Annotated in this window: 57 protein-coding genes (2 of these 57 only partly in view); 26 read left to right on the forward strand and 31 right to left on the reverse strand. The window is 72.1% G+C overall.

All coding sequences use genetic code 11. From position 1 onward, the window contains the following. The 7 genes from ABT296_RS09495 to ABT296_RS09525 form a co-directional block, all read left to right on the forward strand. Positions 1–195, forward strand: the 3' portion of a protein-coding gene (locus ABT296_RS09495) for a M20 family metallopeptidase (RefSeq protein ID WP_351925021.1). The gene continues 2073 nt to the left of window position 1, outside the view; only the last 195 of its 2268 coding nucleotides appear in the window; the start codon falls outside the window, past its left edge; its stop codon occupies positions 193–195. Then, complete coding sequence (gene pyrF / locus ABT296_RS09500; protein WP_351925023.1) at positions 192–974, forward strand: orotidine-5'-phosphate decarboxylase; 783 nt, start codon at positions 192–194, stop codon at positions 972–974. The genes ABT296_RS09495 and pyrF overlap by 4 nt, the downstream gene beginning before the upstream one ends. A gap of 2 nt (positions 975–976) precedes the next feature. Then, positions 977–1771: a BtpA/SgcQ family protein gene (locus ABT296_RS09505; RefSeq protein ID WP_351925024.1), complete on the forward strand. Its 795-nt coding sequence runs from the start codon at positions 977–979 to the stop codon at positions 1769–1771. A gap of 32 nt (positions 1772–1803) precedes the next feature. Beyond that, entirely contained in the window at positions 1804–2469 is a 666-nt protein-coding gene (gene tmk, locus ABT296_RS09510; RefSeq protein WP_351925026.1) for a dTMP kinase, read from the forward strand. 327 nt (positions 2470–2796) lie between these two features. After that, positions 2797–3924 carry a hypothetical protein gene (locus ABT296_RS09515; RefSeq protein WP_351925028.1) on the forward strand — a complete coding sequence of 376 codons (1128 nt, stop codon included), beginning with the start codon at positions 2797–2799 and terminating at the stop codon, positions 3922–3924. A gap of 4 nt (positions 3925–3928) precedes the next feature. Then, entirely contained in the window at positions 3929–5179 is a 1251-nt protein-coding gene (locus ABT296_RS09520; protein ID WP_351925030.1) for an MFS transporter, read from the forward strand. A gap of 18 nt (positions 5180–5197) precedes the next feature. After that, complete coding sequence (locus ABT296_RS09525; protein WP_351925032.1) at positions 5198–5701, forward strand: CYTH domain-containing protein; 504 nt, start codon at positions 5198–5200, stop codon at positions 5699–5701. A gap of 77 nt (positions 5702–5778) precedes the next feature. On the opposite strand, the gene ABT296_RS09530 is transcribed toward ABT296_RS09525, so the two are convergent. The 9 genes from ABT296_RS09530 to ABT296_RS09570 all read right to left on the reverse strand — a co-directional run bounded on the left by ABT296_RS09530 (position 5779) and on the right by ABT296_RS09570 (position 17321). After that, positions 5779–6438, reverse strand: coding sequence for a hypothetical protein (locus tag ABT296_RS09530; protein WP_351925034.1), 660 nt, complete (start codon positions 6436–6438; stop codon positions 5779–5781). Positions 6439–6828: 390 nt separating this feature from the next. After that, positions 6829–8766 (reverse strand): SWIM zinc finger family protein, encoded by a 1938-nt coding sequence (locus tag ABT296_RS09535; RefSeq protein ID WP_351925036.1) that lies wholly within the window; start codon positions 8764–8766, stop codon positions 6829–6831. Further along, positions 8763–11594: an SCO1167/SCO6262 family helicase gene (locus ABT296_RS09540; protein WP_351925195.1), complete on the reverse strand. Its 2832-nt coding sequence runs from the start codon at positions 11592–11594 to the stop codon at positions 8763–8765. Before ABT296_RS09540 ends, ABT296_RS09535 begins: the two co-directional genes overlap by 4 nt. A gap of 161 nt (positions 11595–11755) precedes the next feature. Then, positions 11756–12349, reverse strand: a complete 594-nt coding sequence (locus ABT296_RS09545) for a sugar kinase (protein ID WP_351925038.1) — start codon at positions 12347–12349, stop codon at positions 11756–11758. Next, on the reverse strand, positions 12346–13494 hold the full coding sequence (locus tag ABT296_RS09550; RefSeq protein WP_351925040.1) for an ROK family glucokinase: 1149 nt from the start codon (positions 13492–13494) through the stop codon (positions 12346–12348). The genes ABT296_RS09545 and ABT296_RS09550 overlap by 4 nt, the downstream gene beginning before the upstream one ends. A gap of 118 nt (positions 13495–13612) precedes the next feature. Further along, on the reverse strand, positions 13613–14413 hold the full coding sequence (locus tag ABT296_RS09555; protein WP_351925197.1) for an ATP-binding cassette domain-containing protein: 801 nt from the start codon (positions 14411–14413) through the stop codon (positions 13613–13615). After that, on the reverse strand, positions 14380–15411 hold the full coding sequence (locus tag ABT296_RS09560; RefSeq protein WP_351925042.1) for an ABC transporter permease: 1032 nt from the start codon (positions 15409–15411) through the stop codon (positions 14380–14382). The genes ABT296_RS09555 and ABT296_RS09560 overlap by 34 nt, the downstream gene beginning before the upstream one ends. Beyond that, the gene (locus ABT296_RS09565) at positions 15408–16412 is read right to left on the reverse strand and encodes a sugar ABC transporter substrate-binding protein (protein WP_351925044.1); all 1005 of its coding nucleotides are present in this window, start codon (positions 16410–16412) and stop codon (positions 15408–15410) included. The genes ABT296_RS09560 and ABT296_RS09565 overlap by 4 nt, the downstream gene beginning before the upstream one ends. Before the next feature lie 171 nt (positions 16413–16583). After that, positions 16584–17321 carry a GntR family transcriptional regulator gene (locus ABT296_RS09570; protein WP_351925199.1) on the reverse strand — a complete coding sequence of 246 codons (738 nt, stop codon included), beginning with the start codon at positions 17319–17321 and terminating at the stop codon, positions 16584–16586. 129 nt (positions 17322–17450) lie between these two features. Between ABT296_RS09570 and ABT296_RS09575 the strand changes: the two genes are divergently transcribed. Beyond that, positions 17451–18470 (forward strand): Gfo/Idh/MocA family oxidoreductase, encoded by a 1020-nt coding sequence (locus tag ABT296_RS09575; RefSeq protein WP_351925046.1) that lies wholly within the window; start codon positions 17451–17453, stop codon positions 18468–18470. A 683-nt stretch (positions 18471–19153) separates the two neighbouring features. Here the strand turns inward: ABT296_RS09575 and ABT296_RS09580 are convergent. From ABT296_RS09580 to ABT296_RS09595, 4 genes are all read right to left on the reverse strand, one after another. Next, positions 19154–20404: a cytochrome P450 family protein gene (locus tag ABT296_RS09580; protein WP_351925048.1), complete on the reverse strand. Its 1251-nt coding sequence runs from the start codon at positions 20402–20404 to the stop codon at positions 19154–19156. 63 nt (positions 20405–20467) lie between these two features. Next, positions 20468–21148, reverse strand: coding sequence for a response regulator transcription factor (locus ABT296_RS09585; RefSeq protein ID WP_351925050.1), 681 nt, complete (start codon positions 21146–21148; stop codon positions 20468–20470). Between the two features lie 47 nt (positions 21149–21195). Further along, complete coding sequence (locus tag ABT296_RS09590) at positions 21196–22221, reverse strand: hypothetical protein (protein ID WP_351925052.1); 1026 nt, start codon at positions 22219–22221, stop codon at positions 21196–21198. 97 nt (positions 22222–22318) lie between these two features. Further along, positions 22319–23566, reverse strand: coding sequence for a sensor histidine kinase (locus tag ABT296_RS09595; RefSeq protein ID WP_351925054.1), 1248 nt, complete (start codon positions 23564–23566; stop codon positions 22319–22321). A 179-nt stretch (positions 23567–23745) separates the two neighbouring features. Here ABT296_RS09595 and ABT296_RS09600 point away from each other — a divergent pair, with 179 nt between their 5' ends. Continuing rightward, positions 23746–23946, forward strand: coding sequence for a hypothetical protein (locus tag ABT296_RS09600; protein WP_351925056.1), 201 nt, complete (start codon positions 23746–23748; stop codon positions 23944–23946). A gap of 114 nt (positions 23947–24060) precedes the next feature. On the opposite strand, the gene ABT296_RS09605 is transcribed toward ABT296_RS09600, so the two are convergent. After that, positions 24061–24471: a ribonuclease domain-containing protein gene (locus ABT296_RS09605; protein WP_351925058.1), complete on the reverse strand. Its 411-nt coding sequence runs from the start codon at positions 24469–24471 to the stop codon at positions 24061–24063. Positions 24472–24556: 85 nt separating this feature from the next. Then, complete coding sequence (locus tag ABT296_RS09610; protein WP_351925060.1) at positions 24557–25195, reverse strand: dihydrofolate reductase family protein; 639 nt, start codon at positions 25193–25195, stop codon at positions 24557–24559. A gap of 175 nt (positions 25196–25370) precedes the next feature. Between ABT296_RS09610 and ABT296_RS09615 the strand changes: the two genes are divergently transcribed. Beyond that, the gene (locus ABT296_RS09615) at positions 25371–26120 is read left to right on the forward strand and encodes an SDR family NAD(P)-dependent oxidoreductase (RefSeq protein WP_351925062.1); all 750 of its coding nucleotides are present in this window, start codon (positions 25371–25373) and stop codon (positions 26118–26120) included. 134 nt (positions 26121–26254) lie between these two features. Here ABT296_RS09615 and alc read toward each other — a convergent pair whose 3' ends face one another. Next, positions 26255–27367 carry an allantoicase gene (gene alc / locus ABT296_RS09620; protein ID WP_351925064.1) on the reverse strand — a complete coding sequence of 371 codons (1113 nt, stop codon included), beginning with the start codon at positions 27365–27367 and terminating at the stop codon, positions 26255–26257. A 57-nt stretch (positions 27368–27424) separates the two neighbouring features. Beyond that, positions 27425–28765 (reverse strand): allantoinase AllB, encoded by a 1341-nt coding sequence (gene allB / locus ABT296_RS09625; protein ID WP_351925066.1) that lies wholly within the window; start codon positions 28763–28765, stop codon positions 27425–27427. 277 nt (positions 28766–29042) lie between these two features. On the opposite strand from allB, the gene ABT296_RS09630 reads away from it, so the two are divergent. Further along, positions 29043–29840 carry an IclR family transcriptional regulator gene (locus ABT296_RS09630; RefSeq protein WP_351925068.1) on the forward strand — a complete coding sequence of 266 codons (798 nt, stop codon included), beginning with the start codon at positions 29043–29045 and terminating at the stop codon, positions 29838–29840. 143 nt (positions 29841–29983) lie between these two features. On the opposite strand, the gene ABT296_RS09635 is transcribed toward ABT296_RS09630, so the two are convergent. Beyond that, entirely contained in the window at positions 29984–30307 is a 324-nt protein-coding gene (locus ABT296_RS09635; protein ID WP_351925070.1) for a DUF5955 family protein, read from the reverse strand. Between the two features lie 189 nt (positions 30308–30496). On the opposite strand from ABT296_RS09635, the gene ABT296_RS09640 reads away from it, so the two are divergent. After that, positions 30497–31096, forward strand: a complete 600-nt coding sequence (locus tag ABT296_RS09640) for a nucleotidyltransferase family protein (protein WP_351925072.1) — start codon at positions 30497–30499, stop codon at positions 31094–31096. 184 nt (positions 31097–31280) lie between these two features. Beyond that, positions 31281–32903 (forward strand): malate synthase A, encoded by a 1623-nt coding sequence (gene aceB, locus ABT296_RS09645; protein WP_351925074.1) that lies wholly within the window; start codon positions 31281–31283, stop codon positions 32901–32903. Positions 32904–32910: 7 nt separating this feature from the next. Here the strand turns inward: aceB and ABT296_RS09650 are convergent, their stop codons facing one another. Genes ABT296_RS09650 through ABT296_RS09660 form a run of 3 tightly spaced genes read right to left on the reverse strand, consistent with a single transcriptional unit; the run spans position 32911 to position 35634 of the window. Continuing rightward, entirely contained in the window at positions 32911–33180 is a 270-nt protein-coding gene (locus tag ABT296_RS09650) for an Rdx family protein (protein ID WP_351925076.1), read from the reverse strand. Continuing rightward, complete coding sequence (locus tag ABT296_RS09655) at positions 33177–34082, reverse strand: HipA family kinase (protein WP_351925078.1); 906 nt, start codon at positions 34080–34082, stop codon at positions 33177–33179. Before ABT296_RS09655 ends, ABT296_RS09650 begins: the two co-directional genes overlap by 4 nt. A gap of 52 nt (positions 34083–34134) precedes the next feature. Beyond that, positions 34135–35634: an IucA/IucC family protein gene (locus ABT296_RS09660; RefSeq protein ID WP_351925201.1), complete on the reverse strand. Its 1500-nt coding sequence runs from the start codon at positions 35632–35634 to the stop codon at positions 34135–34137. A gap of 111 nt (positions 35635–35745) precedes the next feature. On the opposite strand from ABT296_RS09660, the gene ABT296_RS09665 reads away from it, so the two are divergent. Genes ABT296_RS09665 through ABT296_RS09675 form a run of 3 tightly spaced genes read left to right on the forward strand, consistent with a single transcriptional unit; the run spans position 35746 to position 39320 of the window. Beyond that, positions 35746–37242 (forward strand): IucA/IucC family protein, encoded by a 1497-nt coding sequence (locus ABT296_RS09665; RefSeq protein ID WP_351925080.1) that lies wholly within the window; start codon positions 35746–35748, stop codon positions 37240–37242. A 45-nt stretch (positions 37243–37287) separates the two neighbouring features. Continuing rightward, positions 37288–38550 (forward strand): VWA domain-containing protein, encoded by a 1263-nt coding sequence (locus tag ABT296_RS09670; RefSeq protein ID WP_351925082.1) that lies wholly within the window; start codon positions 37288–37290, stop codon positions 38548–38550. Further along, on the forward strand, positions 38550–39320 hold the full coding sequence (locus tag ABT296_RS09675; RefSeq protein WP_351925084.1) for a hypothetical protein: 771 nt from the start codon (positions 38550–38552) through the stop codon (positions 39318–39320). The genes ABT296_RS09670 and ABT296_RS09675 overlap by 1 nt, the downstream gene beginning before the upstream one ends. Before the next feature lie 134 nt (positions 39321–39454). Here ABT296_RS09675 and ABT296_RS09680 read toward each other — a convergent pair whose 3' ends face one another. After that, complete coding sequence (locus ABT296_RS09680; RefSeq protein WP_351925086.1) at positions 39455–40084, reverse strand: winged helix-turn-helix transcriptional regulator; 630 nt, start codon at positions 40082–40084, stop codon at positions 39455–39457. An 81-nt stretch (positions 40085–40165) separates the two neighbouring features. Here ABT296_RS09680 and ABT296_RS09685 point away from each other — a divergent pair, with 81 nt between their 5' ends. From ABT296_RS09685 to ABT296_RS09700, 4 genes are all read left to right on the forward strand, one after another. After that, positions 40166–41374 carry a pyridoxal phosphate-dependent aminotransferase gene (locus tag ABT296_RS09685; RefSeq protein WP_351925088.1) on the forward strand — a complete coding sequence of 403 codons (1209 nt, stop codon included), beginning with the start codon at positions 40166–40168 and terminating at the stop codon, positions 41372–41374. Between the two features lie 21 nt (positions 41375–41395). Further along, a complete protein-coding gene (locus ABT296_RS09690; protein ID WP_351925090.1) occupies positions 41396–41929 on the forward strand; it encodes an HAD domain-containing protein in 534 nt (177 codons plus the stop codon). Positions 41930–41932: 3 nt separating this feature from the next. Next, positions 41933–42532, forward strand: a complete 600-nt coding sequence (locus ABT296_RS09695) for a histidine phosphatase family protein (protein ID WP_351925092.1) — start codon at positions 41933–41935, stop codon at positions 42530–42532. A gap of 365 nt (positions 42533–42897) precedes the next feature. Further along, positions 42898–43530: a hypothetical protein gene (locus ABT296_RS09700; RefSeq protein ID WP_351925094.1), complete on the forward strand. Its 633-nt coding sequence runs from the start codon at positions 42898–42900 to the stop codon at positions 43528–43530. Between the two features lie 19 nt (positions 43531–43549). Here the strand turns inward: ABT296_RS09700 and ABT296_RS09705 are convergent, their stop codons facing one another. Continuing rightward, on the reverse strand, positions 43550–43945 hold the full coding sequence (locus ABT296_RS09705; protein ID WP_351925096.1) for a winged helix-turn-helix transcriptional regulator: 396 nt from the start codon (positions 43943–43945) through the stop codon (positions 43550–43552). Between the two features lie 103 nt (positions 43946–44048). Between ABT296_RS09705 and ABT296_RS09710 the strand changes: the two genes are divergently transcribed. Then, the gene (locus ABT296_RS09710; protein ID WP_351925098.1) at positions 44049–45473 is read left to right on the forward strand and encodes an MFS transporter; all 1425 of its coding nucleotides are present in this window, start codon (positions 44049–44051) and stop codon (positions 45471–45473) included. Between the two features lie 69 nt (positions 45474–45542). Here ABT296_RS09710 and ABT296_RS09715 read toward each other — a convergent pair whose 3' ends face one another. Continuing rightward, entirely contained in the window at positions 45543–46397 is an 855-nt protein-coding gene (locus ABT296_RS09715; RefSeq protein ID WP_351925203.1) for an SDR family oxidoreductase, read from the reverse strand. Positions 46398–46484: 87 nt separating this feature from the next. On the opposite strand from ABT296_RS09715, the gene ABT296_RS09720 reads away from it, so the two are divergent. Next, positions 46485–47258, forward strand: a complete 774-nt coding sequence (locus tag ABT296_RS09720; protein ID WP_351925100.1) for a helix-turn-helix domain-containing protein — start codon at positions 46485–46487, stop codon at positions 47256–47258. Between the two features lie 257 nt (positions 47259–47515). Beyond that, the gene (locus ABT296_RS09725; protein ID WP_351925102.1) at positions 47516–48121 is read left to right on the forward strand and encodes a 3'-5' exonuclease; all 606 of its coding nucleotides are present in this window, start codon (positions 47516–47518) and stop codon (positions 48119–48121) included. On the opposite strand, the gene ABT296_RS09730 is transcribed toward ABT296_RS09725, so the two are convergent. From ABT296_RS09730 to ABT296_RS09760, 7 genes are all read right to left on the reverse strand, one after another. Beyond that, the gene (locus ABT296_RS09730; RefSeq protein WP_351925103.1) at positions 48084–49472 is read right to left on the reverse strand and encodes a nucleobase:cation symporter-2 family protein; all 1389 of its coding nucleotides are present in this window, start codon (positions 49470–49472) and stop codon (positions 48084–48086) included. The genes ABT296_RS09725 and ABT296_RS09730 overlap by 38 nt on opposite strands. A 219-nt stretch (positions 49473–49691) precedes the next feature. Next, a complete protein-coding gene (locus ABT296_RS09735; RefSeq protein WP_351925105.1) occupies positions 49692–51071 on the reverse strand; it encodes an 8-oxoguanine deaminase in 1380 nt (459 codons plus the stop codon). Positions 51072–51177: 106 nt separating this feature from the next. Next, positions 51178–52125: a factor-independent urate hydroxylase gene (gene pucL / locus ABT296_RS09740; RefSeq protein ID WP_351925107.1), complete on the reverse strand. Its 948-nt coding sequence runs from the start codon at positions 52123–52125 to the stop codon at positions 51178–51180. Positions 52126–52129: 4 nt separating this feature from the next. Then, the gene (uraH, locus tag ABT296_RS09745; protein WP_351925109.1) at positions 52130–52534 is read right to left on the reverse strand and encodes a hydroxyisourate hydrolase; all 405 of its coding nucleotides are present in this window, start codon (positions 52532–52534) and stop codon (positions 52130–52132) included. A gap of 4 nt (positions 52535–52538) precedes the next feature. Then, positions 52539–53048, reverse strand: coding sequence for a 2-oxo-4-hydroxy-4-carboxy-5-ureidoimidazoline decarboxylase (gene uraD, locus ABT296_RS09750; protein WP_351925111.1), 510 nt, complete (start codon positions 53046–53048; stop codon positions 52539–52541). 109 nt (positions 53049–53157) lie between these two features. Further along, positions 53158–53469: a helix-turn-helix domain-containing protein gene (locus ABT296_RS09755; RefSeq protein ID WP_351925204.1), complete on the reverse strand. Its 312-nt coding sequence runs from the start codon at positions 53467–53469 to the stop codon at positions 53158–53160. A gap of 44 nt (positions 53470–53513) precedes the next feature. Next, positions 53514–53765 carry a YkoF family thiamine-binding protein gene (locus ABT296_RS09760; RefSeq protein ID WP_351925113.1) on the reverse strand — a complete coding sequence of 84 codons (252 nt, stop codon included), beginning with the start codon at positions 53763–53765 and terminating at the stop codon, positions 53514–53516. A 160-nt stretch (positions 53766–53925) separates the two neighbouring features. On the opposite strand from ABT296_RS09760, the gene ABT296_RS09765 reads away from it, so the two are divergent. The 3 genes from ABT296_RS09765 to ABT296_RS09775 form a co-directional block, all read left to right on the forward strand. After that, positions 53926–54777, forward strand: coding sequence for a TIM barrel protein (locus ABT296_RS09765; protein ID WP_351925115.1), 852 nt, complete (start codon positions 53926–53928; stop codon positions 54775–54777). After that, positions 54774–55667, forward strand: a complete 894-nt coding sequence (locus ABT296_RS09770; RefSeq protein WP_351925117.1) for a 2-hydroxy-3-oxopropionate reductase — start codon at positions 54774–54776, stop codon at positions 55665–55667. The genes ABT296_RS09765 and ABT296_RS09770 overlap by 4 nt, the downstream gene beginning before the upstream one ends. 190 nt (positions 55668–55857) lie before the next feature. Continuing rightward, on the forward strand, positions 55858–56176 hold the beginning of the coding sequence (locus tag ABT296_RS09775) for a catalase (protein ID WP_351925119.1). The gene runs 1154 nt beyond the window's last position; the window shows 319 of its 1473 coding nt (coding positions 1–319); it begins with the start codon at positions 55858–55860; its stop codon lies beyond the right edge, outside the window.

Raw genomic sequence — 56176 nt, forward strand, 5'->3', positions numbered from 1 at the left:
GCCGGGAGCTGTCAACCCGGGACGTTCTCGTACGGCAGTGAGGCCGGCGTCCTGGCGGAGGTGTGCGCAGCGAGCCTGGTCTTCGGCCCCGGCGACCCGGGCTACTCGCACGCAGAGACCGAGGTGATCGATCTCGACGAACTCGACGTGGCCACTGAGATCTTCCGCAGCATCCTGGTCGGCGACCACCGATGACCGCGGCAACCACATCAAGACAGGAACACGAAGTGACAGCGATCCCCCCTGACCTCGGTGCGAGCAGCCGCGAACGCCTGTGCCTGGCCCTCGATCTGGCAGACCGCAAGGAAATCCTCGGCCTGGTCGACGAGTTGAAGGATCTGATCGGGTACTTCAAGGTCAACTCGGCGTTCACCCTGCACGGTCCTGAACTCGTCCGGGAGATCCTTGACCACGGCGTCAAGGTGTTCATGGACCTCAAGCTCCATGACATCCCGAACACCTTGGCCGGCTACGGTCACGCCGTCACCAGCCTGGGAGCGCACATCGTCACGCTCCACACCGGCGGTGGCCTGGAGATGATGCGGGCGGCCGTCGTCGCTGCGGACAGGACCGCCGCCGAACTGGGAGTGGAGCGACCGAAGTTGGTCGGCGTTACGCTGCTCACCAGTGTCGACCGGCGGACCCTCAACAGTGACCTCAACGTGCAGGGCCAGGTCGAGGACGAGGTCCGCCGCAGGGCGCTACTCGCCGCCGAGGCCGGCCTGGACGGGATCGTCTGCGCCCCGTCCGAGATCGAACTGGTCAAGCCAGGACTGCCGGACGACTTCTTCTACATCACGCCCGGGACCCGGTCTCCCGGCGACAGCGGCAACGATCACAAGCGGATCGGTACCCACGCCGACGCACTTGCGGGCGGCTCGTCGCTGCTTGTCCTGGGCCGTCGTATCCACCGGGCAAAGGACCACCGCCAGGCAGCGCTTGAGGTCCTGCGCGAGATCGAAGCGGTTGCCTGACCATGCTCAACCTGCCTGACAAGGCCGTCATCGCCTGCGTCCACCTCCCGGCCACTCCCGGCTCGCCCCGGTACGGAGGCAAGATCGACCATCTCTACGAGTCAGCGCTCCGCGATGCGGAGATCTTCCTTCGCCATGGCGTGGATGCCTTGATCGTCGAGAACTTCCGCGACGCGCCGTTCCACCCGGGGGCCGTACCCCCGGAGACCGTCGCCACGATCGCCGGCGTCACCCGCGAGGTGGTGCGGACGTCCTCCGTCCCGACCGGCGTCGCGGTGCTGCGCAATGACGCATCGGCAGCGCTCGCCATCGCCACTGCCACCGGCGCCGACTTCATCCGTGTCAATGTGCACGTCGGCGCGGTGCTGTCCGAGCAGGGCATGGTCACGGGCAACAGCCACGAGACCCTCCGGCTGCGTCGGGCGCTGGAAAGCGACGTGGCAATCCTGGCCGACGCCCGGGTCAAGCACTCCCGGCCCTTCGCGTATCCCGACCTCGCGACCGAGGTCAGGGACCTCTCCCTTCGGGCGGACGGCATCATCGTGTCCGGTGAGCTCACCGGTCTGGAGACCAGGCCCGAGGACCTGCGCACCGCCCGCGCGGTGAGCAGGAGCCCCCTCTTCGTCGGCAGCGGCGTCACCCCCGAGAACCTCCCCGCGGTCGACTCGCATGCCGACGGCTTCATCGTCGGCAGCTACTTCAAGACGGACGGCGAGCCCGCCAACCCGGTGGACGAGTCCCGAGTGGCCACTTTCATGGACGCCGTCCGGGCCCGGCGCGAGGCCGTGAGCCGATGAGCGCCATCCATCAGCAAACACAAGGACGAGACATGCCGGAGCGCAGGGTCGATGACTCGGCCGTGACCCACCTCTACAGGCCGGAGCGGACCGACAGCGGACTGTTGGTGTCGATCGTCGGGTTCGACGGTTCCGGCAAAACCACTCAGATCGAGCGGATCGCCGAAGAGTTGAGGCGGGAAGGCCGCGAAGTGGTCGAGACCCGTCAGCCCACCGACTGGTACCGGCAGCTGTCAGAAGTGCAGACCTTCCACGATGCGGGCGGCTCGGTCGAGTACGCCCACATCCTCTCCCTCCTGGCCGCCGCGGACCGCCGCCGCCATGTGGCCGAGGTCATCGACCCCGCTCTGGCCCGCGGGGCCGTCGTTCTGTGCGACCGCTACGTCCACGCAACGTTCGGGGTCTTCATCCACCGCGGAGTCGACTCCAGGTTCCTCGCTTCGATCAACAGCGGCATCCCCCGTCCCGACCACGCCTTTTACCTGCGTGTGCCAACGGAGGAACTGCTGAGGCGGCTTCGATCGCGGGACGGCGACCGGCTCAAGCACGAGGAGAAGTCCCGCGATCGCGTCGAGTCGATCACCCGGACCTACGAGGAACTCGGCTCGGAACTCACACCCATCGACGGCACCGCGTCACCCGAGCAGGTCACTGCTTCGATCATGGCGCACATCAGGGGGACCGCGGCAGGGCAGTGACCGCCGCAGTCACCGGACGTCGTGACACATGCCTCGCCCTGCCGGGCCGGCAGGGCGCCCGCCGACAACAGAAGGAGGTGACAGTCATGGGTCAGCTTCCCACCACGGTGGTTCTCCCGGTCAAGGAGTAGTGCACCGCAACGCGCCCTCCTCCTGAGGGCGTTCACCCGGGGGGCGGCAGAGACGCTGCGGCCCCCCGGCCCGAACGTGCCTGCGTCACTGCCGACTTGTGGCCGGTCAGGAACCGGCGGAGATCATGCGCCCGGGTGCCACGGCGGGTGACCGGCGACGCAGACGCCCGGACGTACTGAGAACAGGAAGGTATCGATGTCCACCAGGCTGGACGAGATTCTCGGCCCTGCGGGTGCCGACACGGTCAACCGCCGTCTCGAAGGGATTCGGGAGCGCGGAAGGGCCGCTGCTCGCCACCTCGCCGCGACCCACGGCCTCAGGCGCGTCTACACCGCCGGGGCGCCGCTGGCAGGGCTGGGATCCCCCTGCTCGGACATCGACATTTTCGTCGTGCTCGACGGGGAGGAGCAACGCGAGACGGAGCAGGTGGAGTACGAGGGCTCACGTGTGGACATCGAGTATGTCCAGCTGTCGGCCCTGCGCCGACTCGTCGATGCCTGCGGACGCTACGACGGCCCGCAGGCCGGAACCGACACGATCGTGCCGCCCGCCCGCGCCCGCCTCGACCTCCTTACCCGGTTCCTGCTGAGCGACATCGTCACCGACGACGGCCTGCTTCGCCCGCTGCACGAAGAGCTGGCCGGAAGCCGGGACGCCTACCGGGCCATGCTCGTTGCCCGCCACGCCCTGGACGCTCAGAATCGCTGCGAGGACGTGGTCGGAGCTCTCCTGAACGGCGACGCCGAATCTGCCGACTACCAGTCCCGGGAAATGCTGTACCGGGGCGCAGAAGCCTTGCTCGGCGCAGCCGGTGACCCTTACGTCAATACCAAGTGGCTGTGGCAGAAGTGGCGCCGGACGATCGGCCTCTCCCTCGGAGCCGACGTCTGGGACGCCATCCGCGACCCCGGGGGAACCGATCTTCGCGACACGGTCCTGCGGAACATGTGGCTGACCCAGGATCTGCTCGCCATGGCGGCCACCGGCTACCGTCACGACACTGTTCCGATGGCGCCGCCGGGCCGGCCGATGCGTGATCCCCGATACTCTCTCCTGCCGGAATCCGGCCTGTTCCACCTCACCAAGGACGTCGGCACAGGCATTCGACTCAGCCGCGAAGGTGTCCTCCTGTGGGCCGTCTCGCACGGCCGGACGAAGCAGAGCGCTGTGACGGAAGCCCTGCGGTGCTTCGTCCTGAACGGGCTGGAGATACCCGAGGAGGAGGTCTCCGCCTACTACGACCACATCGTCTCCGCGGGCCTGATCATCCCCGACGCAGACCAGCAGGACACCCGGCCCGGCCGCGAGGAATCCCTTGTCTAGGGTTGTGCGCCCAGGACTTCACAGAGACCGGAACTTCGTCCGATTCTGGCTGGCCACAACGACGACCGGCATCGGCTCGCAGGTGACGCTGCTCGCGCTGCCCCTCACGGCATTGACCATGCTGGACGCCAAGCCCGGGGAGCTGGGGCTCCTGAGCTTCCTGCAACTCATCCCCGTGATCGCCGTCACGCCTTTCGCCGGGGTCATCGCCGACAGTTGGTCCCCCAAGCGAGTCAATGCTCTCAGTATGTTCGCCAGGGGCGTCCTGATGGGCCTGATCCCGCTCCTGGCATTCCTCGACATTCTGAGCATGGTCTGGCTCTACGCGATAGCTGTGCTGTCGGGGTGTTTCAAGTCCCTGGGCGACGTCGTGCAGCACTCTCTGCTTCCACTCCTGGTGGATGATTCCAGGATCGTGCCGGGAAACGCCTCCCTCGGTATGAGCAGATCGGTGGTCGAGGTCTCGGGCCCCGGCCTGGCCGGGGTACTGGTCCATGTGCTGTCCGCTCCGTATGCCATCGTGGCCGACGCGCTCTCCTTCCTCCTCTCCGGCACCTTGGTCGGTGCGCTGCGCACGAAGCCGAGAGAGGGAGCGGACCCCCGGCACGGGTGGCTGACCAGGATGAAGGACGGATTCGCCTACCTCGGCCGCGAGCGGCGACTCCTGCTGCTCGGAATGTCGAGTGGCGTGTTCAACATCTTCATCCAGGTGTACCTGACCCTTTTCGTTCTGTACGGGGTGTCCTCCCTCCAGCTCAGCCCGGCGGCCATCGGTGCTGCCTACTCCGTGGGCGCGGTGGGGGGCATCGCCGGAGCCGCCGCAGCGAGTTGGGTAGGCCGACGGCTGTGCGTGGTGGACGCCATCAATGTCGGCGATGTCATGACAGCGGTCGGACTGATCGTGATCGCGGCCGCCTCTCTGACCGATTCCCCGGAACCTGCCGCCGTGGTGCTGGCCGTCGGCGTCCTCCTCTACTCGTTCGGCCTCGGCGAATCGAACGTTCACGCAATGAGCGTGCGGCAGCGCCTCTGCCGCCCCGAGATGCTGGGCCGGCTGACGGCGAGCTATCGGCTGATCACGCATGGCACCCTCCCGGTCGGAGCGCTCCTCGGCGGACTGAGCGCCGAATTCCTCGACCCGGCTGTGGTGATCAGCGCCGGCGGCGTCACCTTGCTCGTCTGGATCGCCGGTCTCCAGCTCACCTCCTACCGCGACCTCGCAGAGATCGAAACCCGCACCTCAGAGACCGTCTGACAAGAACGGAGGCAGACCGTGCCACTGGAGATAGAACGCAAATTCCGCGTCCGTGATGACTGGGAGATCCCACCCGCAGCCGTTGGCGCACGGATCCGTCAGGCGTACCTGACCGACCCCGCGGCCGGAGTCGAAGTCCGCGTCCGGTCCATCGCCGAGCGGTACTTCATGACCGTGAAGAAGCCCTTGGGCACATCCTCCGGAAAGGCGCTCTCCCGGCACGAGGTGGAGTTCCCCATCGACGTCGAGGTGTTCGACCATCTATGGGATCTGACCGTTGACCGTCTGGACAAGGAACGCTGGACCGTAGCCGTCGCCGGGCACACGACCGTCGTCGACGTCTACCTGGGGAAGAACGAAGGCCTTCGGGTTGTCGAGGTCGAGTTCGCCACCCCGGCAGAGGCGGATGCGTTCGATGCCCCCGCCTGGTTCGGACCGGAAATCACCGGAATGAAGGAGTGGGGAAACCGAGCCCTTGCCGGCCGCAGCACCGGGCACTGCGGCGACGCCCGCCGCGCTTGAGCCGACCGGGAGACACCGGTCGCTCCGCATGTGCGGGGGCGGGTCGGTACACGGGGAGTCCGCGACGGCCGAACTCCTCACGACGACTTCCAGGTGTCCGCTTCGGCGTCCGGGCCGACCCGGATGGTTCGGGCGAATGCGTCGACGTCGTCGAGGGCCTTGAGGATTCGTCCGGCGTCCGGATCGGCCAGGATGATCAGGACGTCCGCGGCCTCGGTGCCCCGCTCGTGGCGCCAGGCGTAGCGGAGGCCGACGTGCACCTCGTTGCTGTCCTCGGCCTCGTCCTCGTAGTAGCGCAGCACCCGCAAGCCGGTTCCCAGATGCGGGGAGTCGAAGTCCTCGACGACGGGCGGCTCGACGGCGCAGCCGGCGTCGGCGTGGGTCAGCTCCCGCAGCGCCTTCTGCCGGTCCTCCCCCTCCTCGACCTCCACCAGGTCGACGTACGCGGGCAGCGGGATCTCCCTGGGGTGTGGGAGATGGAGGAAGACCTCGGAGTCCGGACAGGCCGCGGGGGCCCTGATGGCGTACATCAACAGGATGTCCGCCAGCAGGTCGACCTCGCCCGGCCCCGGCTCCTGCGGCGCGAAGTCCTCCCGGACGCCCTCGGCGAAGTAGCGAGCCCACGTCTCAGGGGTCTGTGCCTCTTCGACGTCCTCAAGTCCCGGTTCCGGCCACATGAGCGGGATACGGATCCAGGGGGACAGTGCCATGGCGTGCTTGACGTTGAGCCAGCTCACTCGTAACTCCATCTGAACGTGCCGACCACCGCGTCGAACAACTCGACGAGGACGCCAGTGAAATCACGGCCAACGCATCGGCCGCCCGTGCCACATCGGGATCCGTGCCGAACTCGGCGCGCACGGCCTTGGCGAACTTGGTGGCTGACAACCTCTCCGTCACCACCCAGCAGGCGTTCCAGTCGGGTTGCGCCGGGCCACGTTTCCTCAGTCCCGATCTGACGGAGCGCGTACTTCGCGCGTGCCGCTTGCGCACCCCTTGCCGAGTTCGTTCCGTGTCGCTGGCTGTTCCTGTAGAGCAACTTGCGCAGATTCGCGTACCGCTGGACCCTTCGCGCCCGGCTCGTGGTCCTGAGCGCGTTCGTCGTCAACACGCGGGTGCCGGCGGCCTCAGTGGTCGTCGGGGCCGCCCAGGCCGGTGAGGACTCCTACCGGGTCGGGGTCGGGGGTGCCTCGGGGCCACCAGTTGTCCTGGCCGGGTTCTGATTCGTAGGCGTACCAGAGGCCGTCGCGGCCCAGGCGGAGTTGGACGTGGCCCATGGGGTGGGTGAGGTGGTTGCGCCAGGGGCGGAAGGCGGGGAGGTCCGCGGCGAGGAGGAGGGGGCGGGCTCGGTCGAAGCGGCCGGCCGGGGGGTCCCAGGGTTCCTCCAGGACGGCCAGGCCCTCCGGTCCGCCCTGGCGCCATGCGGCCACCGCGCGGGCCAGCTCGGCGGGGGTGCGGTCGGCGGCGGAGGAGAGTGAGGCGTACAGGGCGCGGGTGCCTGCGGTGAGGCCCGAGCCGGGGCGGGCCGCGGCCAGCCGTACGGCGTCCTGCCACAGGGTGAGGCCGGCCAGGGGGTCGCGGCCGGTGGCCAGCAGGGCGTGTGCGCGGGCGGCCGCGTCGGTCGCCAACTGGTCCAGCGCGAAGGGGTCCGGTCCGCCCGGCGCGGCCGGGTACACCGGCGGCTGCTCGGGGTGCGGGGGCACCGGCGACGGCGCGGGCAGCGGCGGGAGCCGACGGGGCGCGAGCGCCTCACTCGCCCGTACGCCCGGCAGCGGTGCCGGTTCCTGGTCCTGGGCGGCCCGGGCCGCGCGGGTGGCGCTGAGCCGGGAGAGGGCGTCGAGGAGTTCGCGTTCGCCCCGGCCGCGGAGCAGGAGCAGCACGAAGGGATCGGCGTCGAGCAGCCGGGCCGTCTGGTAGCACAGGGCCGCCGCGTGCTTGCAGGGGTGCCCGGAGTCCGGGCAGCTGCACCGGGGTTCCAGGTCCCGCGGCCCGGGCAGCAGGGGCACTCCGCACTCGGCCAGGGAGTGCGGCATCTCCTTGTCGAGGAGCGCGGCGATGTGCCCCGGCCGTTCGGCGGCGGCGTCGAGGAACCGCTCCCAGTCGGCGTCGTCGAGCGTCCGCAGCCGCACCTGCACGCGGTACGGCCGGGCTCTGCCGCCCTTTACGTAGGCCAGGACGAGCCCGGGTGTGACGGTGATGGCGTCGACGTGCCCCTGCTCGGCGTAGCCGCGTCCGCGCGCGAGGCGCTTGGCGTCCAGGGCGCCCTCTTCCAGGGCCGACACCCACGCGTTTCCCCACCAGGTCGCGGCGAACCCGGTGTCGCCGGCGGCCCGTGCGGGGAAGGCGGGGAAGGTGCGCCGGAGTTCCCCGTCCCGGGAGGGGGCGGCCATGGAACGGGAGAGCCGTGGTGGTGTCGACCATCCGTCCGGGGTGGTGGGTGTGGCGGGGGTTGAGGGAGTTGTGGGGGCTTCCTCGAAGACGGCGGTGGCCCCGAAGGGCCGGGGTTCGGGGTCGGCGATGGCGCGGTCCGGGGACTGGTGGGCGGCGGCGGGTTCCTCGGGCGGTGCATCCGCGCCCGTGGGGTCCGCGTCCGTGGAGGAATCCGTGTCCGGCGGCATTCGGAACGCGTCGGCGAGGAGTGCGCGCAGGGCGCGCGCCCGGGCGGCGGAGGTGTCGTCGCGGGGCGGGTGGGTGGGGCGGCGGGTGGGGCGGGGCGGTTCGGGGTGCGGCTCGGTCCGGTGCCTGTCCCTGCGTGCCGCGCGCAGCGCCTCGCGCGCCACGTCCGCCGGGCGGGCCTCGGGAAGGACAGCTTCGGGAAGGGGGGCGTCCGAGCCCGCGACGGGCCCAGCCGGGCCCTCCGCGGGCTCCTCGGCGGCCGGGACAGGGGTGGCGGTCTGGCGGCGCAGGGCCGCGCGTGCCTCGTCCGCCGGGCGGGGTTGGGGATCCCGGCCCGTCGGGCGCACTGGCTGCACGGACGGCCGGGCGTGCGCGTCGTCCTCCGTGCCCGCGCGTCGCCTGGCCTCCCGCAGGGCCCGGCGGGCCTCCTCCGACGGGCGGGCGGTCATGACGTCCTCCGCAGGGAGACCAGGTCGGACAGTTCACGGTCCGTCAGTTCGGTGAGGGCGGACTCGCCGGAGCCGAGGATGGCGTCGGCAAGGGCCCGCTTGGACTCCAGCATCAGGGCGATGCGGTCCTCGATCGTGCCCTCCGTGATCAGGCGGTGGACCTGGACGGGCTGGGTCTGGCCGATGCGGTAGGCGCGGTCGGTGGCCTGTTCCTCCACGGCCGGGTTCCACCAGCGGTCGAAGTGGACGACATGGCCGGCGCGGGTGAGGTTCAGGCCGGTGCCGGCCGCCTTCAGGGAGAGCACCAGTACCGGGGTGGCGCCCTCCTGGAAGCGGTCCACCATGCGCTCCCGCTCCGGGACCGGGGTGCCGCCGTGCAGCAGGTCGACCGGGACCGCGCGGGAGGCGAGGTGGGCGGTGATCAGGCGGGCCATCCCGACGTACTGCGTGAAGACGATGGCCGAGCCGTCCTCGGCGAGCACGGTGTCGAGGAGTTCGTCCAGCAGGGCCAGTTTGCCCGAGCGGGCGACCGGTCCGCCGGCCGCGTCGGGCTCCTTGAGGTAGAGCGCGGGGTGGTCGCAGATCTGCTTCAGCGCGGAGAGCAGTTTCAGGACCAGGCCGCGCCGCGCGATGCCCTCGGCCGTCTCGATGGCGAGCATCGCCTCGCGCACCACCGCCTCGTACAGCGCGGCCTGTTCCCGGGTGAGCGGCACCGGGTGGTCGGTCTCGGTCTTGGGCGGCAGTTCCGGGACGATCCCGGGGTCGGACTTCTTGCGGCGCAGCAGGAACGGGCGCACCAGCCGGGCCAGCCGCTCCACCGCCTGGGGGTCCTCGCCGTTCTCCACCACGCGCGCGTGCCGGGCGCGGAAGGACTTCAGCGGGCCGAGCAGCCCCGGTGTCGTCCAGTCGAGCAGCGCCCACAGTTCGGAGAGGTTGTTCTCCACCGGGGTGCCGGTCAGTGCCACGCGCGCCGGGGTCGGGATGGTGCGCAGCGCCTTGGCCGTCGCCGAGTACGGGTTCTTGACGTGCTGTGCCTCGTCGGCGACGACCATGCCCCAGTCCCGTCCGGCGAGGACGGGTGCCGCCGAGCGCATGGTGCCGTAGGTGGTGAGGACGAAGCCGTCGGTCAGGTCGTCCAGGGTGCGGTCGGGGCCGTGGAAGCGGCGGACCGGGACGCCGGGCGCGAAGCGGGTGATCTCGCGCTGCCAGTTGCCGAGGAGGGAGGCCGGGCAGACCACCAGGGTCGGCCGGCCGCGGTCGCGCTTCAGGTGGAGGGCGATGACGGTGATCGTCTTGCCGAGGCCCATGTCGTCGGCGAGGCAGCCGCCGAGGCCGAGGGAGGTCATCAGGTCCAGCCAGGCCAGCCCGCGCAGCTGGTAGTCGCGGAGGGTGGCGTTCAGCCCCGGTGGGGGTTCGGCGGGAGCGATCCCCGTGGTGAGGCGGTCGCGCAGCGCGGCGAGGGCGCCGACCGGGACCGCCTCGACGGTGTCGCCGTCGACCTCGGCGGTGCCGGTGAGGGCGACGGACAGCGCGTCGACCGGGTCGAGCAGGCCGAGTTCACGTTTGCGGGCCTTGCGGACCAGGGCGGGATCCACCAGGACCCACTGGTCGCGCAGCCGGACGACGGGGCGGTGCGCCTCGGCGAGGGCGTCCATCTCGGCCTCGTCGAGCGGTTCCCCGCCGAGCGCCAACTGCCAGCGGAACTGGAGGAGTTCCTCGCTCTCCAGGAAGCCGTTGCCGTCGGTCGCGGACCCCGGGGCGGGCCGTACGACGGCGGTGGCGGTCAGGTCCTGGGCCAGGTCCCGGGGCCAGTGGACGGCGACTCCGGCCGCCGCGAGGCGGGTCGCGGCCACGCCCAGCAGGTCGCCCAGCTCCTCCTCGGACAGGGCCAGTACGTCCGGCACGTCCTGCTCGGTGAGCCGGTCGAGCGGCGGCCAGACCCGGGCCGCGCGGCGCACCGCGAGGGCCGCGTCCACGCGGGCGCGGGCGCCGAGGGCCGCGTCGGCCTCGCCCGCCCACAGGGCCGCCGCGTCGGTCATGAGGGTGGGGTCGGCGAGGCTGTGCACCTGGACGATCGCGGCACCGGCGGAGCGCACGCCCTCCTCGTTGTCGAACAGGTCGTACGCCGACAGGTCCAGGCGCAGCGAGATCCGTACGCCCGCGTCCATGCCGGCGGCGACCTCGGCGGCCCAGTCGTGGGCCTCGGGCAGCCGCTGCGGGCGCCGGTCGGCGAAGGGCCTGCCGCAGGCGTGCGGGGCGGCCGGGGTGCGGGGCAGGGTGTCGGCGACGGCGTCGAGGAAGGAGCGCAGCAGCGCTTCGGGGTCGGGCAGCCGGAGGGGTCCGGGGCCGGGCAGCGGGACCGGGTGGCCCTCGTGGGGCAGGGCGGCGGCGACGGCCCGCAGATGGGCGATGTCGTCGGGGTCGAGGGGTCCGGCGCGCCAGGCGTCGTGGCCGGACGGGGTCAGGCCGGGGAGCAGGCGGCCGCGCGCGGTGAGGCGCAGCGCGTGCAGCGCGGCCGCGCCCCAGGCGGCGGTGGCGGGGTGGGCGGCGGGGTCGCGCCGGGCGCGCACCAGGAGCGGGAGCGCGGTGTCGAGCGGGACGGTCAGCGCGGGGGCGGGCCTGCGGCGCACTCCGGAGCCGTGCCGGCGTACGACGGTCAGTTCGGTGGGGTCCCCCGCGGGGGGCAGCGGGCCGTCCTCGGGGTCCCAGAAGGCCATCCGTCCGTCGCGCGGCAGCGGCGCGGGCAGGAAGACGGCGGCGAGCCGCACCGGGATCGGCTCCGGGTCGCGGAGGTCACCGGTGCGGGGGTCGCCGGTGCGGTCGGCCACCGCGGCCGCGTGGATCGTACGCACTGTCACCTCCCAGGCCCCGAGTCGGATCAGACGTCTTCGACTCTACGGGCGGGGTCTGACAATCGGCCCCGCCGCCCGTCCCGAGCCGGTCGGGGCGGGCGGGCGGCAGGTTCGACGGACCGCCCGGGGCGCCCCGGTCAGGGCACTGTGCGGGAGACGACGTACACCATGGGGAACGTCGGATTCCCCGTGTTGACCACGATGTCCAGGGTCGGCGCCGGGTTCTTCTGCTCGCGGACGAGTCCGAAGTCGGTGCCGGGCCGGGAGCCCTCGCCCGCGAACTTCCAGCCGGTGACCTTCTGGTCGCGGGCGCCGATGGTGATCCTCTCCCGGTCCAGGTCCTGACGGCTCAGGCCGAGCTCGGCGAGGAAGGCGTCCAGTCCGGCGTGCGTGGTCTGGAACTGCACGTAGAGGCGGCTGGTGCGCCAGTTGTTGGTCTCGTAGTACGCGACCTGGTTCGACGGGTGCGGTATCGGCACCTGGTACAGCCGGCGCTGGACCTTGGAGGGCCAGCCCTCGGTGAGTCCGGTCGCCGAGTACTTGGCCTCCTTGTCCTTGCCGCTGTCCCTGCTCTGGTTGGCGGAGATCACCAGGTAGCCGGCCGGGACGCCGATGAGGAGCCCGATGATCAGCAGGGTCAGCGCCCGGCGGCGGATCATGTGACGCCGGTCCTCGACGGGGCGGGCCGGCTCGGCCGGGGCTTCGGTCCGGTGGGGCGGTTCAGGAGTCACGCGGGCCCCTCGGAGGAGCGGCGGGCGGCCACGTACCGCTCGTAGCGCTCGTGTCGTTCCACCCGGCGCCGGTTGGCGCGCCGGAAGCGGCGGGCCACCAGGCGGGCGAGGTCGGCGGCGCCGACCATGCCCGCCTCGGGGCCGAGCTGGGCGCGGGCGATGCGCGCCTCGGGGCGGTAGCCGCGGCCGGTGAGGTGCCGTTTGAAGGCGTCCCGCGCGGGTGCGATGAGCAGGTCGTCGGCGGCCGAGACCCCGCCGCCGATGACGAAGCAGGACGGGTCGAGGGCGGCGGCGAGGTTGGCGATGCCGACACCGAGCCACTGGCCGATGTCCTGGAGCAGTTCGATGCACATCGCGTCGCCCTCGCGGGCCAGCTCGGTGATCATCGGACCGCTGATGTCGGCGATGTTGCCCTTGACGTGCTCGATGATCCCGTACGCCACCGGCGAGTCGGCCGCGGCGAGTTCCCGCGCCTCGCGGACCAGCGCGTTGCCGGAGCTGTACTGCTCCCAGCAACCGCGGTTGCCGCACGGGCAGCGGTGGCCGCCGGGCACGACCTGCATGTGGCCGAACTCGCCCGCGACGCCGAACTTGCCGCGTTTGACCTGGCCGTCCTCCAGGATCGCGCCGCCGATGCCGGTACCCAGGGTGATCATGACCAGGTGGTCCTCGCCGCGGCCGGCGCCGAACCGCCACTCCGCCCAGGCCGCGGTGTTGGCGTCGTTGTCGACCAGGACGGGCACCGCGAGCCGGCCGGCGAGCCGGTCCCTGAGCGGTTCGTTGCGCCAGGACAGGTGCGGGGCGAACAGGACGCGGTTGCGGTCGGCGTCGACCCAGCCGGCCGCGCCGATGCCGACGGCGTGCACGTCGTGCCGGTCGGACAGGTCCAGCACCAGTTCGACGATGGTGTCCTCGACGACCTTGGGGCTCTTGGACTTGTCCGGGGTCTCCGCGCGGAGCTTCTCCAGGATGTTGCCGTCGGCGTCGACGACGCCGGCCATCACCTTGGTGCCGCCGATGTCGATGCCCACGGTCGGCACGCGGGGTGCGGTCAGGTGGGACCGGCGCTCCCGGGTGCCGATGGTGCGGAGCGCCGGGGCGCGGCGGGAGCCGATGGGGGCGGTGAAGGTGCCGTAGGTGCTCATCGGGGTTGATTGTGCCTCACCGTCGGTAGGGGAGCCGTACGGGGAAACGGTGGGTGGTTGAGGCTGTACGGCGTCTTGCGGCCCGCCGGTGGCTTGTCGCGCAGTTCCCCGCGCCCCTTCAGCTTCGTTCCAGCTCGTGGCGCAGATCGTCCAGGTCGTTTCCGCCTGCCATCTGGCGTGTCAGCTCGTCCAGGGTGATCTCGGCACGCTTGTGGTTGCCGACCATCGTGCCCCGCTTCAGCAGGACGAAGTGGTCGCCGACCATATAGGCGTGGTGCGGGTTGTGTGTGATGAAGACAACGCCCAGGCCCTCGTCCCTGGCCGCGGCCACGTACTTCAGGACGACGCCGGACTGCTTCACGCCCAGGGCCGCGGTCGGTTCGTCGAGGACGAGGACCTTCGCGCCGAAATGGACGGCCCGCGCGATGGCCACGCACTGGCGTTCGCCGCCGGAGAGGGTGCCGATGGGCTGGTCGACGTCGCGCAGGTCGATGCCCATGCGCAGCAGTTCGGCGTGGGTCGTGCGCTTCATGTGCTCGACGTCCAGGCGCTTGAAGGGGCCCACGCCCTTGCGCGGCTCGGAGCCGAGGAAGAAGTTCCGCCAGACCGGCATGAGCGGGACGACGGCGAGGTCCTGGTAGACGGTGGCGATTCCGCGGTCGAGCGCCTCGCGCGGGGAGGAGAGCTTCGTCTCCTCGCCGTCCAGGCGCAGGGTGCCGGTGTCGTGCTGGTGCAGCCCCGCGATGATCTTGATCAGGGTGGACTTGCCGGCGCCGTTGTCGCCCAGGACGCAGGTGATCTCGCCCGCGTGGACCTCCAGGGAGACCCCTTCGAGGGCGCGGATGTTGCCGTAGTGCTTGCTGACGTCGGCCAGCTCGACGAGTGTCACTTGGTGGCCTCCGCCCGCTTGCGGACCCAGGCGTTGAGCAGGGTCGCGAGGAGCAGCATCGCTCCGAGGAAGAACTTGAACCAGTCGGGGTTCCATTCGGCGAAGACGATGCCCTTGCTGGTCATGCCGAAGATGAACGCGCCCACCGCCGAGCCGATCGCGCTGCCGTAGCCGCCGGTGATCAGACAGCCGCCGATGACGGCCGCGATGATGTAGATCAGCTCGTTGCCGACGCCCTCGCCGGACTGGACGACGTCGTACGAGAAGAGCAGGTGCTGGCCGGAGATCCAGGCGCCGAAGGCGACGCCCATGTACAGGCCGATCTTGGTCCGGGTGACGGGGACGCCGACCGCCCGGGCCGCGTCCTGGTTGCCGCCGACGGCGAAGATCCAGTTGCCGGCGCGGGTGCGCAGCAGGATCCAGGAGGCGAGGGCGACCAGGCCGAACCACCACAGGATGGTGATCTTGAAGTCGACGTCGCCGATCGTGAGCGTGGAGGCGAAGACGTCCTGGGCGCTGGAGAAGCCCTCCATGTCGGCGATGGACTTCGTGGAGACGGTGCCGTCGATCAGCTTGGTGAAGCCGAGGTTCATGCCGGTCAGCATCAGGAAGGTGGCGAGCGTGATGATGAAGCTCGGCAGCTTCGTGCGGGTGAGCATGATGCCGTTGAAGGCGCCGATGGCGAGGGTGACCACCAGGGACACCCCGACGCCGACCCAGGTGTTGGCGGTCATCTGGTAGCTGAAGATCGACGACACCAGGGCCGACGACGTGACCATGACGCCCGCGGACAGGTCGAACTCGCCGCCGATCATCAGCAGCGCGACCGGGACCGCCATGATGCCGATCGTCGAGGACGCGTAGAGCACGGTGCTCAGGCTGGCGGCGCGCAGGAAGCCGTCGGCGACCACCGCGAAGAACACGAAGACCGCGAGGGCGCCGACGACGGAGCCCAGTTCGGGGCGGCCGAGGAGTCTGCGCAGCGGGGAGGTCTCGATCAGCCGTTCGTCGGCCGTGGTGGCGCTCACCGGGTGCCCCGCTCGGTGTACTTCTCCAGTTCGGCGGCCTGGTCCTCGGTGATGATCTGCGGGCCGGTGAGCACCGGCTTGCCGCCGCCGAGGACGTCGGCGTTGTACTTGTACAGCCAGAGCAGGTCGACGGCCTCGTAGCCCTGGAGCCAGGGCTGCTGGTCGACGGCGAAGCCGAGGGTGCCGTCCTTGAGCGAGGCGGCCACCTTGGCGTTGAGGTCGAAGGTGTCGATCTCGGCGTCGCTGCCGGCGCCCTGCTTGGCCTTGACGGCGGTGTCGGCGTAGGGCGCGCCGAGGGTGACGACGGAGTCGATGGAGTCGTCGGCCTGGAGCTTGGCCTCGATCGCGGACTGCACGTCGGGCATGTTCGTGCCGTTGACGTACAGGTTCTGCACGGTGCCGTCGAAGGTGGCCTTCACCCCGGCGCAGCGCTGTTCGTGGCCGACGTTGCCCTGCTCGTGCAGGACGCAGAGGGTGTTCTCACGGCCGCGGGCGTTCAGCTCCTCGCCGACCGCCTCGCCGGCGACGGTCTCGTCCTGGCCGATGTGGGTGAGCGCGCCGAACGACTTGGACTCGGCCGAGCCCGAGTTCACGGTGATCACCGGGATGCCGGCCTCGCGGGCGCGGGCCACCGCGGCCTTCATGGCCTCGGGCTTGGCGAGGGTGACGATGATTCCGTCGACCTGCTTGTCGACGGCCGCGTCCACGAGCTGCGCCTGCTGCTGCGCCTCGTCGTCGTGGGAGTACAGGAAGTTGATGTTGTCCTTGGCGGCGGCCTGCTCGGCGCCGTTCTGGACGATGTCCCAGAAGGTGTCGCCATCACCCGAGTGGGTGATCATCGCGAAGGTCCAGCGGGGCGTGTTCACCGCCGCCTTCCCCTGGGCCGCCGCGGCCTCGCGGGCGTCCTCGGCGCGTTTGCCGCCGGTGCTGCTGCAGCCGGCCAGCGACACGGACAGTGCCCCTGCCAGCGCGATTCCTGCCCAGGTCCTCAAGCGTGCCACGAGGCCGTGCCCTTCTTGCCGTGCTCTGACGTACGCAAGGGGCCGGTTCTCCTCACCAGCCCCAAACGCCCCAGTATCAAACACAGGGATCATGCGTCGGACGACCGGGGAGCGCGAGTCGGTCGCATTGTCCGGACATTGCGACGTACTCGGTGAGGACAGGAGAGGGCGCTAGGGCCGTACGAGGAGCTGGAACTCGAAGGAGTAGCGGCTCGGGCGGTAGATGTGGTCGCCGAACTCGACCGCGCGGCCGGTGTCGTCGAAGGTGGTGCGCTGCATGGTCAGCAGCGGGGCGCCCTCGGCCTCGGTGAGCCGCTCGGCCTCGGCGGCGGTGGCGCGGCGGGCGCCGATGGACTGGCGGGCGCTGTGCAGGGTGATCCCGGCGGAGCGCATCAGCCGGTACAGGCCGGTCGCCTCCAGCTGGGCGGTGTCCAGGTCGAGCAGCCCGCCGGGCAGGTGGTTGCAGAGGTACGCCATCGGCTCGCCGTGCGCGAGGCGCAGCCGCTCCACCCGGTGCACGTCGGCGCCCTCGGCGACGCCGAGCGCGGCGGCGATCTCGGCGGAGGCCGCGACGACGGTGTTGACCAGCACCGTCGTGGCGGGGCGCTGCCCGGCGGCCTCCAGGTCGTCGTAGAGGCTGCTGAGTTCCAGCGGGCGTTTGACCTGGCTGTGCACGACCTGGGTGCCCACTCCGCGGCGGCGGACCAGCAGGCCCTTGTCGACGAGCGACTGGATGGCCTGGCGGACGGTGGGCCGGGACAGGCCGAGCCGGGCGGCCAGCTCGATCTCGTTGCCGAGCAGGCTGCCGGGTGTGAGGGCGCCGTGCTCGATCGCGGCCTCCAGCTGCTGGGACAGCTGGAAGTACAGGGGCACCGGACTGCTCCGGTCCACACTGAGGGCGAGCGACAGGGTCGGGTCCACTTCTGGTTTCGGCACGGCCCGAGCGTAGCCCCGTGGCCGGTTGACGGGAAGTCGTGTAGTTCGATTGTCCGGACATACGCATTGACAGGGTGCGGGATGCGACCCCACTTTGTTCCCATGCGCATCGGAGTCATCGGGACGGGCCGGATCGGCACGATCCATGCGAACACACTGAGCCGCCATCGAGAGGTCGGTTCGCTGATCCTCTCGGACGCCGACCCCGCGCGGGCGGCCGATCTCGCCCTGCGGCTGGGCGAGACGGCGGCCCCCGGGATGGACGAGATCTTCCGGTGGGGCGTGGACGCCTTGGTGATCACGACGGCGACCTCCGCCCACGCCGAACTGATCGGCCGGGCGGCGCGCTCGGGCCTGCCGGTGTTCTGCGAGAAGCCCATCGCACTGGACCTGCCCGGCACGCTGGAGGCGATCGGGGAGGTCGAGCGGGCCGGGACGGTCCTTCAGATGGGGTTCCAGCGGCGTTTCGACGCGGGGTACGCGGGCGCCCGGGAGGCGGTCCGCGCGGGCCGGCTCGGGCGACTACACACCGTGCGCGCGCTCACCAGCGACCAGGCCCCTCCCCCGGCCGCGTATCTGCCCCTGTCGGGCGGGCTGTACCGGGACACGCTGATCCACGACTTCGACATGCTGCGCTGGGTGACCGGGCGCGAGGTGACCGAGGTGTACGCGGCCGGGTCCGACGCCGGTCCGGCGATGTTCCGTGAGGCGGGGGACGTGGACACCGCGGCGGCGGTGCTCACCCTCGACGACGGCGCCCTCGCCACGGCCACCGCGACCCGGATGAACGGCGCCGGCTACGACGTGCGCATGGAGCTGTCCGGTGAGCGCGACACGATCGTGGTGGGCCTCGACGACCGCACCCCGATCGCCTCCACCGAGCCGACCGGTCCCCCGGCGGCGGACAAACCCTGGCCCGGCTTCCTGGAGCGCTTCGGACCCGCCTACGAGGCCGAACTCGCCGCGTTCATCGAGGTGGTCCGGGGCGAGCGGACCAACCCCTGCGACGGCCGCGAGGCCCTCCAGGCACTGCGGATCGCCGAGGCATGCGAACTCTCCCGACACGAACACCGGCCGGTCCGGCTCACGGAACTCCCGGGCGGGAGCGCGCCGGCGGGGTGAGGCGGGGGCGGGGCGGCGGGAGCGGGCCAGCAGGGGCGGGACAGCGGGGGCGGGACAGCGGGAGCGGGTCAGCAGGGTGACACCAGGGCGGAGCCCGTCGGCGGGGCGACGCCTGTAGGGAGCGCGCCGACAGGAGCACGCCGACAGGAGCACGCCAGCGGGGTGACGTCGGGACAGAGCGCCCGGCGGGAGCCCGTCGGCGGGGCGACGCCTGTAGGGAGCACGCCGGCGGGGTGGCACCTGGGAGAAGCTCCCTGGGCGGGATCACCAAGGTTGCAGGGCACCGCCGGGGAGGATCTCCCCGGCGGTGCCACCACGGCCGTAGCACGACGCTTGAGTCAAGCCGGAGCCCCTCGGCGGGACCACCGCAGTTGTGCCGCGACGCTTGAGCGGACCTCCCCGACGGGGCCACCCCGACGACGGCGTGACGCTTGAACGCAGCTCCCCTGGCGAAGCCACGACTACGGGAATGTCGCGCGCGAGCGGGACTTCCCGGCGGGGCCGCTTCGGTCGCGTCTCGACAGCCGCGCGGAACCCTCCGGGCAGGACCACCACAGCCGCGCAGCAACACCCGCGCCGAACCCTCCGGGCAGGACCACCGCGGCCACGCCCCGACACCCGCACGCAACCCCGCGCGGAACCACGCCCACCGCCACGCGACGCCGCCGCGGAGGCGCCGGTGGCTACCAGCGCACCGGCAGGCTTCGCATGCCGCGCATCAGCATGCCGGGGAGCCAGGGGCCGGGCGGGCCGTCGAGGGCCAGGCCGGGGGCTCGCTCCAGCAGTGACCGGATGGCCGTGCGCGCCTCCAGCCGGGCCAGCGGGGCGCCCAGGCAGTAGTGGATGCCGTGGCCGAAGGCGACATGGCCGCGGTGGTCGCGGCGGATGTCGAAGCGGCCGGGGTCGGGGTAGCGCTCCGCGTCCCGGTCCGCCGCGGTGAGGCCGATCATCACCGACTCGCCCGCCGCTATCCGCCGTCCGCCAATCTCCAGCGGCTCGGCGGCGTACCGGAAGGTGGCGTTCTCCACCGGGCCCTCGTAGCGCAGCATCTCCTCGACCGCGTCGTCGACGAGGTTCATGTCGGCGCGCAGCAGGTCGAGTTGGCCGGGGTGGGTGAGCAGGGCGTGGACCCCGCTGGTGATGAGGTTGACCGTGGTCTCGTGGCCGGCGATCAGCAGGATGAAGGCCATGCCACGCAGTTCGTCCCCGGAGAGCCGGTCGCCGTCGTCGGCGGTGGTGCGGATCAGGTCGGAGAGCAGGTCGCCGCCCGGGCCCGCCGCCCGTTTGTCCTCGATCAGGTCGGTGAAGTAGGTGCCGAGGGTGACGAAGGCCTCGTACTCGCTGCCGGGGCTGCTGGGCGCGACCGTCTCGGTGGACAGCTTGCGGAACTCGGCGCGGTCCATCTCCGGCACGCCGAGCAGCTCGCAGATGACGGTGAGCGGCAGCGGGTAGGCGAAGGACTCCACCAGGTCGGCGCGGCCGTGCGGCAGCATCGCGTCGAGGAGGTCGTCGGTGATCTGCTGGACGCGCGGGCGCAGTTCCTCGACCCGGCGCATCGTGAAGGCGCGGGAGATCAGACCGCGCAGCCGGGTGTGCTGCGGCGGGTCGGAGACCAGGAGGTTCTTCCCGATGAGCTGCTCGTCCAGCGTCTCCAGGCCGATCTTGGTGCCGTCCTTGGCGAGCCGGGGGTCGGCCAGCGCGGCACGGGCCTCGGCGTGGCCGACGACGAGCCAGGTCGTGGACTGCCAGTCGGGCGGCCGGACCCGGTGGACCGGTCCCTCGGCCCGCAGGCGGGCGTAGACCGGGTGCGGATCGGTGCGGAACTCCTCCCCGAACGCCCCCAGATCGATGCCGTCGTCCGACTCCTCGATCACGTCGGCCCCTTCGAACCCGCCGAACCCCTCGGTCCCGTCGGCCTTGTCGATACCGCCCATCCCCGCTCCCCCGTGCGACTCCCCGTCACTCCCCCAACGGACGGCGACGGCTGTAAGTGCCCGTCAGCTCCCGTCCTCCCCGGATTCCTCCAGCAGCCCGGCGTCATGGGCCAGCAGGGCGATCTGCGTACGGTTGTTGAGGTCGAGCTTGGTCAGGACCCGCGAGACATGGGTCTTCACCGTGGCGACGCTCATGAACAGGCCCGCGGCGATCTCCGCGTTCGACAGTCCCCGGCCGACCGCCACGGCCACCTCGCGCTCACGCTCGTTCAGCGCCTCGACGCGCGCACGCGCACGCGTGCGGCGCGTGTCGGCGGCGGAGTCCGCGGCGTGCCGCATCAACTGCCGGGTCACGGTGGGCGACAGGACTGGATCGCCGGTCGCCACCCGTCGTACCGCGTCGACGATCTCGGCCGGCGGGGTGTCCTTGAGGACGAACCCGGCGGCGCCCGCGCGCAGGGCACGCAGCACCTGCTCGTCGGCGTGGAAGGTGGTCAGGAGCACCACCTGCGGGGCGTCGGGCCGGGACCGGAGGCGTTCGGTGGCCGCCAGACCGTCGACCGAGGGCATCCGGATGTCCATCAGGACGATGTCCGGCCGGGTGCGTTCGACGAGCTCCTCGACCTCGGCGCCGTCGGCGGCCTCCCCGACGATCTCGATGTCGTCCGCGCCGCCCATCATCAGGGTCAGACCCGCCCGGACCAGCGGGTCGTCGTCGACGAGGAGCAGTCTGATCGCAGTCATGGGGGCTACGTAATCACGGCCGGGCCCTCGCGGGGGCGCGCCGGTGCTCATGCGCGCAGGGTGACGCCGTGGCGGGTGCGCAGACGGTGCAGTTCCCAGCGGACCACCGCGGTCACCGAGAGCGGGCCGGCCAGTACGGCGAGGACCTGAACTGCGGGCGGGCCGGGCGGGAGTCCGCCCGTCACCAGGCTGATCAGCGTGAACTCCCAGACCAGTACGGCGGTGAGCAGCGCGGGCAGCGCCGCGTGCACGCCCGCCGAGTTGAACCCGGTGCGCACCGCGGGGCCGGTGGCGAAGGCGAGGAAGAACAGCAGCCAGAAGAACGGCGCGGTGAGCGCCAGTTGGGCCCACGGGAAGCCCGGGTCGAGATCTCCGCGGCCGCGGACCTCGACCATGACGAGGCCGACGACGAGGAGGGGCAGCGCGGTCACCGCGCCGACGTAGGCCAGGGCCGACCGCCCGGCGGCCCGCAGCCGGGGCCGCATGTACGCCTTCGCGGCGGGCGACGCCATCCGGAACAGGAAGGTGATCACCACGGGCCCGCTCAGGAGCAGCAGCGGCGGGGTGACGGCCAGCCTCGTCATGTACTGCTGCTGCGCCTCGCTGACGTCCTCGGGCTTGCCGTACACGACCAGCAGCAGGACGGACATGGCGACGGCCGTCCAGGCCCGTACGCGCTGTACGCGGGCCACGTCCGGGTCCTCGATGCGGCGGTGCCCGCGCGGCGGGAAGAGCAGGTGCGCCCGGTGGCGGGCGGAGCGGGCGAAGACGTAGCCGGCCATCAGCGGGAGCGTCAGAAAGGCGGTGCAGGGGAGGAGGGCGGCCACCCACACGCAGCCGTGGATCCGGTCCCGTCCGCCGCGCAACAGCACGCGCAGCGGCGGCCATTCGGCGCCGCGCAGGCCACGCAGGGACCCCCACAGCGAGGTGGGCGGCGGGGGCTGCGGCGGGAGGTACGGAGGCGGATAGCCGTACGGATGGGGCGGCGGGGGCTGGGGCGGGCCGTACGGCGGCGGGTACTGCGGCGGTGGCTGATACGGGTTGTACGGGTCGTACGGTCCCCCGGAACTCATGCTGCGACAGCCCTTCCGGCGACTGCTGGGTGATGGGAGGCACCAACCTGTTCCATCCACCCACGCAAGTCAACTGGATTGCCTCCGGGGGCAGTTGTCACCCCCAGGGCAGCCAGGCGCGTACCTCGAAGCCGCCGTCCGGGGTCGCGCCGTGGGTCAGCCGGCCGCCCGCCAGAGTGGCCCGCTCGGTCAGCCCGATGAGGCCCTGGCCGGACCCCGGCACGGGCGGCGCCTCGCTCTCGGGCGCCGGATTGCGCACCTGGACGTCGAGACCCTCGCCCGCGGCCCCCGCGACCCGGACGGTGACCTCGGCGCCGGGGGCGTGCTTGCGGGCGTTGGTGAGGCCCTCCTGGGCGATGCGGTAGGCGGTGCGGCCCACCGAGGAGGGGACGTCGGCGGGGTCGGTGACCCGGTTGTCGAGCGCGACCTTCATGCCCGCCTCGCGGGACTCGGCGACCAGCGCCTCCAGCGCGCCGAGGGTCGGCTGGGGCCGGCTCGTGTCGTCGCCGTCCCCCGCGCGCAGCACGCCGATGATCTCCCGCAGGTCCTGGAGGGCCTCGTGGGCGCTCTCCCGGATGACGCCGGCCGCCCGCACGATCTCCTCGCGGGGCGCGTCGGGCCGGAACTCCAGCGCGCCCGCGTGCACGCTCAGCAGCGTCAGACGGTGCGCGAGGACGTCGTGCATCTCCCGGGCGATGGCCTCGCGGGCCAGCCGCTGCGCCTGGTCGGCCCGCAGCCGCGCCTCGGTCTCGGCGCGCCGGGCGCGGTCGCGCAGGCTGAGCATGAGGTGCCGCTTGGAGCGCACGAACATGCCCCAGCCGACGACGGCGCCGGTCAGCACCACGCTGAGGAAGATCGACCAGCCGTAGGGGATGTCCGGGTCGGGCCGCAGCCAGAAGAAGAGCGGCGTCAGGGCCAGGGCGGCGCCGCTCACCCAGGCCACGTAGCGGAAGGGCCGGTGCACCGCGAGGGTGAACATCGCGACGACCGCGGCACCGCCCGCGGTGGTGGAGACGAATCCGACGGGCACCATCGCCACCGCCAGCCCCAGCGGCCAGCGGCGGCGCAGCCAGACCGCCGCGCAGGCCAGCGCGCCGACGACGTGGTCGAGGGCGATCACGGCTTCGGGGAGGTCCTCCCTGGCCACGGTCTCGGCGCCGAGCAGCCCGATGGCGACGGCCACCAGGAAACAGCAGAAGTCGACCACCCAGTCGCGGGCGGTACGGCGCCTGCGCCGCCCCGGGCCCCCGCCGTCGGGTTCGAGCTCGTCCACGACGGCCGAGGGCAGGAGCCAGCGCTGCTCGACGAAGGGCTGCGGGTCGGGCCTCGGCGTATCACTGCTCACGGTCGACAAATCTACGCAGACGAGCGGGCTCGCACCTCCGTCCGAGCGCGATCGTCGACCAAAGTCGCGGTACCGGAGACTTTCGGCGCGCCGCGCCCTTCGGGACGGCGACTCCGGTCGGTCCGGTCCTCGCCCCGCGGCCGATGTGGGTGGGGGTGCCGCGGGGCGAGAATCCCGGCATGAAGCAGTTGCTGGAACTACTCGGTTTCCTCGCCCTGGTGCAGGGCGTCGCCGGTCTGCTGCACGAGTTCACCAGTTGGGACTGGGGTCTCGTCCAGCGGATCGACTTCCTCGACGGCTACGGGATCTATGTGAGCGTCACGCTGCTGGTGCTGGCGTTCGCCCTGTTCGCGGCCGCCGAGAGCCGGCGGCCCGGCTGATCGCGCGCCGGGCCCCGGCCTGCCGCTCCGTTCCTCGGGCCGGACGCTCGGTTCCAGAGGGCCTGGGGTCCTGGGGGTCCTGGACTCCTGGGGCCGAGCGGGGTTCCGGCCGGTTCAGCAGTCGTAGTCGATCAGGTCGAACGAGGCGTAGTGGTCGGAGGTGTAGTAGTCCTCCTGGCTCGCCTCACCTGTGACGATCCGGCGGGCACCGCGCGTGGAGACGCCGGGGGTCTTGACCGTGTACTCGTGGTAGTACCCGCTCGAATGGCTCGGCAGGATGCCCTCGCGGTTGTAGAAGACGGACCCGTCCTGCGTGTACGGGAAGGGTCCGCCCCGCTCGATCAGGCCGAGCGTGTCGTACGCCTGGGAGGGCAGGTCGCCGTAGCAGACGTCACCTACCGCGGTGGCCGCCGCGGTCGCCGGCATCGCGGTGACGGTGCCGCCCAGCAGGACCGCGGAGAGCAGCGCCGCCGCGACTCCGGCACGGGTGGGACGGGTACGGCCGATTCGTGGGGGGAATCTCATGCCCACCATGATGACGCGCGTAGAGCATGGCATGTCAATGACAACTCCGAGATTTTCCCCTCAAGGGTGAGGAGTTTTCGGGGAGTTAACCTGCGGCCTCGGCGTCCTCCGGGAGCCCGAACTCGCCGTACTCCGGGGCTCCGAGCAGGTCGTAGCTCTGGATCGACACGCCCGTCGAGGTGACGATGCCGCCGCTGTCGCGCAGGGCCTTCGGGGTGATGCCCTCGGTGAGCAGGCGGCGGCCCGCGCCGAGGACGACCGGGAAGGTCAGCAGGTGCAGGGTGTCCAGGACGCCCAGGTCCCACAGGGAGCGGACGAGGGCGCCGCTGCCGTGCACCTGGACCTCGCCGTCGGTGCGCTCCTTGACCGCCGCGACCTCCTTCGCCAGGTCGCCGCCGAGCACCGTGGTGCCGGCCCACGCGGGGTCGGTGAGGGTGGCGGAGGCGACGTACTTCGGCAGGGAGTTGAGCGGGCCGGCGACCGGGTCCGCGGAGTCGGTCACCTTGGGCCAGTAGCCGCTGAAGATGTCGTACGTGCGGCGGCCCAGGAGGAACGCGCCGGCGCGGCCGAACACGTCGCTGATGAAACGGCCGAAGTCGTCGTCGGCGTACGGGAAGCTCCAGCCGCCCTGGGTGAAGCCGTCGCGGGTGTCCTCCTGGGGGCCGCCGGGGGCCTGGTAGACGCCGTCGAGGGAGACGAAGAGGGTGGATACCAGCTTGCCCATGGGGTGCCGTCCTTCCTGGGGCCCGGGTCTCACCGGGGGTCTGTTCTGCGCTGCCCTGTTCTGCTCGTCATGAGTTCAGACCCCGTGGGGGCCCGCAACTCATCGGTGGCCCGCCGGCGGGCTCGATGTCCGTTCGCCGCCAGCGCCTGTCCGGCGGGGGCGCTGGGATGGGGGCATGACTTCTTTCGAGAGCACGGACCTGGACGGCAAGGCGGCCCTCGTGACCGGTGGCAGCCGGGGCATCGGGGCTGCGGTCGCGCTACGGCTGGCGCGGGCCGGGGCGGATGTGGCCGTGACCTATGTGAACGGCGAGGAGGCGGCCGCGGACGTCGTACGGGCCGTCGAGGCGCTCGGGCGGCGGGCCGTGGCGCTGCGCGCGGACTCCGCGGATCCCGGGGAGGCGGCGGGGGCGGTGGCCCGTACGGCGGAGGCGCTGGGCGGGCTGGACGTGCTGGTGAACAACGCGGGGGTGGGGGTGCTCGGGCCGGTGGAGTCCCTGCCGCTGAGCGAGGTGGACCGGGTGCTCGCCGTCAATGTGCGCGGGGTGTTCCTGGCCTCGCAGGCCGCGGCGGCTCGGATGACGTCCGGCGGGCGGATCATCATGATCGGTACGTGTATGACGCAGCGGGTGCCCGGGGGTGGGGGGACGCTCTACGCGATGAGCAAGTCGGCGTTGGTGGGGTTGACGAAGGCGTTGGCCCGGGAGTTGGGGGGTCGGGGGATCACCGTGAACATCGTGCATCCCGGGCCCACGGACACGGATATGAATCCTGCGGACGGGCCTTTTGCGGCGGGGCAGGTGGGGCTTACGGCGCTTGGGCGGTTCGGGACGGTGGAGGAGGTGGCGGCTTCCGTCGTGCATCTCGTGGGGGCGGGGTATGTGACGGGGGCGGAGTTTTCGGTGGACGGGGGGCATGCGGCGTGAGCCCTCGGGGGCGGTGGGGGTTTTCGCCCCCGCCGCCCCTTCCCTTCCCGTCCCAGGGGGCGCTGCCCCCTGGACCCCCGCTCCTCAAACGCCGGAGGGGCTGAATTGGCGCCGGAGGGACTGGACTGGCCGAGTCAGGCCAGTTCGCCGTGGCGGGTGTGCAGGGTGTTGGTGCCCTCTTCCGTGAGGGTGCCGAAGAGGTGGAGGCGGGAGATTCCGCCGTCGGGGTAGATGTCCACGCGGGCGTGGGTGGCGGTGGTGGGGGTCGGGAGGAGGAAGCGGTGGTTGGTGTCGGGCTGCAGGCGGGTGCGGGGGAGGATCTCCGTCCAGTCGCCGGAGTGGCCGTCCCGGACCGAGACCGAGGCCCAGCCAGCGCTGTTGCCCTTCAGGTACGCCGTGTCGATCTCGATCGCCCGGATCAGTGACTGCGCCACGAGGCGGTAGCTGATCCAGTCGTTGCCGCGGTCCCGGCGCCGGCGGGTCTCCCAGCCGTCGTCCATCTTCCGTGAACGGCCGGGCTGGATGGTGTTCGTGGCCGGGGAGTAGAAGAGGTCCGACGCGTCCTCGACCTGGCCGCCGTTCTCCAGGGCGACCACGTCGAAGGTGCCGAGCGCCGCCAGCCAGGCCGGGTCGGGGACCACCTCGCCGTACACCCGCAGCCGGGCGATGCCGCCGTCCGGGTGCTGGTTGACGCGGAGGTGGGTGAAGCGCTGCTCGGCGAGGACCTCGAAGCCGTTGGCCGCGTGGCCGCCCACCGGCGTCCGCGGTACCAGCGTCGTCCACTTCACGTCGTCGCCGAGGAGTTCCCCGGGGGACGGGGAGCCGGCCACGCAGGCGCCCTCGACCGACACCGCCTGCGGGTAGTTGCCGCGGAAGTGCGCCGTGTCGACGACGATCCCGCGGATCACCCCCGGCGCCCCGAGCCGTACGAGCGCCCAGTCGTGGTCCTCGGACGTCGGCCAGGGGTGCTCCGCCGAGGCGCCGCACCGGCGCCGGGTCTCCCAGCCGTCCATGATCTTGCCCTTGTGCCCGAAGTGCTCGGGGTCGAACTCCGCCCGCCCGGGGATCAGCAGGTTCTCGCGCTGGGCGAAGAACTCGTCGTTGGCGGCGATCACTCCGGCCCCGAGCCGCCGGTCGGCGAGGTTGGCGTACCGGGTGAAGGGGAAGTCCGCGGTGCGGTAGTCCGCGTACGGGTCACCGCCTCCGTACGGGTTCGCGTCACCGGTGAAACTCTCAAACGCCGTCACTGCACGTACCTTTCGGAGTCGGGGCGGGATCGGTCGGGATGCGTGGGGGCGGAACGGTCAGTGGGGGCGGGTGAGCAGGCGGCCCCTCGGCTCGGTGAACTCGCCGTCCGCGACGACGCGTTCGCCGCGCAGCCAGGTCGACCTCACCACTCCGTACAGGGTCCTGCCCGCGTACGCGGTCACCCGGTTGCGGTGCTGGAGGGCCGCGGGGTCGACGGTGAAGGTCTCCTCGGGCGCGAGGACCGCGAAGTCGGCGTCCCGGCCCGCCTCGATGGCACCCTTGCGGTCGTCGAGGCCGACCAGTTCGGCGGTGCGGGAGGACATCCAGCGAACCACGTCCTCCAGTGCGTGGCCGCGCCTTCGGGCCTCGGTCCACACGGCGGCGAGGCTCAACTGGAGGCCGGAGATGCCGCCCCACGCGGTGGCGAAGTCGTCGGTCTTCAGGTCGGCCGTGGACGGCGAGTGGTCCGTGACCACGCAGTCGATCGTGCCGTCGGCGAGGGCCTGCCAGAGGAGGTCCTGGTTGGCGGACTCGCGGATGGGCGGGCAGCACTTGAACTCGCTTGCGCCGTCCGGGACTTCCTCGGCCGTCAGGGTCAGATAATGCGGGCAGGTCTCCACCGTCAGCCGTACGCCGTCCGCCTTCGCCGCGGCGATCAGCGGGAGGGCGTCGGAGGAGGACAGGTGCAGGACGTGCACGCGCGCGTCCAACCGCTTGGCCTGCGTGATGAGTTGGGCGATCGCCGTGTCCTCGGCGTCGCGCGGGCGCGAGGCGAGGAAGTCGGCGTACTTCGGCCCGCCGTGCTGCGGGGCGGCGGCCAGGTGGTGGGGGTCCTCGGCGTGCACGATCAACAGGCCGCCGAAGGAGGCGATCTCGGCCAGGGAGCGGCCCAGCCGGTCCTGGTCCAGGTGCGGGAACTCGTCCACGCCGGACGGGGAGAGGAACGCCTTGAAGCCGAACACCCCGGCCTCGTGCAGCGGGCGCAGGTCCTTGACGTTGTCCGGCAGGGCGCCGCCCCAGAAGCCGACGTCAATGTGCGCCTTGTCCTCGGCGACCTCCTGCTTCACCCGCAGGTTGGCGACCGTCGTGGTCGGCGGGAGGGAGTTCAGCGGCATGTCGACCAGGGTGGTGATGCCGCCGGCCGCCGCGGCGCGCGTCGCGGTCCAGAAGCCCTCCCACTCGGTGCGGCCGGGGTCGTTGACATGGACGTGGGTGTCGACCAGGCCGGGCAGCAGCACGTCGTCGCCGAGGTCCTCCAGCCGGGCGCCGGGGGGCGGCGGGGCGTCGTGGGCGAGTACGGCGGTGATCCTTCCGGCGGCGACCGCGACCGAGGCGGCCCGTGTCCCCTCCGGGGTGATGACACGCGTCGAGCGCAGCACCAGTTCGACCTCGGACACCCAGGACCCCTCTCCGTGCACCGGCGACCCACTCCCGCAACACGCGCTTGACTTCCACGTTACGGAATTCAACGTTCTGTTGAAGGAGTCTTCACTTCCCGCCCCCGCGCCGTCAAGGGCACCCTGCCGTTCGGCGGCCCACACCCGCCCACTCTGGACGTTTCCACAAGACGGAATTAGAATTCCGACAAGCAGAACGTAGCTACGCACAAGCGGGGAGTCAACCGGCCGCCGGGTAGGCTTCTGCCCCTCTCGCCAGCCCCGAAAGGAACGCGCCGTGCCGACGTCCAGCGCCAGCACCACCGACTCCGCCAAGTCCGCCAGCGGTGGCGTCCAGTCACTCGAGCGCGCCTTCGACCTGCTGGAGCGGATGGCGGACGCGGGCGGCGAGGTGGGCCTGAGCGAACTGTCCGCCAGCAGCGGGCTGCCGCTGCCCACGATCCACCGGCTGATGCGCACCCTGGTGGTCTGCGGCTACGTCCGCCAGCAGCCCAACCGGCGCTACGCCCTCGGCCCCCGGCTGATCCGCCTCGGCGAGTCGGCCTCCCGGCTGCTCGGCACCTGGGCCCGCCCCCACCTCGCCCGACTGGTCGAGGAGACCGGCGAGACCGCGAACATGGCCCTGCTGGACGGGGACGAGATCGTCTACGTGGCACAGGTGCCGTCCAAGCACTCCATGCGGATGTTCACCGAGGTCGGCCGACGCGTCCTGCCGCACTCCACGGGCGTCGGCAAGGCCCTGCTGGCCCACACCCCGGACGCCGAGGTGCGCGCCCTGCTCGGGCGGACCGGCATGCCGGCCGCGACCGAGAAGACGATCACCACGGCCGACGGCTTCCTCGCGGCCCTGGCGGAGGTACGGCGTCTCGGGTACGCCGTCGACGACAACGAGCAGGAGATCGGGGTCCGCTGCCTGGCGGTGTCGGTGCCGGACTCCCCCACCGCGGCCGCCATCTCCATCTCGGGCCCGGCAGGCCGGGTCACCGAGGAGGCGACCGAGCGGATCGTGCCGGTGCTCCAGGAGATCGCCCGCGAGCTCTCCGAGGCCCTGGCCACCACCCAGAACCCCACGTAGGCGGCGTGTGCCGCACGCACCCGTGCGGCACGCGTGACTGGCCCGTCACACCCACCGGCGGCACACGTGACTGGCCCGTCACACCCACCGGCGGCAAGCGCGAGCGGCCCGCACGCACCTGGGCGGACGGCGGCCCCGTACCCCTAGGACAGCCCCTGGCGCCGCCGCTCCCTCAGCGTCTCCACCGCCCGGCGCACCTCCGCCAGCCCCCGTGACAGGGCGCTGACCGAGCCGATGGCTCCCGCGATCAGCAGTAACGACCGCTGTAAGCGGGGGATTTCGGGTGTTCCGGCCAGCGTCATCGCGGCCAGCGCGGCGAGCTCCTCCTCCGCTATGCCCCGGTCCGGGAAGTCGGCCGGGAGCGCGGCGAGTTCGCGGCGCAACCGGGACACCGCGGTCCGCAGGTCCGCCACTTCGGGATTCTCGCCACTGCCGGCCAACGGCCTCTGCCCCAAGCTCCGCAACACAGCTCTCCCCCCGCGCACGCCGTTGTGCGCGTCCACTGTCGTGACTCCGTCGAGCACCCCCCGGTGTCGCCCGGGCGCCGTGGGGACGCGGGTCAGTAAACGCCACCCCTGCGCCCCGCGCCACCGCGCGGACCGAAATTCAGCCCCGGGAAACCAGGTCCCCGCCGGGGCGTCAGGTATGCAGGAGGCATGACGGAGAACGAACAGCAGGTCGCCGGGGTGATCCTCGCCGCGGGCGGCGGACGGCGGCTCGGCGGACGACCGAAAGCCCTGCTCGAACACCGCGGACGCCCACTCGTCGAACACGCGGTCGGTGTACTGCGCGCGGCCGGCTGCACCCGTATCCATGTGGTGCTCGGCGCCCGGGCCGCCGTGGTGCGCGAGCGCGCGGAACTCGGCGACTGCGTGCTGGTGGACAACCCCGACTGGGAGTCGGGGATGGGGACCTCGCTGCGGGCGGGGCTCGCCTCGCTCACCGGAACGGGCGCACGCGCCGCGCTGGTCTCGCTCGTCGACCAGCCCGGCATCGGCGCGGCGGCGGTGCGCCGGGTGCTCGGCGCCTACGACGGGGAGTCCGCCCTGGTCTCGGCCGCCTACGACGGGGTACGCGGGCATCCGGTGCTGTTCGGCGCCGCCCACTGGGAGGGCGTGGCGGGGGCCGCCGAGGGGGATCAGGGGGCGCGCGGCTACCTGAAGGAGCACGCGGCGCGGATCCGGCTGGTGGAGTGCGGGGACGTGGCGCGGCCGTACGACATCGACACCGAGGCGGACCTGGTCCACCTTGAGTGAGCGGGGTGGCACTGGGCGACACCTTGCCTCGACCCGGAGAATCTCGACATCAACAAACCATTGAAGTTCCACGATGAGGAAACTACTATCCACTGTCCAGAAGCGTCCGATCGTACAGCGGGCGCTGAACGATCCCTGCGTGCCTCTCGGCACCCGGTGCCACCGCTGAAGGAAGTGACAGCTCATGTCCGCACCAGCGCCGTCCCCGCTGGCCATCGTCGACGCCGAGCCCCTGCCCCGGCAGGAGGAGGTCCTCACCGACGCGGCCCTCGCCTTCGTGGCCGAGCTGCACCGCCGGTTCACGCCCCGGCGTGACGAGCTCCTCGCCCGCCGCGCCGAGCGCCGCGCCGAGATCGCCCGCACCTCCACGCTCGACTTCCTCCCCGAGACCGCCGCGATCCGCGCGGACGACTCCTGGAAGGTGGCCCCGGCACCCGCCGCCCTGAACGACCGGCGGGTGGAGATCACCGGCCCCACCGACCGCAAGATGACCATCAACGCGCTCAACTCCGGCGCGCGCGTGTGGCTCGCCGACTTCGAGGACGCCTCCGCGCCCACCTGGGAGAACGTCGTCCTGGGCCAGCTCAACCTGATCGACGCCTACACCCGCTCCATCGACTTCACCGACCCGGTCTCCGGCAAGTCCTACGCCCTGAAGGCGCAGGACCGGCTCGCCACGGTCGTCATGCGCCCGCGCGGCTGGCACCTGGGCGAGCGGCACCTGCGGGTGGACGGTGAGCAGGTGCCCGGCGCCCTCGTCGACTTCGGCCTGTACTTCTTCCACAACGCCCAGCGGCTGATCGACCTCGGCAAGGGCCCCTACTTCTACCTGCCGAAGACCGAGTCGCACCTGGAGGCCCGCCTCTGGAACGACGTGTTCGTCTTCGCCCAGGACCACCTCGGCATCCCGCAGGGCACCGTCCGCGCCACCGTGCTGATCGAGACGATCACCGCTGCGTACGAGATGGAGGAGATCCTCTACGAACTCCGCGACCACGCCTCGGGGTTGAACGCGGGCCGCTGGGACTACCTGTTCTCCATCGTGAAGAACTTCCGGGACGGCGGACCGAGGTTCGTCCTCCCGGACCGCAACCTGGTCACGATGACCGCCCCGTTCATGCGCGCGTACACCGAACTCCTCGTCCGCACCTGCCACAAGCGCGGCGCGCACGCCATCGGCGGCATGGCGGCCTTCATCCCCTCGCGGCGCGACGAGGAGGTCAACAAGGTCGCCTTCGAGAAGGTGAAGGCGGACAAGGACCGCGAGGCGGGCGACGGTTTCGACGGCTCCTGGGTCGCCCACCCCGACCTGGTGCCGATCGCCATGGCCTCCTTCGACGCCGTGCTCGGCGAGAAGCCGAACCAGAAGGACCGGCTGCGCGAGGACGTCGTGGTGAAGGCGGCGGACCTGATCGCCGTCGACTCCCTCGACGCGAGCCCGACCTACGACGGCCTGGTCAACGCCGTTCAGGTGGGCATCCGTTACATCGAGGCGTGGCTGCGCGGACTGGGCGCGGTCGCCATCTTCAACCTGATGGAGGACGCGGCCACCGCGGAGATCTCCCGCTCCCAGATCTGGCAGTGGATCAACGCCGGCGTCGAGTTCGAGAACGGCGAGAAGGCCACCGCGGAGCTGGCACGCACGGTCGCGGCCGAGGAGCTGGGGCGGATCAGGGAGGAGCTCGGCGCCGAGGCGTTCGCGGCCGGGCACTGGCAGCAGGCCCACGACCTGCTGCTGGAGGTCTCGCTGGACGAGGACTACGCGGACTTCCTCACCCTGCCCGCCTACCAGCAGCTGCGCGGCTGACGGTCCCTCACTTGTCCGAGTGGCCGAGGGACTTGTCCGGGGCCACTCGGTCGCGTACGGCCTGCTTCACCGCCGTGGGCTCGGGGAAGCCCTGCTCGCGGCGGTCCCAGACCACCTCGTCGTCGACGCGTACGACGAAGACGCCGCCCCTGCCGGGCTTCAGCGCCAGCTCGTCCAGCTCCGCCTCGAAGGTGGTGAGCAGTTCCTGCGCCAGCCAGGCCGCTCGGGGCAGCCAGCGGCACTGGGTGCAGTACTCGATCTCGACACGGCCACTCATCCGAGGTGCACCGACCAATCCTGTTCCGCGGCCGGCTTGCCGTGCAGGTCGGGGACCCGCTTGAGCCAGTCCGGCCGGCCTCGCTGTGTCCTCGCCGCGCGGAGTTCCTCCTCGGCGGCGAGTTCCTCCCGGGAGGGGAAGTCGGTGGGCAGCCAGGACGCGGAGGCCCGCGCCCGGGCGTGCAGGTAGGCCACGTACGCCTCGCGCGCGTCGTCGGGCGTCGCGAAGTCGGTGAGCCAGGCGTCGGGGACCTCGGCGACGATCCGGCGCAGCAGCTCCTCGGTCACCCGGGGCGCGAGTTCCGCGTCGGCGGCGCGGGTGTCGGGGGCGCTGTGGCCGAGGGCGTGGTGACGGAAGTCGTAGGCCCGGGCGGGGTCGGAGGCGTCCCAGCGGTGGTGGAAGACCAGGGCGGCGCCGTGGTCGATCAGCCACAGGCGCGGGGGCGCGGTGCCGAAGGTGGGCCAGACCATCAGGTTGGAGCTGTGCACGGTGCGGTCGACGTTGACGGTGAGGGCGTCCAGCCACACCACGCGGCCCGCCTCCAGCGGGTCGACCTCGAAGTGCCGGGCCAGCTCGGGGGTGAAGTCCTTCGCGCCCGGCAGGTAGTCCATGCCGAGGTTGAGCCCGGCGCTGGCCTCGTGCAGCTCGCGGACCTCCTGGTGCGGCTCGTGCGCGGCGACCGCCGGGTCGAAGTCGACCAGGACCAGCTCGGGAAAACGCAGCCCGAGGGCCCGCGCCAGCTCCCCCACGATCACCTCGGCCACCAGCGCCTTGCGCCCCTGGGCGGACCCGGTGAACTTCACGACGTAGGTGCCGAGGTCGTCGGCCTCGAACACGCCGGGGACGGAGCCGCCGGAGCGCAGCGGGGTCACGTATCGAACAGCAGTCACATCGCGCAGCACACCGGCCAGCCTAAGCCAGGTCAGGGGCCGGCCGGGGTGCGGGCGGGAGTGGTCAGGGGTGGGGCAGGGGGTTGGGGAGGGGGTGGTAGCGGGCGGCGGCGCCGTCCGCGGCGGTCCAGCGCAGGAGCAGGTTGGTCTTGCCGGGGAGGGTGGGCGCGTTCAGCAGGGCGGGGATCTCGGGGAGCGGGTGGGCGGCGAGGGCGCGGCGCACGGCGGGCCAGGGGTCCAGGCCCGGCCGCTGTTCGGCGAGGGCGGCGCCGACCTCCCAGAGGTGGTTCACGACCAGGCAGTACACCAGCCGCTCCCAGCCGGCGGCCCGGTCCGCGTCCGACGGCAGCTTCACGCCCTCGGCGTCCCGGAACAGCGCCCGTACCGGGGTGCCGTCGGGGCCGACGGCGACCAGGGTGTTCTGCAGATGGGCCTCCAGGACCACCCCGTGGTCGGCGAAGGCGGCGAGGACGGGCGGTACGACCGCGTCCAGGTAGGCGTCCCACCAGGCGGCCGGGTCCTCGGCGGCGCCCAGGGGGCTGCCCGGGAAGCCCTCCACCAGGCCCGCCGCCAGCAGGGGGGTCTCGTCGGGGCCGAGGTGGGCGTGGAGACCGTCGCGGACGAGTACGGCCAGTTCCTCGAAGGCGAAGTCCGCGGTGCGGTAGCCGCGGTCGCTGAGCCAGGCGCCGGGGCCCGAGGCGAACGCGCGGACCACGGCGTCGTCGGTGGCGCGGAGCCTGAGCAGGTCGTGCTTCCAGAGCCGGCGGATGTCGTTGGTGATGCGCACGTCGAGGCTGAACTTCAGGAAGAGGTCGCGTTCGGGTGCGTAGACCGTGCGGATCGCGGCCGTGGGCCAGGCGGTGAAGCCGGTCGTGCCCAGCCGGATCAGCCGGCCGTCGGCGAAGGGCTCGGTGAGGTCCACGAGGTCGAGCTGCCAGGGGTGGGCGGGGAGCAGCCGGTAGCCGGGCGGGGCCTCGCCGAGGGCGTCCAGCGCGGCCGGGTCGCCGTCCTCGACGACGGTGTCCTCGCGCAGCCCCAGCAGCACCAGCGGGAAACGGGCGTACGCCTCGGGCGCGTACGGCAGCCAGGCCGCGGCCGGGCCGCCGCCGCGCGCCTTGGGCGCCGGATGGTGGGGGTGGCCGGTGACCAGGGACTGCTCGGAGAGCAGATACGGGTCGGCGGGGGGCGCGACCCGGGCCCGGGCGGTGAGCAGGGCGGCGACGGCCTCGCGGCTGTCGGCGATCTCGCCGGGGAGTTCGGGGTTGTCGAGGCCGGTGTGCAGACGCAGTTCCTCGGCGACGAGTTTGATCAGCTCGGGGTGGCCGACCGGGTGCCAGCCGCCGTCCGCGTACACCTCGGGGGCGGTCGGGCGGCGTACGCCCCGCACCCGCAGCAGCCGTCCGCTCGGCAGCCGGTGCGCGCGGGGGTCGTCCGGCAGCGCGTGCGGCCGTGCCACCTCCCGCAGCAGGCAGTTGAGCAGGGGCGCCGCCGCGAGGGCGTCGGCGCGGTCGGCGACGTCGGTGCGCCGGGCGGCGTCGGCGTCGGCGTCGGCGGGCGGGGGCATGAGGTCCACGCGCTTCACTCGTTCTCTACGGTCTGTTCGGGCGGTGAAGATCAGTATGTCTGCACTTCGCCGTCCGGCCTGACGTCCGACTCGTACCCGAGGAGCCTGCCCGTGCACCGTCCCACCACCGCCGAAGACGAGGTAGCGGCGGAACTGGCCGAAGTACGACCGGGCCTGGTCTCCCGCTACTTGGCCGAACTGCCCGGCGCCCGGGCCGCGGTGCTGTCCCGGCTGTGGCGGGCGCTCGCCCATGAGCCGCTGCCGTGGGTGACCGGCCGGGAGAGCGGCCCGGACGGCCTGACCCTGCGTCTTCGCGACGGGCGGCGGCTGGACGGGCCGGCCGCGGACCCGTACCGCACCGACGCGTACGTGGACGCGGTCCGGCTGGCCGGCTGCGCGTACGGGGACCCGGCGCGGCTGATGGCCGATCTGGGTGTGGCGGACGGTACGGCGTTCGTGGCCGAACTCGGTCACAGCGTCGCCTCGTTGGCGCTGTCCCGGGCCGGGCAGCCGGATGACCCGGACGAGTGGCCCGAGCAGGACTGGGAGTGGGAGCAGCGGGTGGTGGACGGTCATCCCTTCCATCCCAACTGCCGTTCGCGGCCCGGGTTCTCGGTCGCCGAGCAGCTCGCCTACGGGCCGGAGCACCGGCCGGTGGTGGAGCTGGCGCTGTGGCCGGTGCCGGCCGGGCGGACCCTGTTGACCGGCGCATGGCCGGCCGAACTGCGGGACGGGGAGCGGCTGTTGCTGCCGGTGCATCCGTGGCAGGCGGCCCATGTGCTCAAGGGGCGGCCGGAGCGGGTACTGGGCGGGGCGCGTCCGCTGATGTCGCTGCGGACGCTGGCGCTGCCCGGCGGGCCGCATGTGAAGACGGCGCTGAGCGCGCGGCTGACCTCGTCGGTGCGGGACATCTCCGGCTACTCCATCGCCCTGTCGGCGACGCTGTCCGCGTTCGCGGAGTCCCTGGCCGCGCGCACCGACGGGCTGCTGTGCTTCACCCGCACGCTGGGCGCGGCGAGCGCGGACTCCCCCGATCTGGCGGCCGTGCTGCGCGAGTCGCCGCGGGAGTACGCCGGTCCGGGCGAGCGGGTGGTGCCGGTGGCGGCGCTCGCGGGCACCGGACTGCCCGCCCGCCCGGGCTGGTCGGCGGCCTTCGCGCGGCTGGCGCTCACCGCCGGGCTGCGGCTGCTGGAGCTGGGCGTGGCGCTGGAGGCGCACGGCCAGAACCTGCTGGTGGTGCTGGACGGGCGGGGCGATCCGCTGCGGCTGGTCTACCGCGATCTCGCCGACATCCGGGTCAGCCCGGCCCGGCTGGCCCGGCACGGGATCGCGATGCCGGAGCTGACCGGACGGATCGTCACCGACGACGTCGGCGCCCTGCGCCGCAAGCTGTTCGGCTCCCTGGTGGCGGGCGCCCTGGCCGGCACCGTGGGTTCGGGGGCGGCGCTCGGCGCGGCGCTGGAGACGGCCGTACGGGATCTGCCGCGGACCGGTGATCTGGCCGTGCTGCGGGAGGAGCCGCTGCCCGCGAAGGCGCTGACGCTGATGCGGCTGTCGCCGCGGACGCCCGGGGACCAGTGGGCGCTGCTGCCCAACCCCCTGCGGTGAGGGGCCGTTTTGGAGCGGAGCACTCCGGGTCAATAGGATCCGCCGATGATCACAAGAACACGGCTGGCAGCGGGGTCCTGTGCCCTGCTCGCCGCGCTGACGGCGGGGCTCGCGTTCCCGGCCGGGGCGGCCGCCGGCGAGCCCACGGGCGAGGACGCGCCGAAGGTCAACCTCGTCCTCGACGTGAGCGGCTCGATGCGGGCGCGGGACATCGACGGACAGTCCCGGATGGCGGCGGCGAAGCAGGCGTTCAACGAGGTGCTGGACGCCACCCCGGAGGAGGTCGAGCTGGGCATCCGCACGCTCGGCGCCAACTACCCGGGCGACAACCAGAAGACGGGCTGCAAGGACACCGCGCAGCTGTACCCGGTCGGGCCGCTGGACCGCACCGAGGCGAAGACCGCGGTGGCGACGCTCACGCCCACCGGCTGGACCCCGATCGGTCCGGCGCTGCTGAAGGCGGCCGACGACCTCGACGGCGGCACCGGTTCCAAGCGCATCGTGCTGATCAGCGACGGCGAGGACACCTGCGCCCCGCTGGATCCGTGCGAGGTCGCCCGGGAGATCGCCGCCAAGGGCATCGGGCTGACCATCGACACCCTCGGTCTGGTCCCGAACACCAAGATGCGGCAGCAGCTGAGCTGTATCGCGGAGGCGACCGGCGGCACCTACACCTCGGTGGAGCACACCGAGGAACTCACCGACAAGGTGAACGAGTTGGTGGACCGGGCGGCCGATCCGGTGGTGACCCCGGTGGCCACCGAGGGCGCCGACCGGTGCACCGGGGCGCCCGCGCTGGAGTCCGGCCTGTACACCGACCGCGAGGAGTTCGGGCAGCAGCGCTGGTACCGGGTGGACGTGGAGCCGGGCCAGGAGCTGCGCGCGTCGGTGAGCGTCGCCGCCGACCGGGCGGTGAGCCCCTCCTACGGGGTGCTGCTGCGGGCGGTGACCGTGCACGGCCGGGAGATCGTGCGCGGCGAGGCCGCGGGTGACGGCCGTACGGACGTCATATCGACGGGTCTGCGCTACCCGAAGGCGGAGCGCGACGACGAGGAGGCCGCGGAGACCGTGTGCCTCCAGGTGACGCACTCCTTCTCGGCGGGCGCGGGCGTGCAGACCACGCCGGGGCTGCCGCTGGAGCTGACGGTGGACATCGTGGACGGCCCCTCGGACTCCGACGACGTGGCCTCCTTCGGCCTGGGGCGCGGCTGGTGGCTGCTGGGCGTGCTCGTCCTGACCGGCTTCCTCGCCGGGGTCGTCTGGGGCTGGCTGTCGCGCTGGCGGGTCGCGGTCTGGAGGACCAACTGATGCGCATCACACGTACCTTGACCGCCGCCCTGCTGATGCTGGGGTGCGCGGCGGCGCCCGCGGTGGCGGATGACGCCCCGAAGGACGAGGCGCCCACGCGGGCGGGCACGTCCTTCCGCACGGCGACGGAGTTCGAGCAGGGCCAGGAGGCCACCGCCAAGGCCTCGGCGGGCGACTACCTGTACTGGTCGTTCCCGGCGGACGCCGGACAGCGCCCCACCGTCGCCGCGACGGTGAAGCTGCCCGAGACGCACGCGGCGGAGACCTGGCGGATCGACGTCTACGACGGACTGCGGCGCCGCCAGGCGTGCCAGTACGGCGCCCAGACGCGCACCGCCGCGGCGGACGCCGCCTCGGTGGAGCTGGCCTGTGTGCTGCGCACGGTGCGGGCCTGGTCGGAGCCGTGGGCCAACGACCCGCTGCCGGGCACCTATTACGTGCGGCTGACCGCGGTGAACCTGGCCACGGGCGACCTGGGTCTGCCGGTGGAGACCTCGGTGCGGGTGGAGTCCAAGGACATCGGCGGCGCCGCGGCGGTGGACGGCTCGCTCGGCGAGCCGCTGGTGCCGGGCGTCGCGGTGCAGGCCAAGTCGGACTCGGAGGAGGAGGATTCGGCCGTTCTCTCCAGCCTCGACCCGGAGGACGGCTGGTCCTCGGGCTGGTGGTCCGACCGCTGGGTGTGGACCGCGCTGGGCGGTGTGCTGGCCGCGCTCGCGGGCGTCGGCGGCTATGCGCTGACGCGTGGTGCGGGGCGTCCGCCGGGGGTGTGAACCGTCCGGTCGGGCCCGTCGCACTCCGGTGCGGCGGGCCCTTCGGCGTTTTCGTGGAGCGCCCTGCGACGGCGGGCCTCGGCCGTTGCGTGCAGCATCCGGCGGCGGGCCCTTCGCCGCCCCTCGGCGCGGGGTCAGCCCTCGCGCAGCGCCTTGGCGAGGGTCCCCTCGCCGGTCACCTCGATCCGCCCGGCGCGCACCGCGTCCGGCACGCTCAACTCGCCCCGCGCCACCGCCGTGCAGGTCCCGGTGTCCAGGGCGAGGCGGGCGTCGGGCTCGGCCGGTGCGGGGCCGTCGCCGTAGACGGGGCCGTCCCCGGTGCCGACGTGAAGGTGGAACCGCCCCTCCTCCAGCCGCACTTCGACCAGCCCCTCCTCCCCCTCCAGGGCCCGGAGCAGGGGCAGCGCGAACCAGTGGGCGCGCACCGCGTCGGTCGGCCGCCGTTCGCCCAGCTCGCCCTCGCCCCACGCGCCGAGCGCCTGGAGGACCGGCAGCAACCGGCTTCCGCGCGGGGTGAGTTCGTAGACGTAGGCGGCGCCCGGCGGGGGCAGTCTGCGGCGGGTGGCCAGGCCGTCGCGCTCCATGTCCTTCAGCCGTGAGGCGAGCACGTCCGTGCTGACGCCGGGGAGATCCGCGTGCAGGTCGGTGTAGCGGCGGGGGCCGGCCAGCAGTTCCCGGACGATCAGCAGGGTCCAGCGGTCGCCCACCGCGTCCAGCGCGCGGGCCGCGGAACAGTACTGGTCGTAGCTTCGGCGTGGTGACATGGGACGCAGTCTAGACATGTCATTGGACTTTCCAAGCGCCGACTTGGTAAAACCAAGTAACACCAGTCACTGGAGGGGCGCATGGAGTTCCGGCAGTCGAACAAGCTCAGCGAGGTCTGCTACGAGATCCGCGGCCCGGTCATCGAGCACGCGGACGCGCTGGAGAAGGCGGGGCACAGCGTGCTGCGCCTGAACACCGGCAACCCCGCGCTGTTCGGCTTCGAGGCGCCGGAGGAGATCCTCCAGGACATGATCCGGATGCTGCCCCGGGCGCACGGCTACACCGACTCCCGGGGCGTGCTCTCCGCCCGCCGGGCCGTCGCCGGCCGCTACCAGAACCTGGGTCTGGAGGTCGACGTCGACGACGTCTTCCTCGGCAACGGCATCTCCGAACTCATCTCGATGGCCGTGACCGCGCTGGTCGAGGACGGCGACGAGATCCTCATCCCGGCCCCCGACTTCCCGCTCTGGACGGCCGTCACCACCCTCGCGGGCGGCAAGCCGGTCCACTACCTCTGCGACGAACAGGCCGACTGGTACCCGGACCTCGACGACATGGCGTCGAAGATCACCGACCGCACCAAGGCCGTCGTGATCATCAACCCCAACAACCCCACGGGCGCGGTCTACCCCAAGGAGATCATCGAGGGCATCCTCGACCTCGCCCGCCGGCACGGCCTGATGGTCTTCGCCGACGAGATCTACGACCAGATCCTCTACGACGGCGCGGTGCACCACTCGGCCGCCGCCCTCGCCCCCGACCTGGTCGTCCTCACCTTCTGCGGACTGTCCAAGACCTACCGGGTGGCGGGCTTCCGCTCGGGCTGGCTGGTCGTCACCGGGCCCAAGCAGCACGCGCGCAGCTATCTGGAGGGCCTGACCATGCTGGCCTCCATGCGGCTGTGCGCCAACGCGCCCGCCCAGTACGCCATCCAGGCCGCGCTCGGCGGCCGCCAGTCCATCCACGAACTGACCGCGCCCGGCGGCCGTCTGCACGAACAGCGGAACGTGGCCTGGGAGAAGCTCAACGAGATCCCCGGGGTGTCCTGCGTGAAGCCCAAGGGCTCGCTGTACGCGTTCCCCAGGCTGGACCCCAAGGTCCACCGGATCCACGACGACGAGAAGTTCGTCCTCGACCTGCTGCTGCGCGAGAAGATCCAGGTCGTCCAGGGCACCGGCTTCAACTGGCCCACCCCCGACCACTTCCGCATCCTCACCCTTCCGCACGCGGAGGACCTGGAGGCCGCGATCGGCAGGATCGGACGGTTCCTCGGCGGGTACCGCCAGTAGCGGACGGGTAGGTCGTCGCCCATGAGCGAGCGACCGCTGCTACTCCTCGACGTCGACGGCCCCCTCAACCCCTTCCGGGCCCGCTTCGCCCGGCACCGGGGCTATGTGACCTGCCGGGTCCACCCGGCGAACTGGTCCTCCCGGCAGCCCCCGGGGTCGCGGCGGCTGCGCCGGGGGATGCGCGTGCGGCTCCACCCGGGGCACGGCGCCCGGCTGCTCGCGCTTCCCTACGACCTGGCCTGGGCGACCGCCTGGATGCACGAGGCGAACGAGATGATCGCGCCGGCCATCGGACTGCCCGGGGATCTGCCGGTCATCGAGTTCACCGACCTGTTCGCGCCGGACCCCGACGGCCTGTTCTGGAAGACCCGCCAGGTCGTGGCGTGGGCGGCGGGGCGCCCCTTCGTCTGGGTGGACGACCAGATCACCGAGGAGGACGTCGCCCATGTCGCCGAGCACCACGCCGGGCCGGGGCTGCTGCTGCGGATAGATCCGCGCCGGGGGCTCGAAGAGGCCCAGTTCAGCAGGCTCGCGGCCTGGGCCCGTAGCCTGTGAGGCATGGGTGATCTTCTCCTTGTGCGGCACGGCGAGACCGAGTGGTCCCGGTCGGGGCGGCACACAGGTTCCACGGACGTTCCGCTCACCGAGCACGGGCGCGCGGAGGCGCGGAAACTGGTTCCGCTGATCCGCTCGCACCGGATCGGGGCCGCGTTCGTCAGCCCGCTCCAGCGGGCCCGGGAGACGGCCGAGCTGATCGGTCTGACCGAGATGCGGATCGATCCCGATCTGCGCGAGTGGGACTACGGCGGGTACGAGGGGATCACGACGGTCGAGATCCACCGGGAGCGGCCCGGCTGGTTCCTGTTCGACGACGGGGTGGCGCCCGGACCGCCGGACCACCCCGGGGAGAGCCCGGAGCAGGTCGGGGAGCGTGCCGATCGGATGCTCGCCAAGGTGGACGCTGCGCTCGCCAACACCGAGGGGGTCGTGGTGCTGGTGGCGCACGGTCACTTCCTGCGGGTGCTGACGGCCCGGCGGCTCGGGCTGCCGCCGGCGAGCGGGGCGCTGTTCCAACTGGCCACCGGGACCGTGGGGCGCCTCGGCACCGAGCACGGGCGACCGGTGATCGCCGGCTGGAATGTCAGACCCACGCCGTAGCCTTCGAAGCGGTGGGAACACCGCGGCACGGGGGTCGCTCGGAACGGTGGGTACGGCCACTTCGCGGCGGCGCGCCCGGAGCGGTGGGGGCTGCTGTTCCGGGCGAGCGTGTCCGGAGCGCTGGGGAACACCGTTCCGGGGAAACGCGCCCGGGCCGGTGGGGAACACCGCTCCACGAGGGCTCCCGGCCGGTGGGGAACACCGCTCCACGAGGGCTGCTCAAAGCGGTGGGCAAGGCCGCTCCGAGGCAGTGCGTCCGGCGCGGTGGGGACACCACCGCACGGGGCTGCCCGGCGCGGTGGAGGCACCGCTTGGGGGAACGCGTCCCGCGCGGTGGGGACACTGCTCGGAAGGGAGCGCGTGCCGTGACACGACCGCCGACCGCCGCCCAGCGGCGGGTGATCGACGCCGCCGACCCGGCCACCGGCCGGCTGCGCGGCGGTACCGAGGCGCAGCTCGCGGCGCTGGTGCGGCTGGGGCTCGCCTTCCGGCATCCCCGGCCGCCGCACGACCACTTCCTGACCCCGGCCGGGCACCGCGTGCGGGAGGCCGCGACGGACACCGCGCCCGTGCCGGAACCCGCCGCCGCGAGCGGGGTGTTCGCGGCCCGCGTCGGCGGTGAACCGGAGCCCGAGGCCGGGCCGGCCCGGGGCCGGGAGGTGCGCAGCGCCTGGGAGGGGCTGCTGGAGCTGCGCCGGATGACCAACGCGGACGGCGCCACCGAGCGGCCGTGCGGCTGGGAGCGCACACATCTGGTGCAGGCCGCCGCGCTGGCCCTGGAGGCGGCCGGGCACCCTCCGGCCGGAGCGGAGCCGGACGCCCCCGGGTACCGGGTCAGGGCGACACCGCAGCCGGAGGCGGTCGCGGTCCACGCCGGCGATCCCGGCATGCTGCACGCCTGCGCGGCGACCCTGGAGCGGGCCGGCTGGCAGACGGGCGAGCACACCGGGCCGCGCGGGAAGGGGCGTTACCTGCTGGCCTCCCCGCGCCGGGTGTAGCGGCCGGGCCGCCCCGGGCTCACACCGGTTCGGGCACGTGCACCTCGTCGTAGGCGGCCCGGGACTCGGCGATGTACACCCGGTTGTGCTCGGCCCAGTCGGTGAGGCGTTGCAGCGTCTCGTGCAACTCGCGTGCCTGCGGCGTGAGTTCGTAGTCCACCCGGGGCGGTACGGTCGGGTGGACGGTCCGGGTGACCAGTCCGTCGCGCTCCAGGTTGCGCAGGGTGAGGGTCAGCATGCGGCGGCTGATGCCCTCGATGCTGCGCTCCAGCTCCGTGAACCGGATGGGTCCGTGGGCGGCGGCCACCAGGATCTGCACGCTCCATTTCCCGGCCACCCTGTCAAGAACTTCCCGGACCGGGCAGGCGTGCGCGTTCACCACCTGCGCGGTAACACCGGTGTTCCTCTGGGACATCCAACTGCCTCCTTACGCCGGCCTCCAGGGTTCCGCACGATGGTCCCCGTTACAAGTCGTGCACTTATGGAACTCTCTCGAAGAACACGGAGGCGATGCCGTGATGTCGGCCGTCATCGAGTCCCCGGTCCGGGCCACGCGAACCGTCCACTCCCGCTGGACGTCCCTGGCGATCCTCTGCGCCGGAACCCTCATGACCATCCTGGACGGCAACATCGTGACGGTCGCCATGCCGGCGATCCAGAGCGACCTGGGCTTCTCCGCCTCGGGGCTGGCGTGGGTGGTGAACGCGTACCTGATCCCGTTCGGCGGGCTGTTGCTGCTGGCGGGACGGCTCGGCGACCTGGTGGGCCGCAAGCGGATGTTCACGGCGGGCCTCGCGGTGTTCACGGCGGCGTCGGTGCTCTGCGGGGTGGCCGACTCCCCCGGCGTGCTGATCGCGGCGCGGGCGCTCCAGGGGTTCGGCGGCGCGATGACGACCGCCGTGGTGCTGGGCATGCTGGTGTCGCTCTTCCCGGAGCCGCGTGAACAGGCCGGGGCCATCGCGGTGTTCAGCGCGGTGGGCGCGGCCGGCGGCGCTCTCGGCACGTTTCTCGGCGGGGCGCTCACCGAGGCCCTGAACTGGCACTGGATCTTCCTGATCAACCTGCCCATCGGGGTGGCGGCCTGGGTGGCGGCGGTGCGGGTGCTGGACCGGGAGCCCGGCGCCGGGCTCGGCCGGGGCGCGGACTACCCGGGGGCCGCGCTGGTGACGGGCGCGCTGATGCTGACGGTGTACACGATCGTCGGGTCGGGTGAACGCGACCTGTCCGCAACCCTGTCGCTGGCCGCGACGGCGGCCGCCCTGTTCGTGGCGTTCACCGTCCGGCAGGCCCGGACCGAGCGGCCCCTGCTGCGGCTGCGACTGTTCCGGTCGAGGCTGCTGACCGGGGCCAACGCCGTACAGGTACTGATGATCGCCACGATGTACGGCTTCCAGTTCATCGGCGCCCTGTACCTCCAGCGGGTCCTGGGCTACGGGGAGTTGCTCACCGGGACGGCCTTCCTCCCGGCGCCGATCGTGATCGGGGTGCTGATGCTGGGGCTGTCGGCGCGGACGATCGGACGGTTCGGCGCCTACCGGGTGCTGCTGGCGGGCCTGGTGCTGATCACGGCCGGGACGGCGCTGCTGGGGCGGGTGCCGGCCCAGGGTTCGTACATGACCGATGTGCTGCCCGCGATGCTGCTGCTGTCGGTGGGGTTCGCGGCCGCGATGCCCGCGCTGACGGGGCTGGCCATGTCGGGGGCGCGGGAGGAGGACGCCGGGGTGGCGTCGGGACTCTTCAACACCACGCAGGTGGTGGGTGGTTCGCTGGGTCTCGCGGCGCTGTCGGTGCTGGCGGCGAGCCGCACGGAGGAACTGCTCGGCGAGGGTGCCGCGGTGGTGGCGGCCACGGCGGAGGGGTACCAGCTGGCGTTCCGGGTGGCGGCGGTGGTGGCGGCCGGGGCGCTGGTCCTGGCGGCGGCGGTGCTCCGGCCCCGCCGCTGACGGGGCCGGAGTCCCCCGGGACCACCGGAGGACGGGAGCGCCGGAAGCTGTACGGCCCGGGACCACCGGTCAGGCGAAGGCCTGCCGGTGGTCCCGGGCCCACTGCCGGTAGGTCCGGGCGTCCCGGCCCAGCACCCGCGGGACGTCGTCGGTGATCACGTCGTTGTGGCCGGCCCGGACGTACGCGCTGCCCGCCGCGACGGCGCCGGCGTAGGTCTCGGGCAGACCGGCAGCGACCAGGTGCGCGTGGACCTCCTCCTCCGCGAGGTCGAGGGTGCGCACCGGACGGCCCAGCACCTCGGCGAGCGCCGCCGCCTGGCCCGGGGTGCCGATCGGCTCGGGGCCGGTGAGCGTGTACGTCCGGCCCGTGTGGCGGGGGTCGAGCAGCGCGGCCACCGCCACCTCCGACACGTCCCGGGGGTCGACGACCCCCTGCGGGCCGTCCCCGGCCAGGTTCGGCACCGGCTCCCCCGCCCGGATCGGAGCGGCCCAGCTCAGGGTGTTGGAGGCGAAGGCGGAGGGGCGCAGCACCGTCCACTCGGCGCCGCTGTCGCGCAGGGCCTCCTCCCCCGGGGTGTGCCAGGTGCCGCCGGGCCCGACCCGGGGGTCGCCGGTGCCGATCGCCGAGAGCTTCACCAGCCGGGGTACGCCCGCCGCCCTCGCCCGGCCGATCAGCTCCACGTCGGAGCGGGTGTCGGGGCCGAGGACCGCCACCAGGAAGGCGGCCCGCACCCCGGCGAGGGCCGGTTCGAGGGACTCCGGGTCGAGGAGGTCGCCCCGCACCACCTCCACGCCCGGCGGCGCGTCGAGGCGCCCGGGGTCCCGGGTCAGCGCCCGCACCTTCTCCCCGCGCTCCGCGAGACGGCTGACGACGGCACTGCCGATGGTGCCCGTGGCACCGGTGACGAGAATCATGCGGACCACCGTGCCGGGGCGGTGCCGCCCGGTTCTTGGAAATTCCGGCACGGTTCACCGCCCCCGTACGGCTCGGGCCGCGTCTACGGTGAGGTGGTGACCACTCACACCGCCCCGCCTGACTGGATCGACGGCATCGAGACCGGTTCCGTGGACGGCGCGCCGCCCGGACCGTTCCCGGAGGTCCCGGACGCCGTCACCACGGTGGTGGTCCGGGTCGGCGCAGGAGGGCGGCGCACGGTCCTGGTCGTCGGGCCGCGCACCCGCGCCTCCTACTACTCGGGGGCGGGGCCGGTCTCCTGTGTGCGGGTGCGGCTGGCACCGGGCGCCGGACGCTCGCTGCTGGGCGTCCCCGCGGTCGAACTGGTGGGCAGGGTGGCGGAGTTGGGAAGGTTCCCGGCCGAGTCCGCACGGTTGCTCGACCGCGTACTGCGGGAGCTGCCGGACCTGGACCCGACTCAGACGGCGGCGCTTCTGGCCGGGGTCCTGCCCACCCGTCCGGCCGCCGGCACCGATCCCGCCCGTACCGCGCTGCTGCGGGCCGGGGTCGACGCGATGCGGGTCCGGGTCGGCCGCACCCCGGCCCAGGTCGGTGCCGTAGCCCGGGAACTGAACGTCAGCGAAAGGCAGTTGCGCAATCTCTTCGCCGAGGGCGTCGGGGTCTCGCCCAAGCACTTCGCCAGGATCGACCGGGTCCACCATGTGCTCGCGCACGCGGACAGCACTCCCTGGGCCGAACTCGCCGCCTCCACCGGCTACTACGACCAGTCGCACATGACCGCCGACTTCCGGGCCCTGATGGGCGTCGCACCGCGCCCGTTCTTCGCCGGACGCCTCCCGCGCGCGACGCCGTGCCGCATGGCGGTCTGAAGCAGGACGCCTGCCGCGAGCCACACCCTGCCGCACGACAACCCGAAGCCGAACCCCCGCCACACGCCACACCCTGCCGCACGACAACCCGAAGCCGAACCCCCGCCGCACGCCACACCCTGCCGGACGGCGGTCTGAACGCCGAGCCTCTGCCGCGGCCTCCCGCCGCACGGCGGCCTCAAAGGCCGGACCCCCGCCGCACGGCGGTCCGAAAACCGGGTGCGGGTCCGCCCCGGCCCCTGCGAGGCTCACCTCCCATGGCAGCACGACGTATCAGACCGAGCCTGTACATCTCCGTCGACATCGAGGCCGACGGTCCCATCCCGGGCCCGTACTCCATGCTCAGTCTCGGGGCCGCCGTCGCCGGGCGGCAGGACGGCGAGGGGTTCGTCGCCGAGGACCCCGAGCGGCGCACCTTCTACCGTGAACTGCGGCCCATCAGCGACGACTTCGTGCCGGAGGCGCTCGCGGTCAGCGGACTCGACCGGGAGCGCCTCGGCGTGGAGGGAAGGGATCCGGCTGTCGCCATGACGGAGTTCAGCCGGTGGGTGCGTACCGCCGCGGCGGACGCGCAACCGGTGATGTGCGGCTACCCGGCGTCGTACGACTGGACCTTTCTCTACTGGTACCTGATCCGGTTCACCGGACAGAGCCCGTTCGGGCACTCGGGGTGCATGGACATGAAGACGCTCTACGCCAGCAAGGCCGGGCTGCCGCTGCGGGCCGTCGTCAAGGGCACGATGCCGCGCGAGCTGCTCTCGCGACGCCGGCACACGCACCACGCCCTGGACGACGCGATCGAGCAGGCGGAGCTGTTCGCCAACCTCATGGCGTGGCCGGGGCCGACCGGGTCGAGTGGCTGAGTTCCTCGCCCGCCTCCATGGGGTGGGTGACGTCCTCGGCGTCGCCACCGCGGCCGAGGTGGTTGAAGACGAGGTTGAGCAGGACGGCCGCCACACAGCCGGTGGATATGCCGGAGTCGAGGATGATCCGCGCCGTCTCGGGGAACGCGTGGTAGAACTCCGGCGCGGTGATCGGGACGATGCCGACCGCGAGGGACACGGCCACGATGAGGACGTTGTTGTCCTTCTCCAGGCCGGCCCGGACCAGGGTCTGGATGCCGCTCGCCGCGACCGACCCGAACAGGACCACTCCCGCCCCGCCGAGTACCGGGCGCGGGACGACCGCGATCAGTGAGGCGGCCATCGGGCACAGGCCCATCAGGACGAGGAAGCCTCCGCCGGTCGCCACGACGTACCGGCTGCGGATCCTCGTCATGGCGACCAGGCCGATGTTCTGGGCGAAGGCACTGCACATGAAGCCGTTGAAGAGCGGGCTGAGGGCGGAGCCGAGGGTGTCGGCGCGCAGTCCGGCCGCGATGGTCCGCTCGTCGGCCGGGCGGTCGACGATCTCGCCCAGCGCCAGCATGTCCGCGGTCGACTCGGTCATCGACACGATCATGACGACGATCATCGAGATGATCGCGGCGACCTGGAACTGCGGTGCGCCGAAGTGGAACGGGGTCGGGAAGCCGATCACGTCCGCCTCGGCGACCGGCGCGAAGTCGGTGACGCCGAACGGGATCGCGATCAGGGTGCCGCCGACGAGGCCCAGCAGGACCGCGATCTGCTTGACGAAGCCGCGGGTGAACCGGCGCAGCAGCAGGACGAGCAGGAGGGTGACGGCGGCGAGGCCGAGGTAGGTGCCCGAACCGTAGTCGTCCGCGGCGGGGTTGGGGCCCTGCGCCCAGCCGAAGGCCACGGGCAGCAGTGAGACGCCGATGAGGGTGATCACGGTGCCGGTGACCACGGGCGGGAAGAAGCGGACCATCTTGCTGAAGAACGGGGCCGCGAGGAAGCCGAGCAGTCCGGCGACGATCACGGCGCCGAAGATGATCGGCAGGGCGTCGGACCTGTCGTCGGTGGAGGCGACGATCGCGGTCATGGGGGCGACGCCGGCGAAGGTGACGCCGTTGACGAAGGGCAGTCGGGCGCCGATCTTCCAGATGCCGAGCGTCTGGAGGAAGGTGGCGAGGCCGGCGGTGAACAGACAGGCGCCGGTGAGGAAGGTCAGGTCGGTGCCGGACAGGCCGATGGCGGCGCCGACGATCAGGGGCGGGGCGACGACTCCGGCGTACATGGCGGCCACATGCTGCAGTCCTGTGGTCGCCATCTTCAGGGCGGGGAGTTTCTCGTCGACTGGGTGAGCGGACACGGCGGCTCTCCTCCGGGCGGGTAACACGTCGGCTCTGACGTGGGTTTCTTGGAGGTGGTGCTCGCGGTCGTGCGGGACCGTTTCCAACAGGGGTGGGGACGGTGACCGATCCGGGGCGCGCGCGTCCACGCGCGCCCCGGAACCGGCCGCCGTGGGCCCCGCTCGGGTCCACGGCCACCGGCCGAGGGCCGTCCCCCTCAGCCGGATGTCTTCAACTGCTCAGCCCTGGGCGGCGATCCGCGCCAGGCGCTGCGCCTGCTCCCGGGTGGAGCGGGCGATGGCGTCCTCGTCGACGGTGAGCAGCCGGTTGTTCTCCACGATCTGCTCGCCGTTGACGAAGGAGGCGGTGACCGGTGCGGCGGCGCCGAGGACCAGTGCGGTGACCGGGTCGGCGATCGAGGCGTGGGCCAGGGTGTCGAGCTTCCAGAGCACCAGGTCGGCGAGCTTGCCCGGCTCCAGGGAGCCGATCTCGGCGGCCCGGCCGAGGACTTGGGCGCCGCCGTAGGTGCCCAGGCGGAGCGCCTGACGGGCGTTCAGGGCGGCCTCGCGGTGGGCGCCGAGGCGGTTGACGAGGAGGGCGTTGCGCAGTTCGGTGTGGAGTTCGCCGGACTCGTTGGAGGCGGTGCCGTCGACGCCGAGGCCGACGGGGACGCCCGCGGCGAGCATGTCCGGGACGCGGGCGATGCCGGCGGCCAGGCGGGCGTTGGAGGACGGGCAGTGCGCGACCCCGGTCCTGGTGCGGGCGAAGGCGGCGATGTCGGAGTCGTTCATGTGGACGCAGTGCGCCATCCACACGTCCTCGCCGAGCCATCCGGTGGACTCGAAGTAGTCGGTGGGGCCCATGCCGAACAGCTCGTGGCAGAACTTCTCCTCCTCGACCGTCTCCGAGCCGTGGGTGTGCAGCCGTACGCCGAGCCGGCGGGCCAGTTCGGCTCCCTGGCGCAGGAGTTCGGTGGAGACGGAGAAGGGTGAGCAGGGGGCGACGGCGACCTGGGTCATCGCGTCGAAGGAGGCGTCGTGGTGCTCCTTGACGGTGGCCTCGGTCGCGGCGAGCGCGCCGTCGAGGGTCTCCACGGCGAAGTCCGGGGGCAGTCCGCCGTCCTTCTCGCTGCGGTCCATGGAGCCGCGGGCGAGGGTGAAGCGGACGCCGGTCTCGCGGGCGGCGCGGATGATCGAGCCGGACAGGTCGCCGGAGCCGCGCGGGAAGACGTAGTGGTGGTCCATGGCGGTGGTGACTCCGCCGCGGGCCATCATGGCGAGCGAGCCCTGGGCGGCCGCGTAGGTCATCGGCTCGTCGATGCGCGCCCAGGTCGGGTAGAGCGCGACCAGCCAGTCGAAGAGGTTGTGGTCGGTGGCCAGGCCCCGGGTGATCCACTGGTAGAAGTGGTGGTGGGTGTTGACCAGGCCGGGGGTGACCAGGTGCCCGGTGGCGTCGATGCGCCGTACGACGTCCTGGAGGTCCTCGGGGGCGGGGCCCGCGCCGACCGCCTCGATGCGGTTGCCGTTGAGCACCACGTGCCCCGAGGCGTACTCGGTGTCGTGGGCGTCCACGGTCGCGATCGCACAGTGGTCGATGACGATGCGCCGGTCTGCTGCCATGGTTCGTCCTTTGCGCTGTTGTGGAGAGGGCACGGCAGGACCCCGGGAGATTTGAGTGCCGCGGCCGGGTGCACGAGTCCCGGCCGCGGGTGCCGAGATGGAGTTGCTAGAGGTTGGTGAGGTCGACGGGGATGCGCGCCTCGCAGCCGTCCCGCAGGACGGTGGCCTCGATCAGCCCGTAGGGGCGGTCGGCGGCGAAGTACACCTCGTTGTCGTTCTTCAGCCCGAACGGCTCCAGGTCCACCAGGAAGTGGTGCTTGTTGGGGAGGGAGAAGCGGACCTCGTCGATCTCGCTGCGGTTGTTGATGATGCGTGCGCCCATCTGGTAGAGCGTCTGCTGGAGGGAGAGCGAGTAGGTCTCGGCGAAGGCCTGGAGCATGTGCTTCCTGGCCTGCTCGTAGGACTTCTCCCAGTGGGGCATCTTCTGCTCGTCGTCGGTCCAGTTGAACCGCCAGCGGGCTGAGACCTGGGTCGCGAGGATGCGGTCGTAGGCCTCTTTGAGGGTCGTGTACTTGTCCTTGACGTAGCCCCAGAACTCGGAGTTGGTCGAGTTCATCACCACCAGGTCCTTCAGACCGGAGATGACCTCCCAGGAGCTGCCGTCGTAGGTGATCTGGGTGACCCGGACCTCCTGGCCCTGCCGTACGAAGGAGTGCTTGACCTCGTCGGCGCCTATGAAGCGGGAGCTGGCGTCGGACGCCTCGATCCGCTCCCAGGCGTACTCCTCGATGCGGATGCGGGCCGTGGTGATCGGTTCCTGCGAGGTCACGAAGTGCCGGGCGAGGTGGATGCCGAACTGCTCGGCGGACTCCATGCCGTGCTCCTTGGCGAACGCGTACACCGTGTTCTTGGTGGTGTCGGTCGGCAGGACATGGGCGTTGGAGCCGGAGTAGTGGACGTCGTCCATGGCGCCGGAGAGGGCGACCGAGACGTTCAGGTCCTTGATGTGGTGGGTGGCGCCGTCCCGCGTGATCTTCACGACTCGGTTCTCGGCCTTGCCGTACTGGTTCTGCCCCAGGACGACGGGGCGGGCAGGGCGTGAGTTGTCGGTCATCTAGCTAGCTCCCTCGGTAAACGGAGTAGCCGAACGGGTTGAGCAGCAGCGGTACGTGGTAGTGCTCGCCCGGCACGACGGCGAACGTGATCGCCACCTCCGGGAAGAACACCGCGGTACCGCTGTCCCGGTTCGCGGGGGCGTCCTGCTGCGCATCGGCTTGCTTCTTCTCGGACTTCAGGAAGTACGCCTCGACGGCGAAGTCGAGCCGTACGTGGGTGGTCCCCTCCGGCAGGGCGGGGAGGTCCTTGCACCGGCCGTCGGTGTCGGTGGCGGAGGCGCCGAGCGGCTGCCACTGTCCGTCCCGTCCGGTACGGGAGGAGAGGTGGACGGCGACGCCCTCGGCGGGCCGGCCGACGGAGGTGTCCAGGATGTGCGTGGACACGGAGGCGGTGGTGCTGGTGCTCATGGTGTCAGGCGTCCTCTTCGACGAGTCGGGCCAGTCGGATCCGGTTGATCTTGCCCAGCTCGGTGCGGACGGTCTCGCGTTCGCGCTCCGGCGGGTTGCCGATCCGCTCCTTGACGGCGTCGCGCATCTGTTCGCCGGTCAGGCCGGTGGCGCAGATGAGGAAGACATGGCCGAACCGGTCCTGGTAGGCCAGGTTCAGTTCGAGCATCTCGGCCTTCAGCTCGTCCGAGGCGCCGGCCATGCCGCGCTGTTCGCGGGCCGAGGTCGGGTCGCCGGGCTTGGGGCGGCCGATCGGCGGGTGCCCGGCCATCGCCTCGGCGAGGTCCGCCGCGCTCAGGTCGGCCATGGCGGCGTCGCTGGCGGTGTAGAGGTCGTCGGCGGTGGCGTACGGGCGGGCGGCGAGCAGGCGCTCGCCCCAGGTCCGGGAGGCGCACGCCTCGTGGAGCGCGGCGCGGGCCGCGGGCTGCTCCAGGGCGTTGAACCGGATCAGGCCCGGCGTGGATGTGGACGTCACGGGAGCCTCCGTGGCCTTGTGCTGAACGGGCTGCGGACAGCTAACGCCCTCCACGAGACGACGTCAACACTTTGTTGAAAATTCTGGGTGACGAAACCCGACGGGCCCGTCAGACCCCCTTCTCGCGGTTGAGGTAGTTGTAAACGGTGAAGCGGCTGACGCCCAGGGCGCCGGCCACGGTCTCCACCCCGTGCCGTACGGAGAAGGCGCCGCGCGCCTCGAGTATCCGTACGACCTCCTGCTTGGACTTGCGGTCCAGCTCGGCGAGCGGCTTGCCGCGCTTGCGCTCCATGGCGGCCAGGATGTGATCGAGGGAGTCGGCGAGCTGCGGCAGGCGTACGGCGACGACGTCGGAGCCCTCCCAGGCGAGGACCACGTCGTCCGGTCCGGCCTCGTCGGGCGGGACCAGCTCGCCGCCCATGGCGTCGATCAGCGGCTTCACGGCCGCGATGAAGGGCTCCTCGTTCACCGCCCGCCCTCCTCGATCACGTTGACCTGGAGCGAGACACGGGTGGCCCCCGACTCCAGGGCCTCGCGCAGCAGCGCGCCCACGGCGGTGAGCACGGCGTCCGCGCCGCCCTCCGCGGTGTTGCCGAACGGGCCGACGTCCACGGCGTCCAGCTCGGCGGCCTCGATGACGCGACGGGCCACGACCGCGTGCGCGGGGGCCTCGTCGAGGTCGAAGGGTTCGGTCGTGAATTCCACTCTCAGTCGCACGCGCTCAACCTAACGCGCGCCGCCGCATTCCGCCGAGCCCTCTTGACAAGCCCGGACACCCGACGGCAGTCTTCCAATAAGCAGAAACCAACTTCCACGATACGGAATATCGGCAGGGACGCCGGTACGGAATCTCGACACGGAAGGGAGCGCCGGCGACATGGGATTCGCGGAGCAGCGCTTCAACGTCAACCTGTCGATCCTCTTCACGGAACTCCCGCTCCTGGAGCGCCCCGCAGCCGCCGCGGCGGCGGGCTTCACCGCGGTCGAGCTGTGGTGGCCCTGGATCGACACCCCGACCCCCGAGCGGTCCGAGCTGGACGCCCTGAAGAAGGCGATCGAGGACGCGGGGGTCCGGCTCACGGGCCTGAACCTCTACGCCGGCCGGCTCCCCGGCCCGGACCGCGGCGCCCTGTCGGTGCCGGGCGAGGAATCGGAGCGGTTCCGCGCCAACATCGACGTGGCCGCCGGCTTCGCGCACTCCCTGGGCTGCCGGGCGCTCAACGCCCTGTACGGCAACCGCGTGGACGGCGTGGCCCCGGCCGAGCAGGACGCGCTGGCGCTGGAGAACCTGGTCCTCGCGGCCCACGCAGCCGACCGGATCGGCGCGGTGCTGCTGATCGAGGCGCTCAACGCGCCCGAGTCGCCGCACTACCCGCTGGTGTCGGCGCCCGCCGCGGTCGGGATCGTCGACAAGGTCAACGAGGCCACCGGCCTCGGCAACGCCAAGTTCCTGATGGACCTGTACCACCTCGCCATGAACGGCGAGGACCTGCCGGCGGTGATCGAGGCGTACACCGCGAAGACCGGGCACGTGCAGATCGCCGACAGCCCGGGCCGGGGCGCTCCGGGCACCGGCACCCTCCCCCTCGAAGACCTCCTCGACCAGCTGGACAAGGCGGGTTACGACGGCTGGGTCGGCCTCGAGTACAAGCCGGGCGACCGCCCGAGCGCCGAGAGCTTCGACTGGCTTCCCCGCCGACCCTCCGACCGAAAGGCACCACCGTCATGAGCAGCACGCTTCCCAAGATCGCCTGGATAGGTCTCGGCATCATGGGCTCGCCCATGTCCGAGAACCTGATCAAGGCGGGCTACGACGTCACCGGCTTCACGCTGGAGCAGGACAAGCTGGACCGCCTGGCCGCCGCCGGCGGCAGCGCGGCCGGCTCGATCGCCGAGGCGGTCCGGGGCGCCGACGTGATCGTCACGATGGTGCCCGCCTCCCCGCAGGTCGAGGCCGTCGCGTACGGCCCGGACGGCATCCTGGCCCACGCCCGCCCCGGGGCGCTGCTGATCGACATGTCCTCGATCACCCCGCAGACCTCCGTGGACCTCGCGCAGGCGGCCCGGGACAAGGGCGTGCGGGTGCTGGACGCCCCCGTCTCCGGCGGAGAGGCCGGCGCGATCGAGGCCGTGCTCTCCATCATGGTGGGCGGCGAGCGGGCCGACTTCGACGAGGCGCTGCCCGTCTTCGAGGCGCTCGGCAGGACCATCGTGCTGTGCGGTCCGCACGGCTCCGGCCAGACCGTGAAGGCCGCCAACCAGCTGATCGTCGCCGTCAACATCCAGGCGTGCGCCGAGGCCGTGGTCTTCCTGGAGAAGTCGGGGGTGGACCTCGCAGCGGCCCTGGACGTCCTCAACGGAGGTCTCGCCGGCTCGACCGTGCTGACGCGGAAGAAGGACAACTTCCTCGCCCGCGACTTCCGGCCGGGCTTCCGGATCGACCTGCACCACAAGGACATGGGCATCGTCACCGACGCCGCCCGCAACGTCGGCGCGGCCCTGCCCGTCGGCGCCGTGGTCGCCCAGCTCGTCGCCTCCCTGCGCGCGCAGGGCGACGGCGGCCTGGACCACTCCGCGCTGCTGCGCGCGGTCGAACGCCTCTCCGGCGACCGGGTCTGACCGGCCCCCACAGCTCCGGGCGGCGCCGCCGCCGACACCTGTCCTGTCGCGCCCAGGCGACGGCGCCGCCCGGAATCCACCTCCAGGACCCTCCAGCGACTTCAACAGACTGTTGACGCTCGGTCCACCCACTCCTAGGCTCCGCAAAGCGGAAACAGTTTTCCGCTGACACCCGCACGGAAGGTCCACGATGTCGAAGCGCGTGCTCTCGGCACGGACTCTCACCACAGAGTCCGGCGCCCCGGTCGCAGACAACCAGAACTCCGCCTCCGCCGGCGTCGGCGGTCCGCTCCTCCTCCAGGACCAGCACCTGCTGGAGAAGCTCGCCCGCTTCAACCGTGAGCGCATCCCGGAGCGCGTGGTGCACGCCCGCGGCTCCGGCGCGTACGGCTACTTCGAGGTGACCGACGACGTCACCGGCTTCACCCACGCCGACTTCCTGAGCACCGTGGGCAGGCGCACCGAGGTGTTCCTGCGCTTCTCCACCGTGGCCGACAGCCTCGGCGGCG

The sequence above is a fragment of the Streptomyces sp. NPDC000983 genome (genome assembly GCF_040299205.1).
In the GTDB taxonomy this organism is placed as follows: domain Bacteria; phylum Actinomycetota; class Actinomycetes; order Streptomycetales; family Streptomycetaceae; genus Streptomyces.

Bases quoted from the DNA above. Each gene is read 5' to 3' on its own strand.
- pyrF (WP_351925023.1), top strand. From the start codon at position 192: ATGACCGCGGCAACCACATCAAGACAGGAACACGAAGTGACAGCGATC.
- ABT296_RS09505 (WP_351925024.1), top strand. From the start codon at position 977: ATGCTCAACCTGCCTGACAAGGCCGTCATCGCCTGCGTCCACCTCCCG.
- tmk (WP_351925026.1), top strand. From the start codon at position 1,804: ATGCCGGAGCGCAGGGTCGATGACTCGGCCGTGACCCACCTCTACAGG.
- ABT296_RS09515 (WP_351925028.1), top strand. From the start codon at position 2,797: ATGTCCACCAGGCTGGACGAGATTCTCGGCCCTGCGGGTGCCGACACG.
- ABT296_RS09535 (WP_351925036.1), bottom strand. From the start codon at position 8,766: ATGACCGCCCGCCCGTCGGAGGAGGCCCGCCGGGCCCTGCGGGAGGCC.
- ABT296_RS09550 (WP_351925040.1), bottom strand. From the start codon at position 13,494: ATGAGCACCTACGGCACCTTCACCGCCCCCATCGGCTCCCGCCGCGCC.
- ABT296_RS09575 (WP_351925046.1), top strand. From the start codon at position 17,451: ATGCGCATCGGAGTCATCGGGACGGGCCGGATCGGCACGATCCATGCG.
- ABT296_RS09580 (WP_351925048.1), bottom strand. From the start codon at position 20,404: ATGGGCGGTATCGACAAGGCCGACGGGACCGAGGGGTTCGGCGGGTTC.
- ABT296_RS09585 (WP_351925050.1), bottom strand. From the start codon at position 21,148: ATGACTGCGATCAGACTGCTCCTCGTCGACGACGACCCGCTGGTCCGG.
- ABT296_RS09590 (WP_351925052.1), bottom strand. From the start codon at position 22,221: ATGAGTTCCGGGGGACCGTACGACCCGTACAACCCGTATCAGCCACCG.
- ABT296_RS09600 (WP_351925056.1), top strand. From the start codon at position 23,746: ATGAAGCAGTTGCTGGAACTACTCGGTTTCCTCGCCCTGGTGCAGGGC.
- ABT296_RS09605 (WP_351925058.1), bottom strand. From the start codon at position 24,471: ATGAGATTCCCCCCACGAATCGGCCGTACCCGTCCCACCCGTGCCGGA.
- ABT296_RS09610 (WP_351925060.1), bottom strand. From the start codon at position 25,195: ATGGGCAAGCTGGTATCCACCCTCTTCGTCTCCCTCGACGGCGTCTAC.
- ABT296_RS09615 (WP_351925062.1), top strand. From the start codon at position 25,371: ATGACTTCTTTCGAGAGCACGGACCTGGACGGCAAGGCGGCCCTCGTG.
- ABT296_RS09640 (WP_351925072.1), top strand. From the start codon at position 30,497: ATGACGGAGAACGAACAGCAGGTCGCCGGGGTGATCCTCGCCGCGGGC.
- aceB (WP_351925074.1), top strand. From the start codon at position 31,281: ATGTCCGCACCAGCGCCGTCCCCGCTGGCCATCGTCGACGCCGAGCCC.
- ABT296_RS09650 (WP_351925076.1), bottom strand. From the start codon at position 33,180: ATGAGTGGCCGTGTCGAGATCGAGTACTGCACCCAGTGCCGCTGGCTG.
- ABT296_RS09660 (WP_351925201.1), bottom strand. From the start codon at position 35,634: ATGCCCCCGCCCGCCGACGCCGACGCCGACGCCGCCCGGCGCACCGAC.
- ABT296_RS09670 (WP_351925082.1), top strand. From the start codon at position 37,288: ATGATCACAAGAACACGGCTGGCAGCGGGGTCCTGTGCCCTGCTCGCC.
- ABT296_RS09675 (WP_351925084.1), top strand. From the start codon at position 38,550: ATGCGCATCACACGTACCTTGACCGCCGCCCTGCTGATGCTGGGGTGC.
- ABT296_RS09680 (WP_351925086.1), bottom strand. From the start codon at position 40,084: ATGTCACCACGCCGAAGCTACGACCAGTACTGTTCCGCGGCCCGCGCG.
- ABT296_RS09685 (WP_351925088.1), top strand. From the start codon at position 40,166: ATGGAGTTCCGGCAGTCGAACAAGCTCAGCGAGGTCTGCTACGAGATC.
- ABT296_RS09690 (WP_351925090.1), top strand. From the start codon at position 41,396: ATGAGCGAGCGACCGCTGCTACTCCTCGACGTCGACGGCCCCCTCAAC.
- ABT296_RS09695 (WP_351925092.1), top strand. From the start codon at position 41,933: ATGGGTGATCTTCTCCTTGTGCGGCACGGCGAGACCGAGTGGTCCCGG.
- ABT296_RS09705 (WP_351925096.1), bottom strand. From the start codon at position 43,945: ATGTCCCAGAGGAACACCGGTGTTACCGCGCAGGTGGTGAACGCGCAC.
- ABT296_RS09710 (WP_351925098.1), top strand. From the start codon at position 44,049: ATGTCGGCCGTCATCGAGTCCCCGGTCCGGGCCACGCGAACCGTCCAC.
- ABT296_RS09725 (WP_351925102.1), top strand. From the start codon at position 47,516: ATGGCAGCACGACGTATCAGACCGAGCCTGTACATCTCCGTCGACATC.
- ABT296_RS09735 (WP_351925105.1), bottom strand. From the start codon at position 51,071: ATGGCAGCAGACCGGCGCATCGTCATCGACCACTGTGCGATCGCGACC.
- pucL (WP_351925107.1), bottom strand. From the start codon at position 52,125: ATGACCGACAACTCACGCCCTGCCCGCCCCGTCGTCCTGGGGCAGAAC.
- uraH (WP_351925109.1), bottom strand. From the start codon at position 52,534: ATGAGCACCAGCACCACCGCCTCCGTGTCCACGCACATCCTGGACACC.
- ABT296_RS09755 (WP_351925204.1), bottom strand. From the start codon at position 53,469: ATGGGCGGCGAGCTGGTCCCGCCCGACGAGGCCGGACCGGACGACGTG.
- ABT296_RS09765 (WP_351925115.1), top strand. From the start codon at position 53,926: ATGGGATTCGCGGAGCAGCGCTTCAACGTCAACCTGTCGATCCTCTTC.
- ABT296_RS09770 (WP_351925117.1), top strand. From the start codon at position 54,774: ATGAGCAGCACGCTTCCCAAGATCGCCTGGATAGGTCTCGGCATCATG.